Source organism: Streptomyces sp. NPDC001933 (assembly GCF_042890955.1).
In the GTDB taxonomy this organism is placed as follows: Bacteria; Actinomycetota; Actinomycetes; order Streptomycetales; family Streptomycetaceae; genus Streptomyces.
Genome location: NZ_JBIASS010000022.1, coordinates 1 through 56,680, shown reverse-complemented (window position 1 = coordinate 56,680; position 56,680 = coordinate 1). Strand labels below are relative to the sequence as shown.

Below are 56,680 nucleotides of genomic sequence, written 5' to 3'. Positions count from 1 at the left end.
TCCTCGACCTCGCGGAAGGAGAGCGGGAAGCGGTGGTACAGCCACACCGCGTGGGCGATGACCTCCGCCGGGAACGGGAACCCCTTGTACGGCACTGCCGCCCCGGCCCCCACGGCCAGCCCCTCCCCGGCGATCACCCCAGCTCCCAGGTTGCCAGCTCAAGTCGACAATGCCCGCGCAAGAAGATACTCGTCGGCGACGGCGTGGCCGGTTCGCTGTGCCGGCTCAGCCGGCCGGGGAGGCGGGATTGAACAGCCGCTGTTCGACATGGAGGAGGGCGGCGCGTACGGCGCCGAGGGCGACGGACTCCTCGCCGAGCGCCGAGGCTTCGACGCGGGGCGGGAACAGGCACAGGTCCGCCAGGTGGCGCCGCACGGGCTCGGTTATGGCCTTGCCGGCACGAGAGATACCGCCACCGACGACGACCAGGGCAGGGTCGATGGTCATGACCATGGCTGCCACGCCGGTCGCCAGGTCGAAGGCGAAGCGATCGACGAGTTCCGCTGCGGCCTGAATGCCGTTGTGGGCGTCGGTGAAGACGCGCATGGCGAAGTCGCCCGAGGTACTGGCGGGCGTGTAGCCCCCCAGGCGGCGGTACGAGTTCTCCCAGTCCAGGAGCTTGAGCGTGCCGATCTCGCCGGCGGCACCATGATGGCCCCGGTAAGGCTTGCCGTTGATGAGCACGCCGGCGCCGAGCCGGTGCCCGGCGTGAATGTAGACGACCGCCTCGACACCTTTGGCGACGCCCCGCCACTGCTCGGCGAGGGCAGCCATGCCCATGTCGTTCTCGGCGCGTACCGGGCCATCGGTCTTCACTCCGACGCCTTCCAGCACGCGGGCGAACTCGGCAGGCAGGTTGACGCCCGCCCAGTCGGGCATGGCGTTGCACAGCACGACCCTGCCCTCGGCGTCGATCACACCGGGAGAGCCCACCACGGCTGCGAACAGACCCAGTTCCCCGGGTGCCGAGTCAGCGGCCAGACACGCCTGGACTGCCTGACGGATGGCGGCCAGGCGATCCGTCAGGGCCAGATCGGGGTCGAGCTGAACGCGATGCTCTGCGGTGACATGTCCGGCCAGGTCCGCCGTGATCGCCAGGACCTTGTGGGCGCCGACGTCCACGCCCAGTACGCGGCCGGCGTCTGCGTTGAACGCGTAGCGTTTGGCAGGACGGCCGGGAGCGCGGTTGGCCGGGTCCGACGGCGGGGCTTCGGCGATCCGGCCCTGCGTCAGGAGTTCGCTGACGCCCTCCTCGCAGGTCGGCCGGGACAGTCCGGTGGTGGTGGCGATCTCGGTGACCGTCTGCGGGCCGCCCTCGTAGAGCGCCCGCAGCATCGCCGCCAGGTTGAGCCGTCGCAGCACGGACGGGTCGCCGCTCCGTATGCGCATCTTCACCCCTCTCCCGTTTCCACCGGAACGCTACCGTGCGGAACATCTTGACAATCCGTCGCGGGCCACTTTAAATCCCACCCCAGGATATTAAACAAGTCTTGCTATTTATTCGACACGCACAGAGAGAAGCGGTCAAGATGCGCAGATTAATGAGCCTCGCGGTCGCAGGTACCGCGGCGATGCTGACACTGAGCGGCTGTACCGCGGGCTCGAGCGGAGGATCGGCCAAGGGCTCCGGCGGGGATGCGACTCTGACGTTTCTGACGTTCGAGACGCCGAACCTGACCGCGAAGTACTGGGACGACGCGATCGCCCGCGCCTCGGCGAAGGTCCCGGGCGTCAAGATCAAGAAGCTGGTGGCTCCCAGCGTGGACCGAGCCGGCTACGCCAAGCAGCTCGCCGCGTCCGGCCAGCTGCCCGACATCATGATCGGTGTGTCACCCAACGGCTTTGCCCAGGCCGGGCAGTTGGCTCCGTGGACCGATCAGGAACTCTCCGACTTCGTCTCACCGCACTCGAACCCGATCAACGGCAAGATCTATCAGCTGCCGTACAACACGCAGCTCACGCCGTTCGTGTACTACAACAAGAAGGCCTTCGCCGACGCCGGGATCACCGCGCCGCCGAAGACCTACCGCGAACTGGTCGACGACAGCGCGAAGCTCAAGGCCAAACACATCAACCCGATGATCGTCGGCGGCGGTGGCCAGGACACCTGGGCGGACATGTACCCGCTGATCGCCACAGTCGGCACCGACGTCTACCGGCAGACGCCGGGCTGGCTCGCGCGGAAGTCGGCGGGCAAGGCCAAGTTCACCGATCCGGTGTTCGTCAACGCGGCACAGAAGGTGTCCCGGCTGGCGAAGGAAGGCTACATCGACTCCGCAGGGCTGTCCCGCTCCTACGCCGACAGCGAGCAGGCGTTCCGTGACGGCAAGGGCGCGATGTACCCGATGGGTTCGTGGTTCGCCGCCTCGGCGGACGCCAAGCCGCCGTCCTTTCCCGTCGGTGTGTTCCCCTGGCCCTCCGACGACGGGTCGCTGACGGTGCCGGCATACACCGGCGGTGGCATGAGCGTGTCCTCGGGTGCCGCAGACGTGGGGCGTGCCAAGAAGTGGGCGTTGGCCTTCATGCTGGACAAGAAGTCCCTCGACACCTCGGCCAGAACCGACGGCTCGATCATCGCGCTCAAGGACTACACCCCGCCTGCCGACATGGGCCCGGTCTACACGGCGACGGAGGAGCTGTACCGGGACGCGGTCAGGAAGAAGGCGATCGTCGACGCCTTCTCGATCGAGACCGGCGACGGCTCCATGCCGGCCGGACTGCCGAACAAGGCCGCTGCCGGCGTCGCCGATCTGATCAACGGCAAGAAGTCCGCCGCCGGGCTCGCCAAATTCCTCGACGAGCAGTGGGCCAAGGCTTCCCGATAGCTCCTGCCGTCCATGTCCCCGGCGCACATCCTCCATCGGCACGCGCATCAGAAGAGACAACACCATGACAACGACACTCGCACGCTCCCCGGCCCTCGGGGCCGCGGGCCAGGGAGCCCCACCGAGCCCCCGCCGCCACGCCTCCTGGCTGCCCAAGTCCCTTCACTTTCTGACGTTCGGGGCCCCGGGTCTGGCCGCCTACCTGGCCTTCGTACTGGTCCCCGTCGCGATGACGGTCGGAACCAGCCTGACCAACCGCAACCCGGCGAACCCGCCGACCAACTGGGTCGGACTGGAGAACTACCAGCAGCTGTTCAGCGACTCCGACTTCACCGGGGCGCTGCGGAACACCCTCGTCATCACCGCCCTCGTCACCCTGACCGCCAACGCTGCCGGACTGCTCATCGCCCTGCTCCTGGACAAGCGCGGCCGGCTCTACAACGCGCTGCGCTCGGTGTTCTTCACCCCGGTCGTCCTGTCCTCGGTGGTCGTGTCCGTCATCTGGCAGGCGATCCTCACCGATGACGGACTGCTGAACTCGATGCTGCGCTCCGCCGGTGTGGACCAGCCGCCGGGCTGGCTGTCGGATCCCGATATCGCCCTGTACTCCGTGGCGTCCATCATGACCTGGCAAATGCTCGGGTTCTGTGTGGTCGTCTATCTCGCCGGCCTCCAGGGTGTACCGGAGGAGTTGCACGAAGCCGCCGCCATCGACGGCGCCGGCCGCCTGGCGCGCTTCCGCAACGTCACCTGGCCGATGCTCGCCCCGGCACTGACGATCAACACCGTCATGCTGCTGATCACCGGCTTCAAGGCCTACGACCAGATCCAGGTGCTCACCAACGGCGGGCCCGGCAACGGCACCACGTCGACGGTCGCCTTCGAGGTGGTGCAGACCACGTTCACCGGGAACCACGTCGGCTACGGCGCCGCGATGGCCGCCCTGATGCTGCTCATCATCGCCGTGCTGTCCACCGTCGTGCTGCGCGTCCTGCAACGGCGGGAGATATCGCTGTGATCACCGAAAGGAACTCCGTACTCCGGCCGCTGGCCGCGCTGCTGGTCGCTGCCACCTTCGCCCTGCCGCTCTACCTGGTACTGACCAACGCCTTCAAACCCGGGGCCGACATCACCCCGCATCCGGCGAGCCCGCCGATGCCCCCGACCCTGGACTCCGTCCACCAAGTGGTCTCTCGCCCAGACCATCTGTTCTGGTACGGGCTGATCAACAGCGTGGAAGTCACCGCGATCTCCATCACCGTCCTCACCATCGTTTCGGCGATGCTCGGCCACTACCTGGCGCGCTCCGGCAGCCGCTGGGCCAAGGCCGCACTCACGGTTCTGCTGTGCGGGCTGATGATCCCGCCGGCGGTCATCCTGGAACCGGTCACCGAGGTACTGCGCGAACTCGGCCTGATGACCACCGTGCCGGGCCTGGTCCTGGTCAACGTCGGCTACTACGTGCCGTTCGGCGTATTCGTCTTCATGGGCTTCGTCAAGACCATCCCCCTGGAACTGGAGGAGGCCGCGGCCCTGGACGGCGCCGGACGCCTGCGAGTCTTCTGGCAGGTCGTCTTCCCGCTGCTGCGCCCCGCTTCGGCCTCTGTGCTGATCTTCCTGGGCGTATGGGTCTGGAACGACTTCCTCAGTCCGCTGATCATCCTGGGGCCGGCCAACGGCACAACGGTCACCGTCGGCATCTACCGGGCCATTGGCGAGCACCAGTCGGACTTCGGTGCCCTCTTCGCCCTGATGTTCCTGGCCAGCCTGCCCGTCCTGATCTTCTACCTGGCGTTCCAGCGCCACTTCGTCAAGGGCCTGACCGGTGGCTCCCTCAAGGGGTGAGCCCGATCGGCCCCGCCGCTCACCGTCCCTTCCACATCTGTGCCGCGGGGGCCGCTTCCGCTGTGCCCCGCCCCCGCCTTGGAGTGACCACCTGTGATCAAGTCCACCGACTTCACCGGCGGCGACCGAACCGCGCCACTCGACCGGCCGCTGACCATCGCCGTGCTCGGCGCCGGCGCACGGGGCGCCGCTTACGCCGAACTGGCCGCCAGGCGCCCGCGAGAAGCGAAGGTCGTCGCGGTCGCCGAGCCTCAGGAGCGGATCCGCACCGCCGTCGCCGCCCGGCACGGCATCGAGGCCGATCTCTGCTTCGACGACTGGCGCGCCCTGCTGCACCGGCCGCGCCTGGCCGATGCCGCGATCATCGCGCTCCAGGACGCGGAGCACATGGAGGCCGCCGTGGCGCTGGCGGACCTCGGTTACCACCTGCTGCTGGAAAAGCCCATGGCCACCTCCGAGGAGGACTGCGAACGGATCGCCGAGTCTGCACACCGCAACGGCACGGCGCTGTCCGTCACCCACGTCATGCGCTACACCCCCTACACCGTTGCCCTCAAGGATGTGCTCTCGGAGGGTGCGATCGGGGACATAGTCTCGATGGAGCATCTGGAGCCCATCGGCTACTACCACTTCGCGCACTCCTTCGTCCGCGGCAGCTGGCGGCGGGAGGACGCCTCCACGTTCCTGCTGATGTCCAAGTCCTGCCACGACCTCGACTGGATCTCCTACGTCGTCGGCCAACCCGTCAGCCGGGTCGCCTCCTTCGGCTCCCGGTCCCACTTCCGTCTCGAAGCGGCCCCTGAAGGCTCCACCGACCGTTGCGTCACCTGCCCCGTGGAATCCGAGTGCGCCTACTCGGCCAAGCGCGTGTACCTGAGCGGACTGCGCAACGGGGGAACCAAGCAGTACTTCACCAAGGTCATGAGCGGCGGGGAGCTGACCGAGGAGGCGGTGGCCACCGCGCTGGCAGAGGGTCCGTACGGACGCTGCGTGTACCGCAGCGACAACGACGTGGTCGACCACCAGGTGGTGTCCCTGGAGTTCGAAGGCGGCGCCACCGCCTCCTTCACCCTGGCCGCGTTCACGCCGCTGGAGAACCGCCACACCAAGATCTTCGGCACCCGCGGTCAACTGACCGGTGATGGCCGCTACATCCAGGTCTACGACTTCCTCACCGAACGCACCACCGTCATCGACACCTCCCGGGACGGTTCCTCAGCAGCGGAAGGCCACGCCGGCGGCGACGAAGCCCTGTTCCACGCCTTCATCGACGCCTTGCACGGCGGCCGGCCCGAACTCATCGCCTCCGGGATCGAAGCCAGCCTGGACAGCCACCGCATCGTCTTCGCCGCCGAACGCGCGCGGCGCACCGGGCAGGTTGTGCAGCTCGACCGCACCCCATTCGAGGCCAGGAGGAAACACATGACGATCCGACGGTCCACCACCCAGGGCAAGCCCTCGCCGTGAGCGCCACGACAACCACACGCGCCCGTGGCCCTCCCCCAGCCACCAGGTGACGAGGCGGCCACGGTGCCCCCGGCAGCGTCCACCGCCTCGGCCCTGCTCTCCATGCTGCGCCGCGCCATCGGCGAACTCGCGCCCCACGCAACCGAGTCCACGCAGGTTTTCCGCAGGCAAGAGACTTCCGCATCCCCAGTCCTCGGCGGACGAACGTCCCCGACAAGCACAGGCGAACAGAGACTCAGGAGCAGAACATGAGACACGCACAGACATGGAGCGCAGCCCTCGGGGCCGGCGCTCTGGCGCTGACCATCGGCATCGCGGCGACCGCGCCGGCGGACGCCGCGAACAGTGCCGAAAGGACGTCCCACGGGACGGCGGCCCGGGCCAGGGCCGCGATCAAGCTCTCGGCCGGGTACCTGGCCATCGGCCTGGACTCCACCGGCACCGTGATCAGCCTCAAGGACTCCCGGACCGGCACCGACTACCTGGCACCGGGGAAGTCCGTCTCGCTGGTCAGTCTTGTCATCGACGGCCAGCAGGTGCGCCCGACCAAGGTGACCCGTTGGGGCCGTGACCTGATCTTCACCAACGATGCCGGATTGAAGATCGTGGTGAGGGCGAAGAAGCAGGCCGGCTACACCACACTCGAGGCGGTGAAGGTCGAAGGGCCCGCCGGAGCGGATGTGCAGACGCTGCTGTGGGGCCCGCTGCCCACCTCCGTCAACCAGACCATCGGTCAGGCGGTGGGCGTGGTCCGCGACGACCAGTTCGCCATCGGGCTGAGGCCGCTGACCGACCGCACCGAAGGCGCCTGGCCGCAGGAGTACCAGGACTTCGGCTGGGAGAGCGAGGTCGAGGACAATCCCGATAAACTGCAGGTGGCCCTCCCTCACGCAATCGAGGAGTGGAGCGCCGCGGGCAAGACGTCGTGGGGATCGGTGCTGCGGGCCTTCACCTTCGACTACACGAAGGAACGTGTACGGAAGGACATCAACGGCTCCCGGCTCCCGGTCGGACCGCTGTCCGGCCAGGAAGGACAGATCGCCGGATCCAAGATCGCGCTGTTCGGCGCGTCCCCCGAGATGGCTCCGACCGTGCTGTCGAACATCGCGACCGGAGAGCACCTGCCGTACCCGACACAGAACGGGCAATGGCAGAAGACGGCCCAGGCCAGCTCGCAGTCCTTCCTCGTCCTCAGAGACATCAATACCGGCACCATCCCGGCGGCGGCCGGCTTCGCGAAGGCGGCAGGGATCGGCCACATCTACTCCCTGCCCAACTCGGTCGGGCCGTGGCAGTCGACAGGGCACTACCAGTTCAACTCCAGCCTGGGCGGCAGCGACGCCGGCGCCAAGGCAGCGGCCGACATCGCCAAGGCCAACGGCGTCCGGCTCGGCGTGCACACCATCTCGGACTTCATCAGCATCAACGACCCCTACATCAGGCCGAAGACCAGCCCGGACATCTCGGTCGGCCTGCGCGCGACGCTGACCCGGCCGGTGGGCGCGGATGACAAGACCCTCTATCTGTCCAGCTGCGCGCCGATGACCTCGGGGCCGCGTGGCAGATCCCTGGTGATCGACGGCGAGGTCGTGATCTACGCGGCGGCGAGCCAGGTCGGGAGCGAATGCCAGGTCACCGGCGTGGACCGGCACAGCTGGGGAACTGCCGCGGCCGCCCACGCGAGCGGCGGCACCGTCGCCCGCCTGCCGCAGAACGGGTACGGTGGTGCGCACGGCGGACTCGGCATCCTCAAGGACATGTCCACCCGCTTTTCCACCATCTGGAACACCACCGGGATCATGTCCATGTCCTACGACGGCCTGGAGAGCGCTTCGGAGTCCGGCTGGGGCCCGTACGGAATCGCCAAGCTGGTGAACGACACCTACAAGCAGACCGAGGCGAAGGACGGTTTCGTCACCGAGACCAGCCGGATGACCTCCAACACCTGGGACGCGCTCACCAGGTCGAGTTGGGGCGAAGTGGGCTCGACCAGCATGAACCAGGTGTTCACCAACAACGCCTTCTACCAGAAGAACTTCCTCCCGGGCATGCTGGGCTGGATCAGCCTGAAGGGCTCGGACAGCCAGCTGAGCGTCGAAAACAAGCTGGCACGGGGCGCGGGCCTGAACGCCGGCGCCGGGTTCCAGTCATCGGTGGCCAGCCTCACCAACGGTGGCGACCACGCCAAGATACTGCTGGACACCATCAAGCAGTGGGAGACGGCGCGCAACATCGGAGCTTTCACCGAAGCGCAGAAGGCACGCTTCCGTGACCAGTCCACCAGCTGGCACCTCACCGTCGTCAAGCCCGGCCAGGAGTGGTCGCTGCAGGAACTCGACGCCAGTGGGAACCCGGTCGGCGCGCCCGAGAAGGTCGTGGCACCGACGCCCCAGCTCACCACCACCACGCTGCCGACGGGAACCGCACACCGCCTCTACGAAGGAAAGGTGACCACCAACACCCCGGCCACCATCCGGTACGAGGTGACCGCCGGAGCCCTGCCCGACGGCCTCCGGCTGAACCCGGACACCGGAGGCATCGTCGGGACACCGGCTCACGCCGCGAAGTCCAACGTCACCATCACGGCCTACAGCACGGACGGCCTGCCCGCCGCCACGGCACGTTACAAGATCACCGTACGCTCCTGACGTCACGTCGCTCGTGGGCGACATTGCGAGGGTGTCCGTCCCGGCCCTCAGGACCGGGACGGACACCCCCTGTCGGACTTCGTGAGCTGGAACGCCCCCTACGGCTCGCCCTCGGTCTCCCCCGGCCTGGCATACGGCCAGAGCCCCACGCTCACCAACGCCTGGGAGGAGTTCAACCTCATCCACGACTGACGCGACACAACTGCGCCCAGGCCCTTCGGGGCGCAGTCGCCGAGTGCTGGTGCGAAAGCCTCCCGTCCATGGCCCGTCGGGGCCGAGCCCATGTCCACGCCGATCAACCCGACCTTGAACGCCCTGTACGACGCGCTCACCAAGTACGGCAAGCTCGAATGGGATCTGGCTGGACGGGACCAACTGTGGCCGGCGCTACCACTTCCGTGACGGATCACGGTGATCCGTACGCTGCAGCCGACCGCAGCCGTCAATCCGTAACGGCGGCCCCGACGTGCGAGGGCCGCTAACGAAAACAGGCTGACCACGCCCGTATCGGAGTGGGCCACGGTGCCCACTGCTGACGATCCCGCGACCGCGGCGGACTCAGTGCGGGAGGGGCCAGCACGTCGGGCATGGTGTGCCGGCAGCCGACCGAGTGCGGCGGCCGCGTCCAGGCTCCTTCCTGGTTCTGGAACCCGGAGCCAAGCCTATGTCGCTGGCCGCTCTGCAGAACGTACCTGAACTCGGTGGGCAAGAACTGCCAATGATCCCTGCCCGCTGATCCCACGCGGCCTCGAGCGGGCCGCGTGTCGTTCCACCCAGCACAGCCCACAGAAGGAGATTCGCATGTCAAACACATCTCTTCCCACCGGCAGAGCGGACGGGAACGAATCCACAGGGTTCAGCCGCCGCGGGCTGCTGGCGACCATGGCTGCCGTGCCTGTCGCCGTCGCGGCCGGCTCCCCGGCGTGGGCGCAGGCCGGCGCCCAGCACGCCGCGGCCGCTCACGTGGCCGACCTGGACCCGCAGCACGCCGGAAACGTCCTCGCTTCGCTGCGCTTCGGCATGTTCGTGCACTTCAACCCGTCATCCGTCGTCGGCCGGGAGATCGGCTGGGGGCGCAACGCCTACCGCAAGGGCGAGCCGGCGGGTAATCAGTACCCCAACCCGTCGGTGAAGTCCGACCCGGTCTACGACGCCGCTTACCGCGACTTCCTGCCCGAGCCGGACTGGGCGGCCGAGCTCGTGTCCGCGGCCAAGGCCGCCGGCATGACCTACCTCGTCTTCACGACCAAGCACCACGACGGATATCCGAACTTCCGCGCGAACAACGTCGGCAATTCCTTCTACGCAGACTTCCTCGAGACGCCTCTGGGGAGGTCCGGACGCGACCTGACGCGGGAGATCGCGAAGGCGACCCGGGCCGCCGGTCTCAAGCTGGGCTTCTACTACTCCGGGCGCGACTGGACTCAGCCCGACTACGTCAAGGGTGACTACGACGCCTACTACGAGTACATGATGGAACAGCTCCATCAGTTGCTCACGCAGTACGGGAAGGTCGACTTCCTCTGGTACGACCACATGCCCTACGTAGACATGGAAGTGTTCCGCCCGCCGCTTCTCAACACGATTCCGCGGGCGCTGCAGCCCGGCATCCTCGTCAACAACCGCGGTTACAACAACATGGGCTTCCAGCCGCTGCCGGCCACGTGGGCCGCGGACTACGACACGCCCGAGGGGGTTGTGGGCGCGTTCAACGCGACCCGCCCGTGGGAGTCATGCATCAGCATCACCCCAGGGAACTGGTCGTGGCATCCGAATCGCACGAAGTCCGACTACTCGACGGTGGTCAGGACCATCGCCCAGACCGCCGCTGGTGACGGCAACCTGCTGCTCAACGTCCCGCCGATGAAAACCGGCTATCTGGAGGACGACGTCACCGCGACTCTGAAGCAGGTCGGCCAGTGGATGGGCAAGTACCGGACCGCAATCGTCGGAGCGCGCGGCGGGCCGTACCGCCCGAGCAAGGTGGCTGGGGCGACGTACCGCAAAAAGAAGATCTACGTGCACGTCCTCGACGAGCCTTCGGGATTCAAGCTCCGGCTTCCCTGCCTCAATGCCAAGGTGAGCTCGGCGGTCACCCTCGAAGGACAGAACGTGCCGTTCACCGAGGATGCACGAGGCGACGTGCTGCTGAACCTCGACGGGATCACCGAGCCGGGCCCGGACCTCATCGTCAAGCTCACCGTCGACACGCCGATGACCTCCGAGTACGTGACCCGCCGAGCCATCTCGTGGGACATCGTGAAGCCCAACACTCCGAACCTCGCCAAGGGCAAGCCGGTCAAGCAGCACTCGACCGCGCACGGTGGTGTGCCCGAGCGCGCGGTAGACGGCAACACCAACGGTTCCTGGGAGGCAGGCAGCGTCACCCACACCGACGAGGCGTCGAACCAGGCATGGTGGCAGGTCGACCTCGGAGCATCGACCGACATCGGTCAGGTGTGGCTCTACAACCGCACCGGCGACCCGTCCGGCCTGCGGTTGAGTGACTTCTGGGTCATGACTTCCGACAGCGAGTTCGGCTCTGGGGACTTGACCGCGTCGCGCACTGCGCCCGGGGTGACGGCGGTACGCATCGGCGGGCCGGCCGGCGACCTGCGTACCGTGGACCTCAACGGCCGCGGCCGCTACGTGCGGGTCCAACTGGAGGCGGACAGCACGCCCCTGTCGCTGGCCGAAGTCGAGGTGTACGCCCGCTGACCCGACGCACCCAGGACCGCCGAGGCCGACCCAGAACGCTCCACCCGCGGGTGGTACAAGTACCGATCCCCGGCCCGGTGCGCCGGGGGTGCCGGTACGACGCGGGCGGAGTGCCCTGAACCGGTCTCGGCGGATCCGTCTTCGACGGGAGCGGGCGCCGACGACCCCGTCGCGCACAGTCAGACCATGCACCTCGTCGGCAGCGACTCCCTCGCAATCCTGGGCGGGCGCCGCCCGACAGTCGCTTCCACCGCTGGTGGGGCTGCACCGCGACGAGGGCGTCGACACGGGACTCCCGTCCCTGGGCGGTGATCACGGTGTCGTTGACCTCGGTGGCCAGGACGTAGGCGACGCCGCGTTCCTCCAGCCACAATCGTGTGTGCTTGACCTTCCCGTACGCCTCGTCCGCGATGACCCACGCGAACGGGATGCCTGCATCGATGGCACGCTGCAGCATCCAGCGGCCACACCGGCTTGCGCTGCGTCAAGGACGTGTGAGCGCATGGGCTGCCAGTACCGGCGATGGCCATGTCGAACGAGCGAGCCCACCGCTCATGCGCTGCTCAGGAGATCAACGGCCGGTGGCACGCAGCTGTGCGGCCCGGGGCGACCTCACGCATCGCGGGTGTCTCTGCTGAGCAGCGGGCGTCGGCGAGTGGGCAGCGGGTTCGGAAGCGGCAGCCGGAGGGCGGGGCCAGCGGGGACGGCGGGTCGGCGGGGAGCAGGCCGGTGTCGCCGAGGGGGCGGCCGGGTTCGGGAACGGCGGCGAGCAGGGCGGCGGTGTAGGGGTGGGCGGGGGCGGCGAGCACCTCCTCCGTTGGGCCCTGTTCACAGAGCCGGCCGAGCTGCAGCACGGCGACGTCGTCGCTGACCGCCCGTACCACGCCGAGGTCGTGCGAGATGAACAGGCTTGCCAGGCCGCGTTCCTCGGTGAGCCGTCGGAGCAGGTTGAGCACGGTGGCCTGGGCGGAGACGTCCAGTGCGGAGACCGCTTCGTCGGCGATCAGTACGCGGGGTTCGGCGGCGAGCGCCCGGGCGATGGCGACCCGCTGGGCCTGGCCGCCGGAGAGCTGGCCGGGGCGGCGGTCGCCGAACAGGTCGGACGGGAGGCCCACCGCATCCAGTTGTCGTGCGACGACGACCGCGCGGTCGCGCGCCGGATCCGGGTGGGCGTCAAGTGGTTCGGCAACCAGGTCGCTGACCCGGCGGCGTGGGTTGAGTGAGGAGAGCGGGTCCTGGAAGACCATCTGCATTCGGGGACGCAGCGCGCGCAGGGCGCGGGGCGTGAGGGTAGCGAGGTCGGTGCCGTCGAGGGTGACGGTGCCGGCGCTGGGCGGGGGCAGCCGCAGCAGGGCCTTGGCAATGCTGCTCTTGCCTGAGCCGGACTCACCGACCAGGGCGAGGGTGCGGCGCTCGTGCAGGGTCAGGTCGACCTCGCTGACGGCGTGCAGGGGCCCGGATCGGGTGCGGTGGACCACGGAGAGTCCGGTGGCGTGCAGGACGGCGGTCATGCGGCGTTCTCCGACATGGTCAGGGGGAAGTGGCAGCTGGCTGTGTGCCCGGGACCGGCCAGGTGGACGGCGGCCGGCGCCACGGTGCAGACGGCCTGGGCGCGCTCGCAGCGCGGCGCGAACGGACAGCCCGCGGCTGGCTGGGAGAGGTCCGGCGGCGAGCCGGGGATGGCCGGCAGAGTGCGCCTCAGTGGTCCGGTGACGCGCGGAACGGAGCGCAGCAGCGCGGCGGTGTACGGGTGGGCGGGGTGTTCGGTGACCACCTCGGTGGGGCCGGTCTCGACGATCCGGCCGCCGTACATGACCGCGATCCGCCGGGCCCGGCCGTAAAGCAGGCCGATGTCGTGGGTGATCAACAAGGTGGCCAGGCCGCGGGTCTCACGATGGCGGTCGAGCAGGTCGAGGACGGTGCGCTGGACGGTGACGTCGAGGGCGGTGGTGGGTTCGTCGGCGAGCAGCAGGGCGGGGGAACCGGCCAGGGCTGCGGCGATGCCGGCGCGCTGGCGCAGACCGCCGGAAAGCTCATGCGGGTAGGCGCGGGCCCGCCGGGCCGGGTCGGGGACGTCGACGGCTGCGAGGAGTTCGGTGGCTCTCTCGCGGCGGGCGCGGCGTGAGAGCCGGCGCCGGTTGGTGATCGACTCGGTGATCTGGTCGGCGATCCGGATGACGGGGTTGAGCGAGGTCATCGGGTCCTGGTGGACCATCGCGACGCCGGTGCCGAGGAGTTCGGCGCGTCGGTCTGGAGTGGCGGCGAGCAGATCCTCGCCCTGGAACAGAACCTGCCCGGTGGTGGCGACCCGGGTGGTGCGGGGGTGGACGCCGAGGACGGTGCGGGCGAGGACGGACTTGCCGGAGCCCGACTCGCCGACGACGCCGAGACATTCGCCGGCGTCGATGGTGAGGTTGATGCCGTGCAGGATGTGCAACGACCGGCCGTCGGGGGTGTCCAGGGTGGTGTCGAGCGAGCGGACGTCCAGCACCGGGGCGGTCATGTGCGTGCTCCCTTCGGTGCGGGCGAACGCAGTTGTTCGCCGAGGTAGTTGAGGGCGAGGACGGTCAGGCAGAGCACTGCGGCTGGGGCGAGTGAGGTCCAGGGCGCGCTGCCGAGGGTGGTACGTCCCTCGGCGATGACGCCGCCCCAGGACGGTTCCGGCGGGCGCAGTCCGAAGCCGAGGAAACTGAGCGATCCCTCGGCGACGATGGCGACCGTGGTTGCGGTGAAGGCGAAGGTGAGTGAGGCCGGTGCGACGTGCGGGACGATCTCGCGGCGCAGGATGCGCAGCGGGGCGGTGCCGATCATGCGGGCGGCCTGCACGAAGCCGCGCTCGCTGAGCGCGAGAACGACCGCCCGGACCACGCGGGTGAAGTGCGGAACGGTGAACAGGCCGATCAGGGCGCCGATCACAGGCAGGCTGGGGCCGCGCAGGGACACCACGATCATCACCAGGATCAGCGTGGGTACGGACATCAGCAGGTCGGTGGCGAAGCCGATGGCCTTGTCGACCGGGCCGCGGAACCAGCCGGCGGCGAGGCCGAGTGCGCCACCCCCGATGAGGCCGACGGCGATGGTCAGCGCGGCAACCGCGAAGGAGGCACGGGCGCCGGCGACGGTGCGCTGGAGGACGTCGCGGCCGGAGGCGTCGGTACCCAGCCAGTGGTCCGGGCCGGGCGGGGCGGAGGGGGCGGTGAAATCTCCATGCAACGGGTCGAATCCGGGCAACAGGGGCAGCAGCAGCGCGGCGAGTGCGACCACGCCGAGCCAGGCGCCTGCGGCAAGGACGCCCGCCGGGGGCCGCCGCCGGGCCGGACGGGCAGTGCTGGCGGGCTTCGCCAGGGTGGTGTCAGCGGTGGTCATGAGCGATCCTCGGGTCGAGCTTGCGGTACAGCAGGTCCACCGCGAGGGTGGCGGCGACGACGGCGGCGGCGCTGACCACCGTGACGGCCTGGATGACGGGGAAGTCGCGGGCGTTGATGGAGCCCGCGGCGAGACTTCCGACACCTGGCACCCCGAACAGCGTCTCCACCAGCACCGAGCCGCCGAGCGACGTCCCGATGCCGATCCCGATCAGGGTGACCAACGGCAGCGAGGACGGCCGAAGGGCGCGCCGCAGCAGCAGCCGTGCGGTGCCCATGCCGCGGCTGCGGGCGGCGGCTACGTACGTCTGGTCGAGGGTGTCGAGCAGTTGGCCGCGCAGGGTGCGGGTGAAGACGGCGGCCTCGGTGAGGCCGAGGGTGAGCGCGGGCAGCACCAGATGCCTCAGGTTTTCCGCCGGGTCCTCGGTGAACGGCGTCCAGCCGGTGGCGGGCAGGATCCGCAGCTGGACGGCGGCGATCCAGATCAGCAACAGGCCGAGTACGAAGCCGGGTACTGCGAGCCAGACGAACGCCCCCGCGGTGGCGATCCGGTCCACCGGACCGCCGGGCCGCCAGGCCGAGAGCAGGGCCACCGGCAGGGCCAGGCAGAGCGCCACCAGCTGGGCGGCGACGAAGAGTTCGAGCGTGACCGGGATCCGGTCGGCCAGCTCGGCGGTGACCGGGGCGCCGGTGCTCAGCGAGTGCCCCAGGTTGCCGTGCAGGGCGTCGCCGAGCCAGCGCCAGGTGGCGGCGAGGACGTTCTCGTCCAGCCCCAGCTTCGCCTCGTACGCGGTGATCTGCTCGGGGGTGGCGGTGGGCCCGAGCGCGGCGACCGCAGGGGATCCGGGCATCAGGTGCGGAAGGGTGAGCGCGGCGAGGGTGACCAGCAGCAGGACGGCGGCCGCGCGGCCGAGCCGCCCGGCGGCGCCGGGAATCCGGGACGTCACTTCTTCACCCACAGGCCGGCCGGGGAGACGTTGATGACGGTCCGCCTGGACAGGTCGGGCAGTCCGCCGACCTCGGCGGAGGCGAGGAAACCGGCCGGACTCTCGGTGAGGAAGAGCATCGGGGCATCCGCGACGATCGCCTTGGCAGCCTCGTTGTAGGCGGCGCCGCGCTTGGCGGCATCCAGCTCGGCGCGTCCGGCAGCGATCGCCTGCTCGGCCTCCGGCTTGCTGTAGCCGGTGAAGTTGTAGGGAGAGCGGGCGGTGTAGAGGCTGTTCAGCGCGGCGTCGGTGTCGCCGAACATGCTCGTGACGAAATCCATCACCTGGAACTTGCGCTGAAACATCGCGGTGCCCAGACTCGCAGCGTCCATTGGCTTGATGGTCATCTTCACCCCGGCCTCCGCGAACATCTGCTGGAGCACGGTGGCTCGTTGCTGGGCCTCGGGGCGGTTGTCGACCAGGTAGTCGAAGGAGAGGTCCGGGTGGCCGGCCTCTGCGAGCAGGGCGCGGGCCTTCGCCGGCTCGTGTGCCGGGTAGGTGTTCGCGGCGCGGTACGGGGAGCGGGAGCCGATCGGGCCGTCGGAGACCGTTCCCTGGCCGAGGAAGACAACCTTCTCCACGGCCTCGCGGTCGACGGCGTACTGGAGCGCCTGGCGCACACGGGGGTCGTCGAAGGGGGCAGCCTTGGTGTTGAACAGGACGGTGGAGGTGGAGCCGGGCCCGGTGGCGGTGCGCAGGCCGTCGCCGGCGGCCTGCTTGAACTGGGCGGGGGTCTCGGTCCAGATCAGGTCGGCGTCGCCGGAGCGCAGGGACTGGTAGCGGCTGTCGGAGTCCGGCAGCACCTGGTAGACGATCTTGTCGGCGTGGCCCTTGGCCCCCCAGTAGGCGGGGTTGCGCTCCACGGTGACCGAGACGCCCGGCTGGACGCTCTCCACGGTGTACGGGCCGGATCCGGCCGCCGCTCCCTCACCGTTGGGGGTCTCGGAGATGTAGCCGAGCGAGCGGGTGAAGAGGCCGGGGAAGGCGGCGTTGGGCGCCTTGAGGGTGAAGTCGACGGTGGTGGGACCGTTCGCCTTCAGCGCGCCGATGGTCGCCGCGTCGGCCGCGCAGGAGCACTTGCTCTCCGGCTTGGCAAGACGCTTCACGTGGTCGACGACCGCTTGGGCGTCCAGTGGCTTCCCGTCGCTGAACTCAACGCCCTCGCGCAGCTGAAGGGTCCAGCCGGTGGCGTCCGAGTTCGGGGTGAACGACTTGGCCAGGTAGGGCTGCACCACGCCGTTGTCGCCGTTGACCATCAGCGGGTCGTACAGAGCGTTGGCCAGGACCATCATCGGCATCGAGGTCAGCGTGCCGTCGGCCGGGTCGAGCTTGGTGAACGGCCGGTCCAGACCGACCTTGAGGGTTCCGCCGTCGACCGCCGGGCCGTCGGCCGCAGCGGCCTTGGCGGGGCCACCGCCGGACACCGCGTCGTCGGATGCCGTGCAGGCGCCGGCGGTCAGGGTCACGGCGAGCGCGCAGATCGTCGCTGCCAGAACGTGCTTGTGCCGCTTCATGGTTCCTCTGGTTCCTCGGATCACAGGGGGAGGACGGCAGGCAGGGCTGCCGACGCCCACACCATTTCGGAACTGGCAGTACTGCCAAATGGCAGTTATGCAAACTTCCAGTGACAGGCCGCCGAAGACTTGGCGCGCGCCTTGAGCGCGCCTTGCCGGGCATGGTTCGGTACTGCTCGTGGCGGCATACGACCCGTCGTCACGACAACCGCCCGGCGACGGGCACACGACGAGGAGCGCCAGACCGATGCAGGAGACGGACCCCGTGGCGGAGCCGGGAATGCGCGACCGCAAGAAGGCACGCACCCGCGAGACCATCCGCACGGCGGCGTTGGACCTCTTCGAGGAGCAGGGTTTCGAACGCACCACGGTCGACCAGATCTGCCGCGCGGCCGACGTCGCCCACCGCACCTTCTTCCGCTATTACGCCACCAAAGAGGCCCTGCTCTTCGGCTACGACTTCGGTCGGGCCATCCTCGGCGCCTTCGCCGAGGCACCCGCCGATCTGGGTCTTTGGGATGCGTTCGGCCATGCCGTGACCATCGCCGACGGCCGCCTGGAGGAGCCCGCCGATCACACCACCCGCCGCCGTCGGCTGCGTCGCCGCTTCCTGGAGATCCGCTCCGTCCGCGACTACGCCCTGATCCTGATCGACGACTTCGGACAGCAGGCTGCGGCCATCGCCGGCGAGCGACTCGGCGTCGGCCCGCACACGGACCTGCGCCCCCTGGCGCTCGGCGCGATGCTCACCGGAATGATCCGGCGCCACGTGATGACCGACTCCGAGACCGCACTGCCGGCCACCTGGAGCGAGGCGTACCAGGAAGTCCTGCGCTCCGGCAGCTGACCGGCCCGGGCCGCTGCCGGGAGCCTGCGTAACCGTTCACCTTCTCTCCCACCGCCCTCTCGCACTACCCCCTTCCCTCACACGTTCAGATTCTCCGGAAAGGCCCTTTATGTCCCTGATCAATTTCCGCGACCCCATCCTCGGCGCCGACCCCGAGGGCATGCGGATCCGTACGGGCCTGCTCTACCGTTCCGCCCAGCCCTTCCCCCACGCCGACCACGCCACGCTCACCCAGCTGGACGACCACGGCATCCGCACCGTCGTCGACCTGCGGGGCATCGCCGAGTGCGAGCCCGCCGACTGGGCCGCCGCCGAGGCTGCGGGGATCACAGTCATAGCCGCCCGGATGAATCCCACCACCGACACCATCGCGGCGGCCATGCGGACCATGACCACCGCCGCAGATCTCGGCGCCTTCTACCTGCTGCTGGCCGAACAGTCGCCCGCTGCCGTCACCGCCGCGGTCGAAGCCGCCGCACGCCCCGGCGGTGTCCTGCTGCACTGCGCCGCCGGCAAGGACCGCACCGGCCTGGTCACCGCACTGCTGCTCGACCTGCTCGGAGTGCCTGCCGAGGCGATCGTCGCCGACTACGCCCGCACCGGCGAGGCCTTGCCGCAGATCTCGGCCAACCTTGCCGAGCGCCACCCCGCCGCTCTCAACGACCCCGCCGCCCGTGACGCGATCCCCGCTCCGCTGCTGGCGGCTCCCGCCGAGGCGATGACCGCTTTCCTCGACCTCGTGCGTACCCGTCACGGCGGCGCCGCCGCCTTCCTCACCGCCTGCGGGACCACCGCAGACACCCTGACCGCCTTCCGCTCCAAGACCTCCAAGGAGACCATCGCATGCTGACACTGCGCCACCACGACGGCACACCGTTCCGCGACCTCAACCACAACGGCACCATGGAGCCCTACGAGGACCCCCGGCTGCCGGTCGAGGAACGTGTCGAGGACCTGGTGAGCCGGATGACGCTCGCCGAGAAGGCCGCCCTGATGTGCCACGGGCGGATGTTCGCCGGGAACAACCGTCCGGCCCTGCTCGGTGCCACGGTCCCGTCCGGCGCCGAACTGATCACCGAACGGGGCCTCACCGCCTTCGCCATGATGGCCGTCCCCGACGCCCGCACGATGGCCGAGTGGAACAACCATGTCCAGGATCTCGCCGCAGCCGAACGCCTCGGCATCCCTGTCACCCTCTCCTCCGACCCCCGGCACGGCTTCACCGCCAACCCCGCCACCGCACACATCGGCGGCGGCTTCAGCGCGGGCCCCGAGCCGATCGGCCTCGCCGCGACCGACGACCCCGCACTGGTCGAGGAGTACGCCGCCCTGATCGGCCGGGAACTGCGCGCCGTCGGGATCCGGGTCGCCCTCCACCCGATGGCCGACCTCGCCACCGAACCGCGATGGCCCCGTATCAGCGGCACCTTCGGTGAGGACGCCGATCGCGCGTGCCGGATGATCGCCGCCTACATCCGAGGGCTCCAGGGGGAGCGGATCGGGCCGGACAGCATCGCCTGCATGACCAAGCACTTCCCCGGCAACGGCCCCCAGGCACGTGGCGAAGACTCACACTTCGCCGCCGGCCGTCGACTCGTCTACCCCGGCGGCGCGTTCGAGCACCACCTGCGCCCCTTCGAGGCCGCCTTCGAGGCCGGCACGGCGCAGATCATGCCCGCGTACGCGATCCCCTCGGGGACGGGCCTGTCCGAGGTCGGCGCCAACTTCAACCGGGACGTCATCACCGGCCTGCTGCGCGGCCGGTACGGCTTCGACGGGGTCGTCTGCACCGACTTCAACGCCATCACCGGCAATGTCATCCCCGGCATCACCACCCTGCCGCCGCGCCACTGGGGCGTCGAGGAGCTGTCGGTGGCCGAGCAGGTCGTGCTGACCCTGGACGCAGGCGCCGACCAGCTCGGCGGCGAGACCGACCCCGCACTGATCCTGACCGCCGTCCGCTCCGGCGCGGTCAGCGAGGCACGTATCGACGAGTCGGCCCGCCGCATTCTGCGTGACAAGTTCCGCCTCGGCCTCTTCGACGACCCGTACGTCGACCCCGACGCTGCCACCGAACGAGTCGGCGCTCCGGCCGGCGTCGAACTCGGCCGCCGGGTCCAGCAGCAGTCACTGGTCCACCTCGCCGGGCAGCCGGTCGCCGGGCAGCGGCTGTACACAGAGGGGATCGATCCCGCCGTCGCCGCCCGCTACGGCACCGTCGTGGAGCGGGCCGAGGACGCGGACGCCGCAATTGTCCGGATCGCCGCACCGTACGAGAAGCGGGAGGGCTTCATGGAGCAGTTCTTCCACAACGGCTCGCTGGAATTCCCACAGGAGGAGTCGGAGCGTCTGCGCTCCCTCGCCGCCACTGTGCCCACCTGCTTCGCCGTCCACCTCGACCGCCCCGCCGTCCTTACCCCGCTCGCTGACCACGCGGCCCTCCTCATCGGCGAGTTCGGCGCCGACGACGACCTCGTACTCGACGCGGCCCTCGGGAAGGCGGCGATACCAGGATCCCTCCCGTTCGACCTCCCCTCCTCCATGGCCGCCGTCGAGGCCGCCCGCGAGGACGTGCCCTTCGACACCAAGGCCCCGCTGTTCCGCTGCGGCCACCCGGCAGCCCGGTGAGCCACGCCCCCGCTGCGGGTGGCCCCGCTTCGGTGCCACCCGCAGCGGGGCTGGCCCGCGGTCGGCCGCGAGGCCGACCGACCGCGCCATTCCGCCCTGCCAGAGACAGGTCTTGTTCAAGCCCTTGGAGCTCGCAGGTGTTGACGTCGGGCCAGCTCCTCGTCGTCGACCAGAGTGAGCATGGGCTGACCGGGCGCACACAACATGGTGACGAGGAATCGGCTCCAGGAGTCCGTCCGGTTGTTGCCGTCCTGGTAGTGGATGACATCGCCACCCGGCTCCCAGAACGTCTCTCCGGCCCTGATCACCCGCTCGGGCTCGCCTTCCAGCTCGAAGAGCATCTCCCCCTCCAGCATGTAACCGAAGGCGGGTCCCGAGTGCCGGTGGGGAGGGGTGCCAGGATCACCGGGAGGGAATTCGACGAGAACCGTCATCGCCTCTGCCCCCTCCGGAACGAACGGCGGTTTCGCCGACTGCAGCACGGTGAGCGCCGTCTTCCACGCTTCCGAGCGTGGCCGGCTCCCGGCGCCGCCCTCCGTCGGTTCATTGTTCGCCATGGGTGAGGTCTCCTCCGGTAGGCGGGCTGGGTCAGGAGAGCCAGTCCGTGTAGTGCGTGGGGGCGATACAGGCGTCGCCCTTGGTGGTGAGAACGTCGCCGCTGACAGCGGCGAACATGCCGGCGGTGACGACGCCGCGACCGTCGGGACGGGCGTCAAGGGTGATCCGTCCGAGGTCGTCGAGGGGGGAAGACGTCGGGCCCGCCGACGTTGAGATTGCCGTTCAGGGGGTACCCGCGGCGACTTCGGCGACGGCGTCGGAGACGTCCTGGGCGGCGATCGGCTGGATCGGGGTGGTGGGCAGACGGACGACATGACTCTCAGTGGTCCACGACAGGACCGCGGCGGCGTACTCCAGCGGCACGGCCTCGTTCCCTGCCGCGTTCAGCTTCTTCACGACCTGCGATCCGATCAGGTCCGTACCGCCGATCACTGCGAACTTCATCGGTCACCTTTCGTCGCGTACTGCTGGGTCATGCCCCCAGCCTGCGACGGCTTGGTGTGCGGCGCACGCGGGCCGTGCCCGGCAGTCCCCCCCGTGACGTACTCGTGCTGCTGAGCTCTGAGGCGGCACACCAGGTGGTGCTCTGGCTCGGCAGCGCTCTGCCACCATCAGGTCACCCAGGCCGCACGGGCCGTAGCAGCCGAAGCGGTCCGGCTCGATCGAACATACGATGGTCGGGAGCGTGCTCGGGCAGCTCGTCGTGCCGGCCGTCGGGAGCGCGCAGGGCGGAGGAGTATGGCACAGGCCACCGACGCAACGCGGACCGTCATCCTGACAGTGGACGACGACCCGGGAGTCTCCCACGCCATCGCCCGCGACCTGCAGCGCCGCTACGGCGGCGGCTACCGGATCGTACGCGCCGAGTCCGGCGAATCCGCGCTGGAGGCGCTGCGCGAGCTGAAGCTGCGCGGCGACCTGGTGGCCGTGATCCTCGCCGACTACCGGATGCCGCAGATGAACGGCATCGAGTTCCTCGAACAGGCCCTCGGCGTGTACCCGGGGGCGCGGCGCGTGCTGCTGACCGCCTACGCCGACACCGACGCTGCCATCGACGCGATCAACGTCGTCGACCTCGACCACTATCTCCTCAAGCCTTGGGACCCGCCCGAGGAGAAGCTCTACCCGGTCCTGGACGATCTCCTCACGGCCTGGCGGTCCAGCGACTACCGGCCGGTACCCGCCACCAAGGTGGTCGGGCACCGCTGGTCCGCCCCCTCCTCGCGGGCGCGCGAATTCCTCGCCCGCAACCAGGTGCCGTACCGCTGGTACTCCTCCGACGAACCGGAGGGACAGAGGCTTCTGGCGGCGGCCGGGGCCGACGGCCGACGGCTCCCCCTGGTGATCACGCCGGACGGTACCGCGCTGATCGAGCCGGAGTCGACCGAACTGGCCGCCCACGTGGGGCTCGCGACCACGCCGACCGCCGCGTTCTACGACCTCGTCATCATCGGCGGCGGCCCGGCCGGACTCGGCTCGGCGGTGTACGGGGCCTCCGAGGGGCTGCGGACCGTACTGGTCGAGCGGTCGGCGACCGGCGGACAGGCCGGCCAGAGTTCCCGCATCGAGAACTACCTCGGCTTCCCGGACGGCGTGTCCGGTGCGCAGCTGACCGATCGTGCCCGCCGCCAGGCGAGCCGCTTCGGTGCCGAGATCCTCACCGCTCGCGAGGTCACGGGGCTGGAGGTGAACGGTCCGGCGCGCGTCGTGCGCTTCTCCGACGGCTCAGCGGTCGCCGCGCACAGCGTCATCCTGGCGACCGGCGTGTCGTACCGGCAGCTGGAGGCGCCGGGATGCGACGAGCTGACCGGCTGCGGGGTGTACTACGGCTCGTCCCTCACCGAGGCGTCGTCCTGTGAGGGCCAGGACGTGTACGTCGTCGGCGGCGCGAATTCCGCCGGGCAGGCGGCGGTGTTCCTGGCTCGGGGCGCGAAGTCGGTGACCATGCTGGTGCGCGGGGAGTCCCTGACAGCGTCGATGTCGTACTACCTGATCCAGCAGATCGACGAGGCCCCGAACATCACCGTGCGGCCCCGGACCGTCGTCGAGGAGGCGCACGGCGAGGAGCACCTGGAACGGCTGATTCTGCGGGATACCGTGACCGGCGCCACCGAAGTCGTCGATGCCCAGTGGATGTTCGTCTTCATCGGTGCCGCCCCGCTGACCGACTGGCTCGGCGGGACTGTGCTGCGCGACGAGAACGGCTTCATCCTCGCCGGACCGGATTTGACGCCGGACGGGCGCCCCCCTGCCGAATGGGCACTGGACCGGCCGCCCTACTACCTGGAGACCAGCATCCCGGGTGTGTTCGTGGCGGGCGACGCGCGCGCCCGGTCCGCGAAGCGCGTCGCGTCCGCCGTAGGAGAGGGAGCCATGGCCGTGATACTCGTCCACCGCTTCCTGGAGCAGTCATGAGCGCACAGGTCATGGCCTGCGACCCGCACGAGATCGGCTCGCTGTTCCTCTTCGAGAAGCTCTCCCCGGAGCAGCTCGGACGGCTGTGCTCAGAGGGGCGGATGGAACGGTTCGAACCAGGCCCGGTCTACACCGAGGGCGACCCGGCGACCTGCTTCTACGTGATGGTCGAGGGAACCGTCGTACTGTCCCGCCGGGTCGGCGGCGACGATGTGGAGGTCAGTCGGACCTCGCAGCGCGGCGTGTACGCGGGGGCCATGCAGGCATATCTGGGCGACCAGGTCCCGCAGACGTACATCAACTCCATGCGGGTGACCGAACCCACCCGGTTCTTCGTACTGCCCGCACTGTCGTTCGCGGACATCATGCGGGAGTGGTTCCCGATGCCGACGCACCTGCTGGAGGGGCTCTTCTTCGGCTCCAAGAACACCCAGCGGGCCATTGGTCAGCGGGAACACCTGCTGGCGCTCGGATCGTTGTCCGCCGGACTCACCCACGAGCTCAACAATCCGGCCGCGGCCGCCGTCCGCGCCACCGCGGCGCTGCGTGAGCGGGTCGGCAGGATGCGGAACAAACTGGCGGTCATCGCCCAGGGCCGCTACTCCCGAGTGGCCCTCGCCGAGCTCATCGAGATCCAGGAACGCACCGCCGAACGCGTCGCCAAGGCACCGATGCTGACCCCTCTGGAGGCGTCCGACCGGGAGGACGAGCTCGCCGGCTGGCTGGAGGATCACGGCATCCCGGAGGGCTGGCGGATCGCGCCGGTCTTCGTCCAGGCCGGGCTGGACACTGACTGGCTGGACCAGGTCGCGGCGACCGTGGGCGAAGGCATCCTGCCGGGGGCGATCGGCTGGCTCAACTACACGGTCGAGACAGAGCTGCTGATGGACGAGATCGACGACTCAACCACCCGCATCTCCCGCCTGGTGGACGCGGCCAAGCAGTACGCGCAGCTCGACCGCGCCCCTCACCAGGACATCGACGTCCACGAACTCCTCGACAGCACGCTGCTGATGCTGTCCGGAAAGATCGGCCCTCGGGTGAGGGTGGTCAAGGACTACGACCGCTCCCTCCCCGAAATACCCGCCTACCCGGCGGAACTCAACCAAGTGTGGACCAACCTCATCGACAACGCGGTGGCCGCCATCGGCAGCACGGGCCACAACGGCACCCTGACGGTCCGCACGGCCAGGGAGGGTGACCGACTGCTCGTGGAGTTCCGCGACACCGGCCCCGGCGTCCCCGAGGACATCCGCAGCCGCATCTTCGACCCCTTCTTCACCACCAAGTCCGCCGGGGAGGGCACCGGCCTCGGCCTCGACATCTGCTGGCGGATCGTCGTCAACAAGCACCACGGCAGCCTCCAGGTCGAGTCCGTACCGGGCGACACGCGATTCCAGGTGCTGCTGCCGCTGACCGCCCCCGAGACCGAGGCCGAAACCACAACCACCGAGGAGTCCGTATGACCGACATCGACGGCATCGCGGCGAGCGTCTCGCCCAGCAGTACCGGCTGCGCGGACTGCGACGCAGTGGGGGGCTGGTGGTTCCACCTCCGGCGCTGCGCGCAGTGCGGCCACATCGGCTGCTGCGACTCGTCACCGGCCCAGCACGCCACCGCCCACTGGAAGTCCTCTGGACATCCCGTGGTACAGAGCTTCGAGCCGGGTGAGGAGTGGTACTGGAACTACGCCACCGACGTCCTGTACGAGTCCGGACCCGAACTGGCCCCGCCGACCAGCCACCCGGCCGCCCAGCCGACCCCGGGACCGGCCGACCGTGTCCCGCAGAACTGGCCGGACCTGCTCCATCCCTGAGAACCAGCGGCGGGATGAGCGAGATGGGCATATCGAGCTCACCAGGCCCGGCCGCTATCCGCTGATCGTGGTGGACGAGGTCGGCTACATCCCCTTCGGAGCGGAGGCCGCGAACCTGTGACGAGCCGAAGTCAGTATGCGCGAGCTTGGCCACCAGTTCCGCGAGTGCAAAGTACAGAGCGTGTTCCTCAGCCAGCGGGTCTCCTCTGCTCAGACTCCGTCGCCGGATTCGGTCGAAGACTTCGCGGACCCGCGGCCACCGGTCTTCACGTTCTGCCAGGATCAGGGCCTCGTCGATCTCTGGTGACCGCCTCCATCTTCCGGGCCGCGGCACCAAGAACGCTGTCTGCCCGAACAACGGGTTCTCGCTGTTGCTGGCACAAGTTCCGCCCCTGGATACAGAGACGCTCATTCGTCGGCAGGTCAGCCACGATCACTCCAATTCTCGTGGAGGAAGCGGCGGAGATCGGCGGCGAGGGCAGACATCTGCTCGCCGGCTTCCAGCCATGTGGTGACGGAACCCTCCCAGCCGCCGGCGGCAGCCGGCCAGGGCCGGAGGATCCAGGTCAACCCGACATGCCCGCCCGACCGGAAGACCGCTCTGAGGGTGAGGTCGTGATCGTTGTTCTGCCAGACGCGCTCTCCGTCCCACCCCCGAAAGTCCCGGGCCAGCTCCTCCAGAAAGGGCACCAGGTCCGCGTCCCAGATCCACGCGACTACTTCATCGACACGGGCATTCAGTCCGGGCGCGCATGCCTCAATGACGTAGTGCACGCAGTCTTCGTCCGGACGGAAACGGTCACAGAACCTCACCCTGACCGCCGGGTTGTCCTGGGAGCGGACGACCACCTCGGGCAATTCGTTGAGACCAATGTCGTGAGTGCTCATTCGCTGAACAGTAGGTCAGCTGGTCGCCCGCCCTCACCGTGATTCCGGGCCGGGCAGACGGCCGGGATCGACACCGGAGCCGTCACCCTTGACGGCAGCCGTTCGTGGCCGTGTCGTCGCTCGGAGGTGTCCACTCACTGGATGCGACGGACAGTCAGGTCCTCACCGTCGATGTCGGGGTGCGGGCCATGGCGGCGCCTACCGGGTCGGGGGCCAGATCAGCGGGATCACCGCAAGGGGCGGGCGGGAGGTCATCAGCGCAGGGTCGACTCCGTTGATCGTGGTGGGTACAAGTGGCGGCGGAGGCGAGCCAGGTCCTGGCGTCCTGGAGGGCATCGAACCAGCCGTCTTTGACACCGGGGATGCCCTTGACGCGATAGCGGGTGCACGCGTCACTCAGAGCCTCACTGGCCGACGAACCGGCACCGTTGTCACGGATTCAGTTATCCATCAGTGGTAGACCGGGCAGCACCTTCTCGATGGTGATGGGGAAGTCGCGCACGCGCACGCCGGTGGCGTTGAACACCGCGTTCGCGAGCGACGCACCGGCCCCGCAGATGCCCAGCTCGCCGACGCCCTTCGCGCCCAGGACGTTGGCCTTGTCGTCGTACCCGTCAAGGACGACCGCGTCGACGTCGGGGACATCGGCGTGGACCGGCACCAGGTATTGCGCGAAGTCCCGGTTGACGAAGGCGCCGGACCGCAGGTCGACCACGGCCTCTTCTTCGAGGGCCGCGCCGGCTCCCCAGATCATGCCGCCGATCAGCTGCGAGCGAGCCGTCTTCGCGTTGAGCACGCGGCCCACCGAGAACACGCCGAGCATCCGCCGCAGACGGATCTCGGCGGTGTCCGCGTCCACCCCCACTTCAGCAAAATGAGCCCCGTAGGTGTTGATCGAGTAGTCCGAGTAGTTCGGATCATCGCCCATGAAGCGAGTACCGCCCTCCGCCTCGAACCCTTCCGGATGGTTGCGTGCGACGATCTCGCTCAGCGCCTCGGACGCTCCGCCGACAACCACGTTGCCATCCGAGAACACGGCGTCTGCCGGGTCCAGGCCATGCAGCGGAGAGCGCGTGTCGCCGCGCGCCGCGGCCAGTAGCTGCTCGCGCAGGGCCATGCACGCACCATGCACCGCATTGCTCGAGCTGGCGGCGCCCCACGAGCCGCCGGACCCCCAGCTGGTGGGAAACTCGGAACGCCCGAGCTCGATCCGCACCCGATCGGTCGGCAGTCCGAGCCCGTCGGACGCGACCTGAGTCAGGACGGTGTACGTGCCCGTGCCGAGATCGGTCATGTCCGTCTGGACGACGGCGGTGCCGTCAGCCTCCAATCGCACCCGCACTGCTGCCGGCCCTTGGAAGTGCCCGCGGATGGCGGCCGACATGCCGTAGCCGACCAACCACCGCCCGTCGCGCACACTCGCCGGGGTGGCGGGGCGGTGTTCCCAGCCGAACCGGCGCGCGCCTTCGCGCAGGCACTCGACCAGGTGCCGGTCGCTGTAGGGCACGGCTCGCTCGGGATCGACGGTGGGCTCGTTGAGGATCCGCAGCTCGACCGGGTCCATTCCTAGCGCATGGGCCAGCTCGTCCATCGCCGACTCGACCGCCAGCATGCCCGGCGCTTCGCCCGGTGCACGTACGTCCGTCCCAGGCGGCAGATCGAGCGGCGCAAGCCGGTGGCTGGTCAACCGGTGAGGTGCGGCGTAGAGGCTGCGGGTCGTAGCGGCGGTCTGCTCGGCGTACTCCACGTCGGGGTTGGTGTGCATGGTGACGTCATGGGCGATCGCGGTCAGCTGTCCGTCCTGCTCCGCGCCCAGCCGGACCCGCTGTCTGGATGTGGGGCGGTTGCCGACGAGCTGGAAGATCTGCTGCCTGGTCATCGCGACCTTGACCGGTTGGCGCAACTCGCGAGCGGCGAGCGCCGCCAGGATCGTCTCGGAATGGACGCCCAGCTTGGAGCCGAATCCCCCGCCGACGAACGGGGTGACGATGTGGACCCGCTCCGGGTCGATCCGAAGCGTGGCGGCGACCGAGGCCCGCGCCGCGTCGACGATCTGGCAGCTGACGTAGACGGTCAGGTCCTCGTCGCGCGGTTCCACCAGACACGCGTGCGGTTCCATCGGCATCGAGAGCTCGTACGGCGTCGTGTACTGCTGGTCGACCCTCACCGCCGCGCTGTCGAACCCGGCATCGAAATCGCCGACCGCAGTGTCGGTGGGGAGACCGGCGTTGACCACTTTCGGGATGTACACCTCGTCTTCCTGCTCGGCGAAGTTGAAACGTCCGCGCCCGCCGGTGTATCTGACTTCGACCAGATCGGCCGCCGCTCGGGCCTGTTCGAGGGCCGTGGCGACGACGAGTGCCACCGGCTCGCCGTAATAGTGGATGTCGGGGCCGGTCAGCACCGGCTGGGCGCGCCAGTATTCGAACGGAACGGACTCATCACGGACACCCTGGGCGGGGGCATTGTGATAGGTCATCACCATCTTTACGCCAGGTGCGCGTTCGGCGCTCTCGGTGTCGATCCGGGTGATGCGGCCCTTGCCGATCGTCGCGCCGACGATGAACCCGTAGAGAGGTTGGCCGGCCCCCCACTGCTCGTAGGCGTATGTGGCCCGGCCGGAGACCTTCAACGGGCCGTCGACGCGGTTCAGTGCTTGCCCGATCATCTCGTCTCCTCAGCTTGCCTGAGCCGCTTGCGCCAGCGTCCGGCACAGCGTGCGTTTGGCCAGCTCGATCTTGAAGTCGTTGTGCCCCTGCCCCACGGCGTCGCGCATCGCGGCCTCGGCGGCGGCGCGATAGGTGACCATCGTGGCGGGCCGGCCGGTCAACGCGGCCTCCGCCTCGATGGACCGCCAGGGTTTGTGTGCCACACCGCCGAAAGCCACCCGCGCCTCACTGATCACTCCCTGATCGGTCGAGACGACAGCCGCCACGGAGACCAGCGCGAACTCGTACGACGCCCGGTCTCGCACCTTGCGGTAGGTCTGCCGGCCCGACAGGGGCGGGGGAAGGAGCACGCTCGTGATCATCTCGCGAGGACGCAGCACGGTCTCGATGTGCGGCGTATCGCCGGGCAGCCGGTAGAAGTCTGCGATGGCGACGCGGCGTACCGACCCGTCGGCGTCGAGCAGTTCGATCTCCGCCTCCAGCACGGTCATCGCGACGGCCATGTCCGAGGGGTGGGTGGCGATGCAGGAGTCGCTGACGCCGAGGAGGGCGTGAATCCTGTTGAACCCGCCGATCGCCGAGCATCCGGAACCGGGATCCCGTTTGTTGCAGCCCGCAGCGGTGTCGTAGAAGTAGGGGCAGCGAGTGCGCTGCAACAGATTTCCCCCGCTGGACGCCTTGTTGCGCAGTTGGCCCGAGGCTCCGGCCACCAGTGCCTCCGAAAGCACCGGGTAGCGGGTACGCACTCGGGCATCGGCGGCCACATCGGAATTCGCCGCCTGGGCCCCGATACGCAGTCCGCTGTCCGGGAGCTCCTCGATGTCCCGCAACGGAAGCCGACTGATGTCGACCAGATGGCTGGGCCTCTCGATGCCGAGCTTCATCAGGTCGAGCAGGTTGGTGCCGCCGCTGATGAACTTCGCGCCGGTTCTGGACACCGCAGCGACGGCGGCCTGCGCGTCGGTCGCTCGCTCGTACGTGAAGGATCTCATTCCGGGCCTCCCACCGCGATGCCGCGGATGGCCGCGACGATGTTCGGATAGGCGGCGCACCGACAGATGTTGCCGCTCATCCGCTCGCGGATCTCCTCATCGGTCAACGCGATCCGCGACGAGGTCACGTCAGCGGTGGCGTGGCTGGGCCAGCCTGCCTCCACCTCGGCGAGCATGCCGACAGCCGAACAGATCTGGCCGGGAGTGCAGTAGCCGCATTGGAAACCGTCACGCTCGACGAAGGCACGTTGCATGGGGTGCAGATCATCGGGATCGCCCAGGCCTTCGATCGTCACGATCTCGTCGTCCTCATGCATCACTGCGAGCGTCAAACAGGAGTTGACGCGTCGGCCGTTGATCAGCACTGTGCAGGCGCCGCACTGCCCGTGATCACACCCCTTCTTGGTCCCGCTCAGGCGCAGGTGTTCGCGCAGCGCGTCGAGCAGCGAGGTCCGTGGGTCCACCTCAAGAAGTCGCACCTGATCGTTGACGTTCAACTCGATCGCCGAGAGTTGGGCCATATCGCCCTGGCTCCGCCCCGCGGTGCCCGGATCCGAATCACTCATCACAGCCCGCCTTCCTCGCTGGGTGCGGGTGTCACCCTGGATGTGTCGCCACTGTGGGGCACGAAGCGTGGCCCGCCTGGGGCCACGCCCGCCCATCATCCAGCCGATGGGCGGGCCAGGACGGACGACACCTTCACGGGTTCACTCGGACGGTGCTGTACCTCAAGCCCGGAAGGGTTAGGTGAGCGGGAGGACGCATTGGGTCAGCTGCCCGGTGGGCGTTGACCCCGGATTCTGGACTCCGGAGAGGCTTGGATCTTGATGGTCCAGGAGCACGGAGTCCCTGTATCGAGATTCATGTCGATTCAAGCATGTGCGTGACAAGGCCGATGACCTTCGTACCGGATCACCCGCCCAGGCGGCACCAGGCCGCGCGTACGGAGGAGACAGCACGATGGATCTTGGGCTGGAGGGCCGCGTGGCCGTGGTCACTGGCGCTAGCCGGGGAATCGGGCTCGCGGTCGTGGAGGCCCTTGCCGCAGAGGGCGTGCAGGTGGTGGCCGGCGCGCGGCACTCCTCCGACGAGCTCGACGCGTTGGTCCACGGCGGGAACGTACGCCTGGTGCAGGTGGATCTCGCCGATGACGAGGGCGCCGGGCGGCTCGTCGCCGCGGCCGGGGACCGGATCGACGTACTCGTGAACAACGTGGGCTCGGCGTCGGCGCGGCCGGGCGGGTTCCTCGGCGTCACGGACGAGCAGTGGCGGGAGACGATGAACCTCAATCTTTTCACCGCGGTGCGTGCCACGCGGGAGGTTCTGCCGCTGATGCTGGCCAGGGGCAGCGGCTCGATCGTCAACATCTGCTCGGTCAACGCCGTTTACCCCGACCCGGGCGTGATCGACTACTGCGCTGCCAAGGCCGCCCTGGCGAACTTCTCCAAGGGCGTGTCCAAGGAGGTGGGCGGCCGCGGGATTCGTGTCAACACGGTCAGTCCCGGGCCCGTCGAGACCGATCTGTGGCTGGCCGGTGAGGGCATCGCAGCCGCCGTGTCGCAGGCGACAGGAATGGCGCCGGAGGAGGTGACCGCGCAGGCCGCGGGGATTGCGGTGACCGGCCGGTTCTCGAAGCCGGCCGAGGTTGCGGACGTGGTATTGGTGTTGGCGAGCGACCGGACAGGGAATGTCACCGGCTCCGACGTCACGATCGACGGCGGGTTCGTCACCACCTGGTAGTCGCACCGTGGCCATGCGGCAGAGCCGATGCGTTGTCTACCCGGCTTCCTCGCCCCGTGATCGACAAGCAGAACGGTCTTGCCACGCAGGTGCTCCGTCGCGAGCGCCTCGTAGGCCGCTCGCGTCTCGGTGACCGGTACGACTCGGGTCCACCACTGGCTTGAGTTTGCCGGTGTCGATCAGTTCGCTGATGGCAATGTGTCCGTGCCGGTCGGGTTCGACGATGAAGAACAGGCCCCGTGCTCCGCGGGCGGCGGCCTTTTCCTGGTCCGGCGGCTGCACGATGCTGACCACGATCCCGCTGGGTCGCACGGCCGCCCAGGAGCGGTGCAGCGTCTCGCCGCCGACCAAGTCGAGCACGGCGTCGGCATCGTGCACCAGGCCCTCGAAGCGTTCGTTCCGGTAGTCGATGACCTGCAAGGTGACGGCGACCTTGGACGCCTCGTAGGCGGAGGCGTATGGGAATCCGGCGTCTGCGCTGATGGAGCTGACGTTGGCGATGACGCCCGGGCGCTGCTTGCGGAAGATCGGGATGACCGTCTTGTTCAGCGCGATCAGCCCGAAGACGTTGGTGTGGAACTTGTGGTGGACCTGGTCCATCGTGGTGGCATCCAGAGGGCCGCCCTGACGGTAGCCGGCGTTGTTGATCAGTGCATCGAGACGGCCGAACTGGGACAGTGCCAGATCACCGAAGGCCAGGTCGGCATCTTCATGGTCGCCGTTCAGCAGGAGGGTCTTGACGCTGTCAAGGCCGGCGGGGACGTCCAGGTCCGCTCCCTTGCGAACCGTGGCGACGACGTTCCAGTCGGCTTCGGCAAAGCAGCGCACGCTCAGGTTGCCGAACCCGCTCGATGTGCCGGTCATGACGATGGTTCACTGCTGGCTGCCGCGCTCTTGGATGACGAATACGCCGCAAGTCGCTGGTCCCGTTGCCATGCCGGCCACGGAGGGAACGTTGGTGATCGAGCCGACACCCGCTGCGACTGGCACGGTGAGGTTCTCGCGGGTTCACGAGCCCGGTGCCGGTGACGTCGATCCGTATCATTTCGGCCCGCACCCCGGGATCCGTGGTGTCGACTCCCTGGTTCCTGGCCACGAGGTCCCGGCTGACGGTGACGGCTACGCGAGTCGGCGATGGTGACGGCGGTCGGTCGGCTTTCGTAGACATAGCAGCGACACTGCGGGCCGATGCCGGAAATCTGCGGCACTGCTACCGCTCCAGTCAGCCGGAACGCCCCGCGTGCCAGGGCCGTTTGAGTAGGCTTCACCCGTTCGAAGCGGCTCAGATCCTCATGTCATCGAGAGGGGGTGGCCTGATCGTCGACTGGCCGAACTTCGCGGAACGACTGCGCCATCATCGGCATGCGGCCCGGTTGACGTTGGAGGAGCTTGCCGAAGCCTCGGGGGTCAGCGTACGGACCTTGTCGGACCTGGAGCGCGGACGGAGCAAGGGGCCCCAGCCCCGGACCGTGAGCGCTGTGGTGAACGCGCTCGCGTTGGAGGAGTGCGCCCGCGAGCAGCTCGTCGAGCTGGCGCGGGACGGCCGCCTCCGGGATCACTGGACGCGTCCGACCGGTCTGTGCGAGCTGCCCAGGTCCGTGGACGACTTCACCGGACGCGCGGCGGAACTGGCCTGGATCGACGATCTTGTGCACGCTGAACCTGCTCCGGGCGCTCCTGTGGTGGGGCTCATCACCGGCTCAGCAGGATCGGGCAAGACGACCTTCGCCGTCCGCTCGGCCCATGCCTTACGGCCGGAATATCCCGACGGAGTGTTCTTCCTCGATCTCTTCGGTATGTCCCAGCGGCCGGTCGCCGTCTTCGACGCCTTGGGGCAGGTAATGGGTGCGCTGGGTATCGCGGATCAGCAGATGCCGGCCGACACCCCGGGGCGTAGCTCCTTGTACCGTTCAGTGCTGCGGGACCGGCGTGTGCTGGTCGTGCTCGACAACGCCGCGTCCGAGGAGCAGGTCCGTCCGTTGTTACCCGGAGCCGGTGCCGGCAGGGTTCTGGTCACCAGCCGGCGTCTGCTGGCCGGGCTGGAGGGCGTGCGGCGGCTCGTCCTGGGGCCGCTGCAGCTGTCGGAGGCCACGGAACTGCTGACCGGGATTGTCGGGGAGCGTTCCGCTGCGGATGGGCAGTCGGCGCTCGCCCGACTGGCCCAGTTGTGCGGAGGGCTGCCGCTGGCGCTTCGGATCATCGGGAACCGGCTGGCCAGCCGGCCCGGCTGGAGCGCTGTCGAACTCGCCGCCCGATTGTCGGACGAGGAACGCCGTCTCGATCACTTCAAGGCCGGCGACCTCAAGATCGCCAATGCTTTCCGGATGTCCTACGAACAGCTGGCGCCTCCCGCCCGGCAGGTCTTCCGCCGACTGGCCGTGGTGCCGGGCCGGGATTTCGGCGCCGCCCTCGCGGCAGTCGTCGGCGAGACCCCGATCGAGGACGCCTGGGACGCATTGGACGAACTCGTCGACCTCGGCCTGCTGCAGGACAGCACGCAGGACCGCTACCGCTTCCACGACCTGGTGCGGCTCTTCGCCCGCGAACGGCTGCACGAGGAGGAAAGCCCGGCTGACCGCGATGCGCTCACCGAAAGGGTCACGTCGTGGCTGCTGAGGACGGCAACAACGGCCGGGCGGTGGTTCGAGCCGGCGTACGGCCGTCCCGAGCGGCCTGACGCCGGCCTTGCCGCCCTGCCCTCGGCGGAGCAAGCCGAACGCTGGCTGCGCGTGAACGTGGCCAACTGGCTGGGCGCGATGCGGTTCGCGGCGAGCATCGGACAGCACACCGCAGTCCTCGACTGCGCCGAGTCGATGCACTGGTTCTCCGACCGGTGGGTCCATGCCCCTCACTGGCACGAAGTCTTCACCCTCGGTGCGCAGGCCGCCGCCGCTCTCGGTGATCTCGCCCAGCACGCGACACAGTTGAACTACCTGGCCTGGGTGCAGGGGATTCCGCTGAACAGCCCGGAAACCATGCTGCGCACCGCGGCTGAGGCGTTGGACCTCGCCACGCGCAGCAGCAGCACGGTGCAGATCGCCTGGTCGTACAACTACACCGCCGTCGCACTCCGCAAGCTCGGCAGGAGCAAGGATGCCGTGAAGTCGGCGTCGCAGGCGACGGGGATTTTCGACTTCCTCGGTGACATCGACGCGTACTTCGCCGCCCTCAGCAACCTAGGCCATTGCCTGCGTGACGCAGGACGCCACGACGAGGCGCTGGAGCGATTCCGCGAGGCATTGACCCTCGTGAGCGACGACGAGTCCGGGATGACGCCGAGCATCGCGGCGCACCTCCGGCCGTACACGTTGGCTGATCTCGGCCGCTGTCTGGGGCTCCTCGGGCATCGCGGCGAAGCCATCGCCACGCTCACCGAGGCGGTTGCGGTGATGGAGTCGTTCGATTCCAACATCATGCAGGCTCTCGCACTGGAGACGCTCGCAGCACTGCTGGCCGAAGAAGGCCAGGCCGGCTTGAGCCGGCGAGCCTATGCACGTGCGGCGCAGGTCTTCGAGGCGATCGGCGACGCCGAGGCGCACACCCGCTGCCACGGCCTGGCGACCCCCGCGCCCTGAGGGCACACGCCGATGTGCGCAGGGAGTTCTGCGTGCTGTTCTGCATGGCGGGGTCACCGCCGCACGACTTGAATCGGCTCCACCGGGCAGGCGCGTGCCCTGTCCCACCACGTCAGGAGTGACCATGACGGCAATCAGGAACATCGTGCTCGTGCACGGCGGCTTCGTGGACGGATCGGGCTGGCAGGGCGTCTACCAGCAACTGACGGACAACGGGTACCGGGTGGCCGTCGTACAGAACCCGACCCTGTCGCTGGCCGGTGACGTCACTGCCACCCACCAAGTCCTCGACGGGCTCGACGGACCGGCCATCCTGGTCGGCCATTCCTACGGCGGCGTCGTCATCACGGAAGCCGGCAAGCACCCGAACGTTGCCGCGCTCGCCTACATCGCCGCGTTCGCCCCCGACAAGGGTGAGTCGGTCAGCTCCCTGATCGCCGACCCGCCGCCCGGTGCGCCGGTTCCGCCGATCCTGCCGCCCCAGGACGGGTTCCTGTTCCTGGACCGGGACAAGTTCGCGGCGTCGTTCGCAGCCGACGTGCCCGAAGCGCAGGCGGCGTTCATGGCCGACTCCCAGGTCCCGTGGGGCGTCGACGCGCTCGGTGGAGCGGTGTCCGAACCGGCCTGGCGGACCAAGCCGTCCTGGTACCTGGTTGCCACCGAAGACCGGATGATCCCGCCGCCCGCCCAGCGGGCCATGTCCGAGCGGGCCGGCGCGACCGTCATCGAGACCCCGGGAAGCCACGCCGTCTACGTCTCCCGCCCGGCCACGGTGGCCGCCGTCATCGCCCAGGCCGCCGAGGGCCTCAACGGCCAGTCCTAGCGGCCGATGACGCCACCACCCCCGTACCGCCGTTCTGTCCGGGCGGCACCCCCGCCCGGACAGGACACCTCCATCCCTGTCCACCACCCCGGGGTGCCCGTATGCCCGTCCGCCCCACGACGCAGAATGATCACCGCTGGAGCGGCCACCGCCGCGGCGGCCGCTTCCTTCACTCCGGCCAGTTCCACCGCCGTCGGCACCGCCAGGCCACACCACCTCACCGCCGCCGAGCTCAAGCTCAGCGCCGCGGAGACGACCCGGCTGGAGGAGCACTGCACCACGCGCCCCGCCTCCGGCTTCTGACCCGCGCCCGCTCGGAACAGGACGGTCACCCGGCCACGGTTTCGAGCGGGTCCGCCTCGCCGCGTACCGATACCGGTACGTACCCCGAAGTGGAGCCGCGATGCGCGGCGACCTTCGAGGCGACGCCCCCGCCCGGCCAGGGACCAGGCAAGCCGGGGTCGGTTGTGGCCCGCACCATGGAAACGGTCGGGGTGACGCGGCGTGCAGGCGCCCCTCGGCCTTCCCACGCTCGGTCAGGGCCGTTTGGGACGCCCCTCCTGGCGTGCTCCTGACGCGGGAATCCAGCTGGCGGCAAGCGGAGTGGCCTGCTTCACAATTGATGGAGTGAAATTTGATCTGTCCCGTGTCTCTGGTTGCCGTCAGGTCCTCCGGCATGGCCCGTGGCCAACGGGGGTGCTGTCCGATGGGTGTGGCCCGCGCACGGCAAAATGGTCGGTCGGCTGGGACACCCTGACCTCCCTGTCCATCTCGTCCCGGTCATGCGCCGCTTCCTGGAGAGGTGCACCAGCACCTGTACAGCGTGGTCGCCGTACGGGACATCGACATGCGGGAGATGAACGTCGTCTAGGAACCGGGCAGTTCGCACCAGTGCCCGCCGACCCTGACCTGGCTCATGTCCCGCCAGGACGGACGGGTCAGGCAATTGCGCGTCATCTACCAGAGGGCGCGGATCCACGCGGAGTACGTCACCTCGAGACCATCGCGCCGGAACAGGCGCGTGACCTCCGGACAACGCTGTGCGGCTACGACCGCCATGAAGCCGGACTGGCGCTCCTCGCGACGGTCGAGCTGTACCGCCGCTGGAGCGACGCAGCGCCCCTCCAGCGGCGCCACCACGCCGAGAAGCTCGCCGTGCAATACCTCCACGAAGTCGTAGAACAGGGACGCTGACCGAAGCGGCCGGCCCGCCCGGGACGCAAATGCGGTCTCACGGGGAGGCCGATCGGAAGGGGTGTCCCGGCATGGCCTGCGGGCCGGTGCGATCAGTGCACGGACCAGCGCGTGCAGGCCAGGGACCTGGGCTTCTCACGGCTCCAGGAGCGCTCCGAAGAACTCGGCCAGCCTGTCGACAGCGGGTGTGACGCAGGCGTCCTTGTCGTAGAGGTCGTTGTGTACGGCGCCTTCGATCCAGTGCAGTTCCTTCGGGGCGCCCGCCTTCTGGAATGCTTCCACGCTCATCCACGATGTCACCGCTTCGCGTCCGGTGATCATCAGCAGGGGACGTGGCGCGATGAGTCCGACAGCGTGGAAGGCGTCGAAGGAGGCGATGCGGTCGACGCTGCTCCAGGTGAACGTCTTGGCGGATCGGGGATGCTCGGCGCGTGGCGTGCAGTAGTACTCCCAGCCCTCATGGACGTGCGGGCCGGCGCGGCGCGCCTCGGCCTCGGTCGCGGGGAAGAGCGGGAAGCGCCGGATGCCCTCCCCGCGGGCCTCGGTGGTGCGGGCCGCTGCGGCTGCGGCGAGCATGTTCTGCAGCGCGTCGGGGTCCTGGGTGCCGTCCGCGCCGAGGCGGAACTGCCGGGAGATGTCGACCGCGCTCACCGTGCTGACGGCCCGGATGCGGTGGTCCGTGGCCGTGGCGGCCAGGGCGTAGCCGCCGGAGGCGCAGATCCCGAGTGCCCCGATCCGGCCGGCGTCGACCTCGTCGTGGGTGGAGAGGAAGGACACGGCGGCCTTGAGGTCCTCCACTCTCTGGCCCGGGTCCTCCAGACCGCGCGGTTCTCCCTCGCTGGCGCCCTGATACGCGGCGTCGAAAGCGAGCGTGACGAATCCGCGCTCGGCCAGGCGCCGGGCGTAGAGCCCTGCGGCCTGTTCCTTGACCCCGCTGCCGGGGTGGCCGACGACGATCGCCGGGCGGAAGCCGGAGGCGGGGGCGTCGGGCGTGTAGAGATGGCCGACCAGTTTGAGCCCGTTGCTGGGGAATATGACGTCTCTGTGCATGGTGATGCACTCCCGTCGAAAACGTAGGGATATGTGCCCGAGCCGGGCATCCGGTCCCCGGATCTATCTCTTCACTCTGGCCGACGTCGCACCCGCCCCTTCGCCGAGTTCACCCGAGCGACATCAAGTCGCGCCTCGCCTGGAGCAGTTGCTCCACACCATGCACGACGTACCCGCCCTGGTGCTGCGTCGCGGCATGGACGTCCTCGCGTGGAACCGGGGAGCGGCGGCCCTCCTGACCGACTTCGCCGTGCTGCCTGCGGCGCAGCGGAACATGATCCGGCTCACTTTCCTCGACAACGCCTTCCGCTCCCTGTACGCGGACTGGCCCCTGGTCGCCCGCGAGTGTGTCGCCGTGCTGCGGATGGAAGCCGGCCGCGCGCCTCATGACGCGGCCCTGGCGGAGCTGGTCGGGGAACTCACTGCACGGGACCCGGACTTCCGTATCTGGTGGGCGGGTCACCGGGTACGAGGACCGCGGCAGCTCACGAAGACATACATTCACCCGGTCGTCGGCCGACTCACATTGGACGTCCAGCAGTTCACCGTCGACACCCACCCCGACCAGCTGCTCGTGGCATACACAGCCCCGCCCCGTTCGCCGTCGCACGAGGCGTTCAAACGCCTGCTTCAGAGGTCTCGCGATCGCACCGCGGTCACCGGCGGCGCATCGTCGCGTGATGCAGGAACTGCCCGGCGGGCTCGCTGACAGCGCCGCACGGAGCGCGGCCCGGCCCGATGGTGCCGGAGCACCCCCGGAACGGCGCCACCAAGCCGATCAGCTCACCGTGGAGCACCTCCACTGATGGGGCTCTTTGAGAGTCCCCACCACCCCCTCGGAATGACCCCGGACCTGCTCGACGGATCTCCTCGCCCACGATGGCGAGGGCGGCGGCGTCCGTGCCGGCCAGATTGACAGGAGACGCGAGTTCAGAGGGCGAGCAGCGGACCGAACGTCTCCCGTGCGATGTCCTCGGCCTGTACTTGGGTGACCACACGACCGGGAATGCCCGGATGGTCGGTGACCCAGGTCTGGGCGGAGACAGTGGAGGTGAAGAAGTTCAGCGCGTCGCAGCACGCCGTGGCCGCGGGGCCACCGCCGGGTCGCTGCCCAACGAATACCACCGCGTTCTTCGGCTCCCAGGTGGCCGCCCCGCTGCGGGTGGTGACGGTGACCGGCTCGCCGTTCACCGGGTCCGTGGAGGAGATCACCACATCCGCTTCCAGCATCGGGGGAATGCCGAGTGCGTCGATCGCGCACATCGACCACACCTCTACGCCGCCGTCGATCCGGACCCGGTGGCGTGTCGGCACGGCGGAGAAGGGGTACGCCGCGCGGATCTGCCCGGCTTCGTCCAAGGTCAGGAAGTCCTCGGCGGCCAGTTCGCCCAGCACCGCGCTGGCCGTCCGGCCCGCCTGAGCGGCTACCGGCTCCAGTACGTCGGGCCCGGGGGCCGTTCCGGTGTCGGCGAAGTGCCGCAGCACTGCCTGGTGTACCGCCCGCAGGCCCCGCCCGGCGGGCGCGCGGCGCCCTCGCCCGGCCCGGCCGACCACATCGAGAGCGTCCGTCGCACAGCAGTCCCCCGTTGAGGCAGCCGCCACCTGGCCTGCACCGGTGAATGCCTCGCGCAGCGCGGTCACGCCAGGGGCACCGGCAACCGTGCCGTCGGCGTCCCGGTACAGGCGGCACGACATACTCGGCACCGCCCCGGCCGGCGCGAAGGGATCGACGCCGTCCAACAGGATCGTTGGTGACCCGTTCATCCCGCGAGTGACGGCCTCCCCCTGGTCCTGGACCTCGACCAGCTCCACCTCCGCTGCCCGGCCTGCCAGCGCGGCAGTGACCCGTTCCACGGCCAGCGGGGCGTTCGGGCACTGTGGAACCGTCAGCACCGTGATCCGCATCCTGCTCATCCTCCAAGCTCAGCGTCCTGCCCCGACCCTAGACCTTCCAGCGCACTGGAAGGTCAAGTCGTAACCTGGAGGCATGCGCATCGGAGACCTGGCGGCGGCCAGCGGGCTGACCACCAAGACCATCCGCTTCTACGAGCAGGCCGGCCTGCTGCCCGCCCCGCCCCGCACCCCGGGCGGCTACCGCGACTACCCCGAGCAGGCTGTGGCCCGGCTCGGCTTCATCCGCGACGCTCAGGGCGCCGGCCTGAGTCTCGCGGAGATCCGTTCCGTCCTCGCCCTGCGCGACGGCGGCCAGGCCCCCTGCGCACATGTCACCGTGCTCATCGACGAGCACCTTGCCGACATCGAACGCCGCCTGGCCGAACTGACCGCCACCCGCGAGGCACTGGTCGGCCTCGCCCGACGCGCCGCCGCCACCGACCCGGCCGCCTGCACCGAGGACGACATCTGCACCATCCTGACCCTGCCAGACGCCCGACCCCGGCCGACGCTCGCTGACGCTCCCCCATTCGTTGACCATCGGAGCGGGTGAGGCGAGAAGCATCCCTGGCCGTTTTCGAATGCTCCCATCAGTTGATGACGCTTCCTGAAATTGGCCACCTGGTGCTTTTGGGCTGGCCAGACTTGCTCTGCTGATGTCCCCACCCATTGATCTTGGTCGGCGTGTCGTGGTGGGTAGTGTCTGATCGGCACCGCTGGGGAATCACGACCGCAACCCGGCACACCGCGGCAATACTTCAGCCGTTCGCCATCTCACCGCCCGCTGTCCGCCATCCAGGCAGCGGACCGAGTTCGTACCCTTCCCGCGATTCGAATCGATCAACATCCCGGAGGGGATATGCGAGACCGCGTACGGGTCGCCTGCCGCGCGGCGGCGGTGGCCATAGCGCTGGCGGCAGCGGGGGGAGCGACCACAATCCCGGCGGTGGCAGCGCCGACAGGTATCACCCAAACCGCGCCGGCACCGGCGCCGACCGGCCTGACGTACAGCCTTGACGCGGCCACCGAGCAGGTGACAGTCAGCTGGGACCCAAAGGACCCGGCTGACACAGTGACAACTGGCTATCGCGAGGGGTCCTGCAGCGGTCCCTCGACCGCCGACGGGCCGTGCTTCGCCCGGGTGTCGGGGCCGCTGCTGACCGGCGGCTCGTTCACGTTCCACCAGGCTGCTGGCCGGACGAGGTACTTCCGGCTGTACGCCGAGAACGCGGCGCACCAGCTCACCGGCTCGGCGATCCTCACCATCACCACCTGAGACAGCCCGGCATACGACCGGCCCCGAAGTCGACCCGTGACGATGTGGTAGACGCGCTGCACTGGCCAGATTCGGGGCCCTGTCGCCGCTATCCCCGACCAGCTGTACGGTGGCGACAGTCACCAGTGTCGCGTGCAAGCTCATGCGCAGGTTGAGTACGAGCTCACCTGCAGGGGCAGGGCGCCAGGCGCCGTACAGGGTGAAGAGTCAGTGCCCTGAGCCGGGACACGCACAGCATCGCCCCGCTCTCCTTCCGCGGCGCCACCTCCTCGGGGGTCTCCACCCTGCTGCCCACGCTCACCGGCCGTGGCCACGAGCACCACGGTGAAATCCTGCGGGAAGTCGCTGCCCTCGCTGATAGCGGGTCGCTCAAGCCCGTCCTTGATCCCCGCCATTTCACGCTGGAGACCGTCATCGACGCTCACACCGCAGTGGAGACAGGCACGACCAGCGGCAGAGTGGTCGTCGACATCGAGGCGTGTTTCCCGAGGCCGTGCAGAACGGGTTGTATCGGCCGGCCCTGCTGATCGGGGGCCAGGGCCACAGGGGCCGAGTGGCTCACACCCGGGGCGGGCCCCACGCGCAATGGGCCGCCGTTGGCCCGTCGGTCAACTGCGAAGGAAAGCCAGCAGGTCGGCGTCGAACGTGTCCTTGAAGGGGGCTACCATCGACAGTCCGTGCGGGGCCCCTTCGTACACCGTGAACTTCGCGCCCTTGACGATCTTCGACGACTTCTCGCCGGCGGCCACGATCGGGACGATCTGGTCATCGCTGCCGTGCACGATCCAGGTCGGAATGTCGAAACGCTTCAGATCCTCCGTAAGGTCGGTCTCGGAGAACGCTTTGACGCAGTCGTAGGCGCCCTTGATGCCTGCCTGCATCGACCAGAGCCAGAACGCGTCGCGGGTGCCCTGCGACACCTGGGAACCGGGACGGTTGGCGCCGTAGAAGGGCGCGCTGAGGTCTTCGTAGTACTGCGAGCGGTCGGTGGCGACGCCTTGGCGGATCTCGTCGAACACCTCGAGGGGCAGGCCCTCGGGATTGGCGTCGGTCTTCAGCATCAGCGGAGGGATCGCGCCGAGCAGGACGGCCTTGGCAACCCGGCCGGTGCCGTACTTGCCGATGTAGCGGGTCACCTCGCCGCCGCCGGTGGAGTGACCGACGAGGATGATATCGCGCAGGTCGAGCTTCTCGATCACTTCGGCCAGGTCGTCTGCGTAGGTGTCGAGGTCGTTGCCGTTCCACGTCTGTGAAGAGCGGCCGTGCCCGCGCCGGTCGTGCACGACGGCCCGGAAGCCGTTGTCGGCCACCAGCTTGGCCTGCGGATCCCATGCGTCGCCGTTCAACGGCCAGCCGTGGCTGAACACGACCGGCTGGCCGCTGCCCCAATCCTTGTAGAAGATCGAAGTGCCGTCCTTTGTCGTCACGGAAGACATGCGCACAGGATCCTTTCGCTGGGTGAGGGCCGGACACGGCGACCGCGGGAATCCCGGCACCGCTGACCACTGTGGAGCCGGTGTTCGCTGAGCCCGCGCCTCGGTCTCGTCCGGCTGCGGAGCCATGTGGCGGGGAGCAGGTCGGCTGCGGGCGCGGTCACACAGGGATGCGAACACTGACCGCCGCCATCACGCTAGCCGAACGAGTTGATGCAGGCACTTTGTGGTGAGTACCAGACAGTCAAGGGCGACCGGCCTCGTGCGTAGCAGCGTGTCCAGGCCGCGCTGGACGCCTGGCGGCCGGGAGGAAGGGCGGGCCCGCCTACGGCCCTGCACCTCTGACAACGAGCGAACCACCACCCTGAAAACCTCCTCCAGACCTGCACACGCCACCACCGCCAGACCGCACTCGACGGAAGTCCGCCCATCAGCCGCATCAACAGCCCTGCGGGTCATTACGGCTGTCCGCTCGACGCGGCCACCACAGCATCACCTGGTCGGCGACCGTGCGCAGTTCCTCGCGCGACGCACCCGAAGCGGCCTGGATGGCGAGTCCTTGGACGACGGTGACCAGGAGCCGCGCGAGGGCCGAGGGGTCGGAGCCGGGAGGCAGGCCGTCGGCGTTGGAGAAGGACTGGAGCCGGTCGGCCAGGGACTTCACTCCGTTCTCCCGGAGCCCGGTGAGGTATTTCTGCACGGTGGCCGAGCGAGGGTTCACGGCAAGCGCGCTCTGTGTGACCAGGCAGCCGTGCGGGGTGTGGTCGCCGACGACCGCCTCCACGGCGGAATGCAGGAACGTGTGCGCCAGCGCCTCGGCCGTCCGCTGATCGAGGGCGGCCCGCATGTAGGCCCCGGGACCGGCCATATAGCGTTCGACGACCTTCTGGAAGAGGGTCTCCTTGTCTCCGAACGCCGCGTAGACGCTGGGGGCGCTCATCCCCATGGCCGTCGTGAGGTCGGACATCGCGGTGCCCTCGTAGCCCTGGGTCCAAAAGGTCAGCATCGCGGCGTTCAACGCCACCTCGGGATCGTAGCTACGAGGCCGACCACCCGGCATGACCTTCCCTGCCCTTCCTCGCCCACGGGCGAATCGGCCACCTGCCGAAACGCGCATCTCCCGCAGCCTACTGCCGTATTGACACGTCGGTAGGGGCGCGGAATAGTTTATTAACGATCGCTAGGATACTGCTGCTCGGCAACGAGGAGAACCATGAGCCTGATCGATCCCTATTCGACAGACCCCCAGTACACCAAGCGAAGCGCGCTCTACGTGCCGTCCGGAAAAGGGGAAACCTCCTGGGTGTTCGCCGACACCTACACCCTCAAGGCCGGCGCACGGGAGACCAACGGGACGCTGACCTTCCTGGAAGCAACGGTGCCGCCCGAAGGGGGACCTGAACCGCACATCCACAACGATCACGACGAGGCGTTCTACGTGATCTCCGGGGAGTTGGAGTTCCTCAACGGCGACGAGACCGTGACCGCCGGCGCCGGCGGTTTCTTCTTCGTCCCGCGAGGCACTCGGCACCGCTTCCGCAACCGTGGCTACCACGCGGCCAAAATGATCTTCTTCTTCACCCCGGGTGGCATCGAGGAACTCCTCCTGGCCGGTGCCACGCCCGCCGAGCCCGGGGTGGCACCGCCGATCCGAGAGCTCAGCATCGGGGAGCCACCGACGGAACTGATGGACCGCTATGCCACGGAGGTCCTCCCCGACCCCAGCTAGGGCCTCTCGAATGGATCATGCCGGGCTCGCGGGGTCGGCCTGATCCAAACGGAAGACCCTAGACCTCCGTGAGGCACCCGGGCCGCCTGCACGACGCGGTCCCGTACGGCCCGGGCGGACACGCCTCCTTCGCTCATCGACGGCCCAGCACCCGCAGGAGAACCCGCATGCCCACCGCTCCCGCACCATCCGAATCCTTCGACCATGACTTCGCCCATGTCAACGGAGTCCGTCTGCACTGCGTGAGCAGCGGTTCGGGCGAACCGCTCGTGCTGCTCCCGGGCTGGCCCCGCACCTGGTGGCAGTACCACACGATGATCCCGCTGCTCGCACGGCACTTTCGGGTGATCGTCTGCGAATACCGGGGAATGGGCGAGTCCCAGAAGCCCGCGCGGGGGTACGACAAAGCCACCATGGCGCGCGATGTCCACGAACTCGTCCGGCACCTGGGCTACGAGCAGGTCAACATCGCGGGCGAGGACGTCGGGTCCTGGATCGCATACTTCTTCGCCGCCCAGTACCCCCAGAGCACCACCCGATTGGCCATGTGGGAGCCGGGAGCACCCACGAGCAAACTGGCGGACCTTCCCGCTCTGCCCACGCAGGACGGGCTGAATCCGTGGCACCTGGGCTTCAACCAGCTCGACGGTCTTCCCGAGCGACTGCTCGCAGGCCGCTACCGGACCGTCATCGACTGGTCCGCCGATCAGCTCACCGTCGCCCCCGAGACGATCGACGAGCAGAGCCGGGAGATCTACGCCCGCGCCTACGACTCCGCCGAAGCGATCCGCGCGGTGGCCGGCTGGTACCGGACATTGCACGAGGACCTGCGCGTCGCGGCCGAATTCCCCAAGCTGACCATGCCGGTCCTCGTGCCCGGCGGACGCTACCTCGCACTCTCCCGTGCCTCGAACGAACACCTGGCGACCGACATCCGGTTCGTCGAGATCCCCGACGCCGGCCACTTCCTCTCGGAGGAGCAGCCGCAGCTGCTGAGCCGCGAACTGATCAACTTCTTCAAAGACCGGACAGGCGCGCCGCTCAGCAGTCACGCCTGATGATCTTGTTCCCTTCGACCGTTCGCAGCCTCTCTGCGGACAGGCGGACGAAGCTGCACAGGGATCCAGCACAACGAGGACCAGCCGTTGTGACCTCGTCGGCAGAAACTCCCGCCCTCTTGCGAAAGGGCGTCGGCCGCTCGGTCGGGGCGATACTGGTCGTGACCGTCGCCCCGGCGCCGGAACGGTCTCGGACGCGGGCCCGGCCTGTGGGGCGTACCTGTGTCGATGTCTCCGAGAGGAGCTGTTCATGACCACGGCGAAAGACCTGTTCATCATCGCCATGGACCGGAAGCATCCCGTGGGACAGGGCGACCTGTCCCTCGCACTCGCGGGAGCCGAGCTGATCGATCTCATCGGTGCGGGGGTGGTCGCCGTGGACGGAGACCGCATCGTGCCGGGCGGACCGCCGAAGCCGGACGATCGGTTCATGGGCGAGGCCGCGGCAGGGCTCACTCGACAGGCACCCTACGAGCGGATCGAAGACTGGCTGTGGCGCCGGGGCCGAGACCTCTCGGCCGCGTACCAGGCCGCCTTGGAGAAGAACGGTGAACTGAAGCCGCAGCGAAGCGGCCGGCTGTCCTTCGGCTCGGAACACGTGGAACCGGTCGATACGCCCGCGCGCCGCCGTGCAGCCGACCGCTGGAAAGAGCAGGAACCCGTTCTGGCCGCCCTCGCCTCGGCCGTGGGCATCGACGACGAACGATCCGACGATGAGATTGGCCTCGACGACGAGGCGGTGACGACCGTGGTGGCTGCCGTCCACGACGCGGTGATAGAGCTGGAGACCGTACGCCAGAGACGGACCATCGAGAATGCCGCCTTCGCCAACCTCTGGCGCGGACCATGAGCCGAACCCACCCTCGGGAGCGCGGTCGAGTCCGGCGGCAACGGTGAGCGGTCACACGACAGTCGGACAGCCCGTTCCGCGAAGTCACGCTGGACGCCAGTGCAGTGACCGCAGTCAGCACCTCCGGCCGGATCCGGACCTTCCCTCGGAACGCGCTCCAGCAAGTAAGGATCACCGACGGCCCGACCTGCCCGGGCCGTCGCCGCTGAGCACACCGCCTCCCCCACGATGACCGTCCTCGTGACGTATCGATGCGCCCTCAGGCGGCCTCGCCCCAGCCTCGTACCAGTCCGTAACACCAACAGCACCAACGCCTCCACGACCGGGTTGGCACAGTGCATTCAGACAGTGTCATTCCCGGCCGGTGCGGCACGCGGTTGCACGGCAGCGCGCCCTGCCGCGGATTTGGCAACGGAGCGCGGCGCGGACGCGCCATGACGGAAGCACACATACCCGCCGAATATGATGCAGCTCACTCTGCCTGTCCGTCACTGTTCACCGGGCGGTCCGGTCAACCAGGGGGAATCCGCACTACAGCGAGGAGAGCACATCATGGATGCGCGTCTCAACTATTTCGGCAGTGCCCTTGGGGCCAAGCTCATGAAGCACATCACTTCGGCCAACAAGGTGGTCGTCGACTCGACGCTGCCGCACGCGCCACAGGAACTGGTAAAGATCCGCGCAAGCCAGATCAACGGCTGCGGCTTCTGCACCGACATGCACACCAAGGACGCCACCCACGCGGGCGAGACCGCTCAGCGCCTCAACCTGGTGGCGGCCTGGCGGGAGGCCACGGTCTTCACCGACGCCGAACGGGCCGCGCTGGAACTGGCGGAACAGGGCAGCCGGATCGCCGACGCCGCCGGCGGGGTCACCGACGACGCCTGGGCGAACGCCGCCAAGCACTTCGACGAGGACCAACTGGCCGCGCTGGTCGGCCTCATCTCTGTCATCAACGCCTACAACCGCATCAACGTCATCACTCAGCAGCCCGCCGGGAATTACCGGCCCGGCCAGTTCGGCTGAGTCCACCGGGCACGTCGGCGGACATCCTTCGACATTCCGGCTCGGGAAACCCGGGCCGTGAGAACGGCGGCTGGTTCGGCGGGGCATTGCGGAATAACCGCGGAAAGGAGCGCAGCGGCTGGGCAACGCGGGAGCCCGGCGCCGGGAGAGGAACCGAACCGCAAGCGCACGGCACGGGTGGCCTGCGCCTTCGACATCACCTCCGCCCTGCGCCGACCCCACGACATACGGGTCCGCTTCCGCAGCATGCATCGCCGTGACTTTCAGGGCATGCCGGCCACTGATCGTGAGCTCAGCTGCCGGAGCATCGAGACCGGCGTCGATTCCTATCAGGATCGCCAGCACCCGGGCCCGCCGACCAAGAGCGGGTGATACACCTACGGGCCGCGAGGCGCCACTGGGATGCCGGGGATCCCGTCACCGTCCCGGCAGCCGCGTCGTGACTTCCTGCAACGCCCAGCCGTTACCGTCCGGGGCACTGAACGAAGCGAACGAGTCGTAGCTGGCTCACTCCGCATCCGGCCCAGGCAGGCGTCCCTGGGTCCCGGCGCGATGGAACACCCCGTCCGCGTCGTGGAACACCTCGCTGACCTCCACGCCGCGATCGGCGCCCTCGGCCCGGGCCACCTCGATGCCGGAGACGATGAGGTGCAGGCCCTCCGCATCACAAGAAGTGACCGGACTCGCTACTCGCGCACAGAGCCACTGCCCCTCGAACTTCTCGGGCCGGTCAAGGAGGTGGGGCCTTCCACAGTCGTACGGCACCGTCGAAGGTGGCGGTTGCGACGAGTCGGCCGTCGGGGCTGAATTCCAAGTCCGATACATTCGATGTGTTTCCGACCAGCTGGGCCTGCAGGTCATGCTCGGTCGCGTCCCACAGTTGCACCACCTCGCCGCCGAAAACAGCGAGTGTCGCACCCCGGGGGCTGTAGGTGACTCCGACCTTCCCGGTCGTCGTCTCGCCGAGGGAGGTTTCGGAGCGGCCGCTGGGTGCTTGCCAGAGTTGTACTGGCGCGATGTCGTCGTCGCATGAGGTGGCGAGGCTCTTGCCGGACGGGCTGAACGCCACGGCCAGACCGTCCTCGCAAAGGTCGAAGCGCTCGCGTGCCGTGCGCTTGGCCACATTCCACAGTTGCGCCTCCTCTCCGTCGGTGTGGCCGTACTTGTCGTTGCGGTGGCCCGCAGTGGCCAGCGTCTTGCCGTAAGGGCTGAACGCCACCTGTCGGGCATTCAATTCGTCGTCGAGAACGGCGAATTGTCTGCCGTGGTTCTTGCCGCTGTCCGCGTTCCACAGCCGTACGCCATTGAGTCCCCCGGTGGCGAGGAGGCGGCTGTCGGGACTGAACGCCACGCTGTCGAATGTTCCGTAGAAAGGGGCGCTGGTGATGGTGACGACCAGCCGGTGCTTGGCAACGTCCCACAGCCCGATACCGTCATAGCGGGTGCTGGCGGCCAGCAGCTTCCCGTTGGGGCTGAACTCGACGGCGGTGATCTGGGGCCCGCTGGTGCTGGACTTGGAGCGCTGGGTGAGGAAGGTACGGGTCCGGCGGCCGTCCACATCCCACAGCCGCACCTTGCCGTCGTCGCCGGCCATGGCGAGGGTCTTGCCGTCAGGGCTGAACGCCACGCTCGCGGGCTTCTCGGGAAAAGCAGTGAGCGTGGCCGTCGACTCGATCGTGGATGGCGTGGCGCGGTCCGCCGCCTGGCCGGGAAGCAGGACGGCGATGAGCACTGCGACCAGGACGAGTACCCCGATTCCGCTCAGCGCTAGAGCAGCGGGCAGGTGTGGCGTGACGGTGGCAGCAGGGAGCGGGCTGCCGGGCTCGGGCTCGGGCCGCCTGTCTGCAGCCGGTGGACGCACCGAGGCGCCAGGTCCGGCAGGTCGCGCGGTGGCGGCGAACGCGGCGATGGCCCCGAGGGCAAAGACGTCGCCGGCTTCGGTGACGGTCTGTCCCCTGATGTATTCGGGTTCCATGTATCCGGGCATCCCCGGCGAGCATTCCGGTACTGGTCACGGACGTGACATCCGCAGCTCGCGCTATGCCGAAGTCGATGACCTTGGGGCCGTCGGGTGTAAGGAGGTTGTTGGAGGGCTTCAGGTCACGGTGGATCACTCCGGCGGCGTGGATGGACTGCAGGGCCTCGGCCACCCGAGCCGTCAGTGGGCGACCGCCCTGCCCCCGATTTCGCCGCAGGACCGGACGGCCCCTTGCGGAGCGGTGGGCAGCATGTCTGAGACGACTGCGGCGAACAGTCCTGTAGCTGCGTCCGTGAAGACCCAGGTCTACGAGGCGACGCCACTGACGTCGGTGCTCGATCGACACGTACAGGGATCGTCGCCCTACAACCACCGGGCGTACGCCCCATCAGGCCTTCTCTCGCTCACCGCGGAAGACACGGTCACCGACGTCATGACACCGCCGGTGACTTGGCGCGGTGGGTGGCGCTCCGTCACCACGGGATGTGCAATAGATCCTGAATCCTGATATGCCCTCCGCTCATGGGTCCCCTGCTGATGGCCCATCCTGCAGCGCTGAGCAGACGTGACGTAGAACCGCTGACCACGACAAGTGGCCGGGATCAGCCGATCCAGGCCGGCGCCAGGGCATCGTGCGCCAGAACCCGAGCAGTACCCGAGCCATCGGCCGGGACGGTGTAGAGATCGGCGCCGTAGTCGGGGAGTGAGTAGGCCAGGTTGTTGTCGTCCGACCAGACCGCCTGGTCGTCGACGCTGCGGGTTTCCGCGACCGGGTGCTCTTGCATCGTTTCGAGGTCCAGGACGTACAGCCGCCAGGGGAGGTTCTTGGGCAGGCCTGGGACGCGCTTCTTGAAGGCGATCTTCGTTCCGTCGGGGGACAGTGAGGGACACTCGACGTTGGTGCGGACCGTGGTGGCCGTCTTGGTCGTGACGTCGCCGTGGATCAGATACGTCTGGCCGCCGGTGCCGAGCGTGGCGTAGAAGTGCTTGTCGTCGATGAACGTAACGCCCCAGAAGTTGGCGTCGACGGGGTGCAAAGGCTTCCCGTCCTTGGTGACGGCGTATTCCTCCAGGCTGGGCTGGAGGGCGCCCGTGCGAGTGTCGAGGATCGACGTGCGGGTGGAGAAGGTCTTTTGTGCGTAACCGTCACCCCCGACGAAGACCGTCCAGGCGGCCATGTGCCCGCTGGGCGAAACCCGGGACCGGTTGGGAATTCCGGCCAGAGGTATCCGCCGGGTCACGTGCAGGCTCGAGTCCAGGACGAGCGCAGTGTAGGTTTCCTGCATCGCTCCCATCTTGGACTGCAGGCAGATCCCGGTACCAGCAGCCGCGTAGAAGCGCATGCACTTCACTCCGGAGTAGGTGCGCGGTCCGACGGGCACGCCCGCCGGGACGCTGCTCAACTCGTCGCGGTGCGGCCCATACTCCAGCGAGCGGAAGACGATCCGAGGGGGGCCGCCGGGCGCGAGCGACACCGTGCCCGCGCCGGCCGCGGGCCCGCCCGCCTGGACGTGGTTCTTGCGGTCCGCCTGGTATGACCACCCGACCACCCCGGCCACGCTCGCGAGGACCAGGACGCTGGCGAGGAGCACCAGCAGTTTGTTGCGGTTGGTCATCACGTCGGCCACCGGGGCCGTTCGGGGCGCCTTGGTCATCCGGTGCCTCGTCTCCTGGTCAGTCACTGCCCGTCACTCCCTGTTCCTCTGCCGAACCTTTGGCCGCTGAATGCTCGGCCTCCGGGCGCAGCCGTATCGACAACACGAGGCTCAGCGCCAGCGCGAGCGCCGCACCGCTGAGCGCGGAACGGTCGCCCAACGCTGTCCAGGCCGCGCCGAAGGCGATCGAGCCGACGAAGCGTGCCGCGGCCTGGCCGGTCTGCACCAGGGCGAGGCCGCTGGACCGCAGGCCGGCCGGTACGCAACCGGCCGCGGCGGCCATGAGCACACCGTCAGTGGCGGCGTAGAAGGCGCCGTGCAACGCGAGGACCGCGTACGGCAGCCACCCGGACTGCACGTGTGTGAGCAGCAGCCCGTACGCCGCGAGCAGCGCGAGGTGGCCGCCGATGAATACCCGCCAGCGGCCTACCCGGTCCGCCCACCGGCCCAGCGGCATCGCCAGCAGCAGGAACGCCACGGCCGTGCCCAGCGGCAGCAGCGCGATCCAGCGGTCGGACACCCCGAGCTGTCGCTGCAGCAACAGGTAGACGAACGAGTCGCTGACCGTGGCCAGGCTCAGCACCATCGCGCACAGCACCAGGCGGCGCAGCTCTCGGCGGCCGAGCAGGGCGACGGCGGCGCGCAGTGACGGGCGTTCCGCGGCCGACGCCGGCGTGGCGCCCAGCTCCGGGGCGCGCGAGGGCACGAACAGCAGCAGCACGATCACGCCCAGGGCCGCCACGCAGAAGCTGACCGTGAACACCACGTTGTAGCCATCGGGCGCCTGACGCAGAATCAGGAACGCGACCAGCGGCCCGAGCAGGGCACCGGTGGTGTCCATCGCCCGGTGCACGCCGAACGCCCGGCCGCGGGTCTCCGGCGGTGAGGACAGTGAGATCAGCGCGTCGCGGGGCGCGGTGCGCAGACCCTTGCCGGTGCGGTCCATCGCCAGCACCGCGCCGATCAGCGGCAGCGTGTGCACGGCCAGCAGCAGCGGCTTGGAGATCGCGGACAGGCCGTACCCGAGGGCGGCGACCGTTTTGTGGCGGCCGCCGCGGTCGGCAAGGTGCCCGCCGACCAGCCGGACGAGCGCGCTGAATCCGTTGTAGACCCCGTCGAGCAGCCCGAAACCGAGCGGGGACAGACCCAGTCCGGTGACCAGGTACAGCGGCAGGACGGCGGTGACCATCTCCGACGAGATATCGGTGACGAGACTGACCGTACCGAGCACGAGCACGGTCGTCGTCACAGCAGACCGCCCGGGGAAAAGACCCCGGGCGGTCGGCGCGGTCCCTGCGGGAGTGCTGCCGCGGCTCTCACTGACGTACATGGTCACCCGGCCCAGATGGCGGGTATGCCGGACGCGGGCGCGGCCTGGACGGCAAGCGTCGACGTTCCCACCAGCACCGTGCCGACCGCCTGGTCGGGGCCCCCGAGTCCGGCCCACAGGTCGGCGGAAATGGTGGCCCGGTCGACGGCGGTCAACGAGGCATTGAAGCCGCGCCAGGGCGGACTCCAACTGGGCATGGATTACCTCCGGCAATCTCCTGATGTGCGGTTTGTGGCAGTGGCTCGCCAAATTTATAGGCGCATATGCCCTGGCCAAGAAGACGTAGGGTGAACTGAATCGGAATGCTTTGGTCCGGTTGGCGTCCCTGAGGTTGCGCGCCCAGTTACCTTTTCCGTGGCCCTGAAACGAGGGTCTGGCCTCCAGGCCCGGCACGACTGTTGCCCCTGTCGAACCATGAAGGCATGACCTGGGGGGCACCGTGGCCCGGAGCACCACCTGACCGCCGATGAGATGCCTGACCGTCACCCGACCCGGCGCAACGCTGGGCTGATCCCGGGTGGCAGGCGGGACCGAGGACCGCCAGGGTCTACCAGCATCGGGTGCCGTTGCAGGCGGATGGAGTCGAGCAGTGGACGGGAAGGCCAGGGATTTCCTGCCCGTAGCCGACTCCAGACCTTGAGTCCGTTACGCAGCATTCGGAGCGGTATCGGTGACCCATACCCGTCCCGCTGTATTTGAGAAGTTCATCTTTGGTTTGAAACGGCGGGAGTAGACGTTCCTACGCTGCTGGCTGCCATGAATGGCTGCGGCAGCACAACGGAAACATCACCGTTTACCTTTGCGGTGGTCTTCGCCGCGATGCCGGCTCGTTTGCTGTCGCCCTAACAAGGAAGAACCAGCATGCGCATAGCGCGCCCAAGCATCCGAGGCATGATGGCCTCGGCCCTGCTGGCATGTATTGCCCTTCCGGGAGCCGTTTCCGCGGCTGCGGAGACTTCGGACGCCGCTCCTTCGGCCGCCCCGCGTTCGGTGGTCGTGGCTCCGCCCGGGGTCCCCAAGCCCGACCACGTCGTCATGGTGATGATGGAGAACAAGGGCTACGACGACATCCTCAACAACCCGTCCACCAAACCCCAGGACCATGTGCCGTACATCAAGTCCCTGGAAGCCCAGGGTGCGTCGTTCACCGACTCGTACGGTCTCACGCACCCGAGCCTGCCCAACTACTACTCTCTGCTGTCCGCCTCGGACATCGTGAAGTCCAGCGAGTGGCCGGCCCCGCAGTCTGTCGACACCGACAACCTGCCCAACCAGCTGGTGACCCACGGATACACCTTCGCGGACTACGCCAACCAGGGCAAGCCCACGCAGTGGCTCCGCTACAAGAACACTCCGGGCACTGCGGGGAACCTGAACCCGATGGACAAGCGGCAGGAGGAGTTCCCGACCACGCCGGAGGGGTTCGAGAACCTGCCCACCGTCTCCTTCTACGTGGGCAACGGCCAGCAGAGCATGCATGACGGATCCCTCGCGCAGGGCGACGCCTTCCTCAAGAAGACCTTCGACTCGTACATCCAGTGGGCCAGGACACACAACAGCCTGTTCGTGCTGACCTGGGACGAGGACAACTTCACCCCGGTCAACCAGATCCCGACCATCATGGTCGGGCCGATGGCCAAGGCCGGCGAGTACAGCGAGCGCATCAACCACTACAACGTGCTCAAGACGCTGCTGGACATGTACGGCCTGGACCACATCAACCACACGGCCGACCCGGACGTCGCGACGATCACTGACGCGTTCGATCTGTCGCAGACCGACCGCCTGGAGGGCATGGCCGGGCTATGCCTGGAGAACCACCAGACCAAGCCGACGAAGCCGGGCCAGCTCGGCCTGCGGCACTGCGCATCCGCTGACGGCCAGCAGTGGGTCAGGCACGGGGACGGCACGCTCCGCAACGCCCACAAGTGCCTGACCGCCACCACGGACGGGAAGACCGGACTCGCCGACTGTGACGGCACCCCCGCGCAGACCTGGCAGCCCGGGACCGACGGTTCCCTGCTCAACCCGGCATCCGGCCGTTGCCTGACCGTCCCCGGCTCGCACATCCACAACGGAACCCCGGCGGAACTGCGGGACTGCGACGGCACGACCAGCCAGAAGTGGGTGGTGCCCGGCTACGACGCGGAGCACTCGCTCACAGTCGACAGGCCTTCATTCGTCAAGCCCGGCGACACCGCCACAGTGACGACCACGTACACCAACGACGTCAGCCCCATGGCGCTGCCGAAGGCCTCCGTCAAACTCACCGTGCCCAGCGGCTGGACGGCTGAAGCCACCTCGCCCGCCAAGGTCACCAAGCTCAAGCCCGGCCAGTCGGTCAAGACCACCTGGGCGGTCACCGCGCCCGCGGACGCAACCCCCGGTGACCAAGCACTGTCCGCGCAGGCCACCTACAAGAACGCGAAGAACAGCGACGAGGGCACCAGCACGATCCGCGTCGGGTACAACCCGGTCGATGTCACCGCATCGGGCCTGGACGGTCTGGTCTCCGGGCACTCCACATCTGTCCCGGTGAAGGTCACCAACAATACGGCCGGCAACACGGACGCTACGGTGCAGGTGGACGTGCCGTCCGGGTGGACGGTGAGCCAGTCTCAGCCTGTCACCCTGAATGCGTGGGAGTCCAAGACCGTCACGTTCTCCCTCACCCCGGCCCAGGACGCGTTCGGCCACGCGACGGTCACGCTGTCCGCCAACGGGGAGTTCCCCACGAGCAGTACGGTGCCGGCGACCGTCGGCAAGGCGATCACGATGACCGGGGAGACCGATGCCAGCAGCCATGAGTTCGCACTGGCCCCGAATCGATACAGTTCCTATCCGTCGACGTTCCCCAATGACGTCACCTTCACTGCGGGTGTGAGTAACCCGGCCACCGCTTGGAGTTACATCCAGCCTGGACCTCGCGACTCCTGGGCCGGGAGCAAGTCGCACACGTTCACGCTCAACTTCAACCTCGCCACTGCGCCGAGCAACGATCTGGCTTTCACCGCCTGGCTGCAGGACACCAACCCCACTGCCCCGCCCGCGCTCACGATCGGACTCAATGGCGCCGAACTGAGCAACGTCCAGACCCCTGCCGGCGGCGGCGGTGGCGCCACATCGGCCAATAACACCAAGCCGTCCACGCTGAACGTGACCCTGCCCGCCGCCAACCTCAAGGCCGGCGACAACACCATCACCGTCACAACAACCGGCGGATCATGGCTGGTCTACGACGCCTTCGGCATCCGACAGCTCCCATGACCCGAACCAGTTGACAACTCACCAAGTCTGCTGCACGCGGCTGCTGACCAACGTCGGCAGTCACGTGCGGCCGGCCCGCTCCACCAGCCGCTTCACCATCACCCGGACACAGATCTTGCCCCAAGGCCGGGTAGTTAGCGTTTTCGCTGGTCACGCAAGGGGAGTTGGGGTCCATGCTGTGGCGGTGTACAGGCCTGGGCCGAGTTTGTGGATGAGGCCGGTCTCGGCCCATCTGGAGAGCTGTCGATACATGGTCTCCATGGTGATGTCGCCGAAATGGGAGGCGATGTCACGGGGACGCCAGAGGCAGTCGGGGTCCTTCTCGAGCAGGGCCAGGATTCGGTGACGGCGTCGCTCGGCGAGGGCGGTGTGCCGGTCGTCGCGGGAGACGGCGGGGAGCTGAGGGCGGGATTCCGGAGGCTCGAGGACGTTGATTTCGAGACCGGTGATAGTGCGGGTGTTGTCGGGCCTGCCGTCCTCGTGGCGGGTGCTGTAGCGGGACATCGGTGACTTGACCTTGCGGGTGCTGACCCGCTGGCGTCGTGGCGGGAGGAGGCGGGTCAGAATCCGGTGGCCGATCAGCCCGAGGCGACCGGCGTCGGCGGGGTCGGTCATGACGGCG

The 56,680-nt window shown here is 68.6% G+C and carries 49 protein-coding genes and 3 pseudogenes (1 of these 52 cut by a window edge); 26 read left to right on the top strand and 26 right to left on the bottom strand.

Annotation, left to right across the window (positions count from 1 at the left end; genetic code table 11):
- Together ACFYY7_RS36925 and ACFYY7_RS36920 are read right to left on the bottom strand one after the other, a co-directional pair.
- A protein-coding gene (locus ACFYY7_RS36925) for a hypothetical protein (protein WP_388668126.1) crosses the window boundary here: on the bottom strand, positions 1 to 137 show its 5' portion. It extends 133 nt beyond the left edge of the window; only the first 137 of its 270 coding nucleotides appear in the window; it begins with the start codon at positions 135 to 137; its stop codon lies off the left edge, out of view.
- A gap of 88 nt (positions 138 to 225) precedes the next feature.
- Positions 226 to 1,389, bottom strand: a complete 1,164-nt coding sequence (locus tag ACFYY7_RS36920) for an ROK family transcriptional regulator (protein ID WP_388668123.1) — start codon at positions 1,387 to 1,389, stop codon at positions 226 to 228.
- Positions 1,390 to 1,571: 182 nt separating this feature from the next.
- On the opposite strand from ACFYY7_RS36920, the gene ACFYY7_RS36915 reads away from it, so the two are divergent.
- The 6 genes from ACFYY7_RS36915 to ACFYY7_RS36890 all read left to right on the top strand — a co-directional run bounded on the left by ACFYY7_RS36915 (position 1,572) and on the right by ACFYY7_RS36890 (position 11,503).
- Positions 1,572 to 2,825 (top strand): ABC transporter substrate-binding protein, encoded by a 1,254-nt coding sequence (locus tag ACFYY7_RS36915; protein ID WP_388668121.1) that lies wholly within the window; start codon positions 1,572 to 1,574, stop codon positions 2,823 to 2,825.
- 64 nt (positions 2,826 to 2,889) lie between these two features.
- Positions 2,890 to 3,843, top strand: a complete 954-nt coding sequence (locus ACFYY7_RS36910) for a carbohydrate ABC transporter permease (RefSeq protein ID WP_388668119.1) — start codon at positions 2,890 to 2,892, stop codon at positions 3,841 to 3,843.
- Positions 3,843 to 4,670, top strand: coding sequence for a carbohydrate ABC transporter permease (locus ACFYY7_RS36905; protein WP_388668194.1), 828 nt, complete (start codon positions 3,843 to 3,845; stop codon positions 4,668 to 4,670). Before ACFYY7_RS36910 ends, ACFYY7_RS36905 begins: the two co-directional genes overlap by 1 nt.
- Before the next feature lie 93 nt (positions 4,671 to 4,763).
- Positions 4,764 to 6,137 carry a Gfo/Idh/MocA family protein gene (locus ACFYY7_RS36900; protein WP_388668117.1) on the top strand — a complete coding sequence of 458 codons (1,374 nt, stop codon included), beginning with the start codon at positions 4,764 to 4,766 and terminating at the stop codon, positions 6,135 to 6,137.
- A gap of 248 nt (positions 6,138 to 6,385) precedes the next feature.
- Complete coding sequence (locus tag ACFYY7_RS36895; protein ID WP_388668115.1) at positions 6,386 to 8,785, top strand: Ig domain-containing protein; 2,400 nt, start codon at positions 6,386 to 6,388, stop codon at positions 8,783 to 8,785.
- 801 nt (positions 8,786 to 9,586) lie between these two features.
- Positions 9,587 to 11,503 carry an alpha-L-fucosidase gene (locus ACFYY7_RS36890; protein WP_388668113.1) on the top strand — a complete coding sequence of 639 codons (1,917 nt, stop codon included), beginning with the start codon at positions 9,587 to 9,589 and terminating at the stop codon, positions 11,501 to 11,503.
- On the opposite strand, the gene ACFYY7_RS36885 is transcribed toward ACFYY7_RS36890, so the two are convergent.
- From ACFYY7_RS36885 to ACFYY7_RS36860, 6 genes are all read right to left on the bottom strand, one after another.
- Positions 11,415 to 11,960, bottom strand: a complete 546-nt coding sequence (locus ACFYY7_RS36885) for a hypothetical protein (protein ID WP_388668111.1) — start codon at positions 11,958 to 11,960, stop codon at positions 11,415 to 11,417. The two genes, ACFYY7_RS36890 and ACFYY7_RS36885, sit on opposite strands and share 89 nt — an antisense overlap.
- A gap of 106 nt (positions 11,961 to 12,066) precedes the next feature.
- Positions 12,067 to 13,014 (bottom strand): ABC transporter ATP-binding protein, encoded by a 948-nt coding sequence (locus ACFYY7_RS36880; protein WP_388668109.1) that lies wholly within the window; start codon positions 13,012 to 13,014, stop codon positions 12,067 to 12,069.
- Positions 13,011 to 14,006, bottom strand: coding sequence for an ABC transporter ATP-binding protein (locus tag ACFYY7_RS36875; protein ID WP_388668107.1), 996 nt, complete (start codon positions 14,004 to 14,006; stop codon positions 13,011 to 13,013). Before ACFYY7_RS36875 ends, ACFYY7_RS36880 begins: the two co-directional genes overlap by 4 nt.
- Positions 14,003 to 14,869 (bottom strand): ABC transporter permease, encoded by an 867-nt coding sequence (locus ACFYY7_RS36870; RefSeq protein ID WP_388668106.1) that lies wholly within the window; start codon positions 14,867 to 14,869, stop codon positions 14,003 to 14,005. The genes ACFYY7_RS36875 and ACFYY7_RS36870 overlap by 4 nt, the downstream gene beginning before the upstream one ends.
- On the bottom strand, positions 14,856 to 15,815 hold the full coding sequence (locus tag ACFYY7_RS36865) for an ABC transporter permease (protein ID WP_388668104.1): 960 nt from the start codon (positions 15,813 to 15,815) through the stop codon (positions 14,856 to 14,858). The genes ACFYY7_RS36870 and ACFYY7_RS36865 overlap by 14 nt, the downstream gene beginning before the upstream one ends.
- Positions 15,812 to 17,368, bottom strand: coding sequence for an ABC transporter substrate-binding protein (locus ACFYY7_RS36860; RefSeq protein WP_388668102.1), 1,557 nt, complete (start codon positions 17,366 to 17,368; stop codon positions 15,812 to 15,814). Before ACFYY7_RS36860 ends, ACFYY7_RS36865 begins: the two co-directional genes overlap by 4 nt.
- A 247-nt stretch (positions 17,369 to 17,615) precedes the next feature.
- Between ACFYY7_RS36860 and ACFYY7_RS36855 the strand changes: the two genes are divergently transcribed.
- The 3 genes from ACFYY7_RS36855 (at position 17,616) to ACFYY7_RS36845 (ending at position 20,843) form a co-directional block, all read left to right on the top strand.
- The gene (locus tag ACFYY7_RS36855) at positions 17,616 to 18,215 is read left to right on the top strand and encodes a TetR family transcriptional regulator (RefSeq protein WP_388668100.1); all 600 of its coding nucleotides are present in this window, start codon (positions 17,616 to 17,618) and stop codon (positions 18,213 to 18,215) included.
- A gap of 109 nt (positions 18,216 to 18,324) precedes the next feature.
- Positions 18,325 to 19,065 carry a tyrosine-protein phosphatase gene (locus tag ACFYY7_RS36850; RefSeq protein WP_388668098.1) on the top strand — a complete coding sequence of 247 codons (741 nt, stop codon included), beginning with the start codon at positions 18,325 to 18,327 and terminating at the stop codon, positions 19,063 to 19,065.
- A complete protein-coding gene (locus ACFYY7_RS36845) occupies positions 19,059 to 20,843 on the top strand; it encodes a glycoside hydrolase family 3 protein (protein ID WP_388668096.1) in 1,785 nt (594 codons plus the stop codon). Before ACFYY7_RS36850 ends, ACFYY7_RS36845 begins: the two co-directional genes overlap by 7 nt.
- A gap of 116 nt (positions 20,844 to 20,959) precedes the next feature.
- On the opposite strand, the gene ACFYY7_RS36840 is transcribed toward ACFYY7_RS36845, so the two are convergent.
- Positions 20,960 to 21,400 carry a cupin domain-containing protein gene (locus ACFYY7_RS36840; RefSeq protein WP_388668094.1) on the bottom strand — a complete coding sequence of 147 codons (441 nt, stop codon included), beginning with the start codon at positions 21,398 to 21,400 and terminating at the stop codon, positions 20,960 to 20,962.
- A gap of 223 nt (positions 21,401 to 21,623) precedes the next feature.
- Positions 21,624 to 21,845: a hypothetical protein gene (locus ACFYY7_RS36835; protein ID WP_388668092.1), complete on the bottom strand. Its 222-nt coding sequence runs from the start codon at positions 21,843 to 21,845 to the stop codon at positions 21,624 to 21,626.
- A gap of 294 nt (positions 21,846 to 22,139) precedes the next feature.
- Between ACFYY7_RS36835 and ACFYY7_RS36830 the strand changes: the two genes are divergently transcribed.
- The 3 genes from ACFYY7_RS36830 to ACFYY7_RS36820 are packed head-to-tail and all read left to right on the top strand — an operon-like array spanning position 22,140 to position 25,632.
- Positions 22,140 to 23,816 (top strand): FAD-dependent oxidoreductase, encoded by a 1,677-nt coding sequence (locus tag ACFYY7_RS36830; protein WP_388668090.1) that lies wholly within the window; start codon positions 22,140 to 22,142, stop codon positions 23,814 to 23,816.
- Complete coding sequence (locus ACFYY7_RS36825) at positions 23,813 to 25,282, top strand: ATP-binding protein (protein ID WP_388668088.1); 1,470 nt, start codon at positions 23,813 to 23,815, stop codon at positions 25,280 to 25,282. The genes ACFYY7_RS36830 and ACFYY7_RS36825 overlap by 4 nt, the downstream gene beginning before the upstream one ends.
- Positions 25,279 to 25,632 (top strand): UBP-type zinc finger domain-containing protein, encoded by a 354-nt coding sequence (locus ACFYY7_RS36820; protein WP_388668086.1) that lies wholly within the window; start codon positions 25,279 to 25,281, stop codon positions 25,630 to 25,632. Before ACFYY7_RS36825 ends, ACFYY7_RS36820 begins: the two co-directional genes overlap by 4 nt.
- Before the next feature lie 423 nt (positions 25,633 to 26,055).
- Here the strand turns inward: ACFYY7_RS36820 and ACFYY7_RS36815 are convergent, their stop codons facing one another.
- From ACFYY7_RS36815 to ACFYY7_RS36800, 4 genes are all read right to left on the bottom strand, one after another.
- On the bottom strand, positions 26,056 to 26,520 hold the full coding sequence (locus tag ACFYY7_RS36815) for a DUF6228 family protein (protein WP_388668084.1): 465 nt from the start codon (positions 26,518 to 26,520) through the stop codon (positions 26,056 to 26,058).
- 439 nt (positions 26,521 to 26,959) lie between these two features.
- Complete coding sequence (locus tag ACFYY7_RS36810; RefSeq protein ID WP_388668082.1) at positions 26,960 to 29,188, bottom strand: molybdopterin cofactor-binding domain-containing protein; 2,229 nt, start codon at positions 29,186 to 29,188, stop codon at positions 26,960 to 26,962.
- A 9-nt stretch (positions 29,189 to 29,197) separates the two neighbouring features.
- Positions 29,198 to 30,181 (bottom strand): FAD binding domain-containing protein, encoded by a 984-nt coding sequence (locus ACFYY7_RS36805; RefSeq protein ID WP_388668080.1) that lies wholly within the window; start codon positions 30,179 to 30,181, stop codon positions 29,198 to 29,200.
- The gene (locus ACFYY7_RS36800) at positions 30,178 to 30,747 is read right to left on the bottom strand and encodes a 2Fe-2S iron-sulfur cluster-binding protein (protein WP_388668078.1); all 570 of its coding nucleotides are present in this window, start codon (positions 30,745 to 30,747) and stop codon (positions 30,178 to 30,180) included. Before ACFYY7_RS36800 ends, ACFYY7_RS36805 begins: the two co-directional genes overlap by 4 nt.
- Before the next feature lie 394 nt (positions 30,748 to 31,141).
- On the opposite strand from ACFYY7_RS36800, the gene ACFYY7_RS36795 reads away from it, so the two are divergent.
- The gene (locus ACFYY7_RS36795; protein ID WP_388668076.1) at positions 31,142 to 31,921 is read left to right on the top strand and encodes an SDR family NAD(P)-dependent oxidoreductase; all 780 of its coding nucleotides are present in this window, start codon (positions 31,142 to 31,144) and stop codon (positions 31,919 to 31,921) included.
- A 36-nt stretch (positions 31,922 to 31,957) separates the two neighbouring features.
- Here the strand turns inward: ACFYY7_RS36795 and ACFYY7_RS36790 are convergent, their stop codons facing one another.
- The gene (locus ACFYY7_RS36790; RefSeq protein ID WP_388668075.1) at positions 31,958 to 32,785 is read right to left on the bottom strand and encodes an SDR family NAD(P)-dependent oxidoreductase; all 828 of its coding nucleotides are present in this window, start codon (positions 32,783 to 32,785) and stop codon (positions 31,958 to 31,960) included.
- A gap of 428 nt (positions 32,786 to 33,213) precedes the next feature.
- Here ACFYY7_RS36790 and ACFYY7_RS36785 point away from each other — a divergent pair.
- The 4 genes and pseudogenes from ACFYY7_RS36785 to ACFYY7_RS36770 form a co-directional block, all read left to right on the top strand.
- Positions 33,214 to 33,432, top strand: a pseudogene (locus tag ACFYY7_RS36785) (helix-turn-helix domain-containing protein); the annotation flags it as partial.
- An 87-nt stretch (positions 33,433 to 33,519) separates the two neighbouring features.
- Positions 33,520 to 35,496 (top strand): ATP-binding protein, encoded by a 1,977-nt coding sequence (locus ACFYY7_RS36780; RefSeq protein ID WP_388668192.1) that lies wholly within the window; start codon positions 33,520 to 33,522, stop codon positions 35,494 to 35,496.
- Between the two features lie 124 nt (positions 35,497 to 35,620).
- Entirely contained in the window at positions 35,621 to 36,319 is a 699-nt protein-coding gene (locus ACFYY7_RS36775; RefSeq protein WP_388668074.1) for an alpha/beta fold hydrolase, read from the top strand.
- Between the two features lie 126 nt (positions 36,320 to 36,445).
- A complete protein-coding gene (locus ACFYY7_RS36770) occupies positions 36,446 to 36,622 on the top strand; it encodes a hypothetical protein (protein ID WP_388668073.1) in 177 nt (58 codons plus the stop codon).
- Positions 36,623 to 37,276: 654 nt separating this feature from the next.
- On the opposite strand, the gene ACFYY7_RS36765 is transcribed toward ACFYY7_RS36770, so the two are convergent.
- Positions 37,277 to 37,489: a hypothetical protein gene (locus ACFYY7_RS36765; RefSeq protein ID WP_388668072.1), complete on the bottom strand. Its 213-nt coding sequence runs from the start codon at positions 37,487 to 37,489 to the stop codon at positions 37,277 to 37,279.
- 159 nt (positions 37,490 to 37,648) lie between these two features.
- The gene (locus ACFYY7_RS36760; RefSeq protein ID WP_388668071.1) at positions 37,649 to 38,563 is read right to left on the bottom strand and encodes an alpha/beta hydrolase; all 915 of its coding nucleotides are present in this window, start codon (positions 38,561 to 38,563) and stop codon (positions 37,649 to 37,651) included.
- On the opposite strand from ACFYY7_RS36760, the gene ACFYY7_RS36755 reads away from it, so the two are divergent.
- Positions 38,547 to 39,272 (top strand): transcriptional regulator, encoded by a 726-nt coding sequence (locus ACFYY7_RS36755; protein ID WP_388668070.1) that lies wholly within the window; start codon positions 38,547 to 38,549, stop codon positions 39,270 to 39,272. The genes ACFYY7_RS36760 and ACFYY7_RS36755 overlap by 17 nt on opposite strands.
- Positions 39,273 to 39,493: 221 nt before the next feature.
- Here the strand turns inward: ACFYY7_RS36755 and merB are convergent, their stop codons facing one another.
- A complete protein-coding gene (gene merB, locus ACFYY7_RS36750) occupies positions 39,494 to 40,468 on the bottom strand; it encodes an organomercurial lyase (protein WP_388668069.1) in 975 nt (324 codons plus the stop codon).
- 82 nt (positions 40,469 to 40,550) lie between these two features.
- Between merB and ACFYY7_RS36745 the strand changes: the two genes are divergently transcribed.
- The 3 genes from ACFYY7_RS36745 to ACFYY7_RS36735 all read left to right on the top strand — a co-directional run bounded on the left by ACFYY7_RS36745 (position 40,551) and on the right by ACFYY7_RS36735 (position 42,259).
- Positions 40,551 to 41,009: a heavy metal-responsive transcriptional regulator gene (locus tag ACFYY7_RS36745; RefSeq protein ID WP_388668068.1), complete on the top strand. Its 459-nt coding sequence runs from the start codon at positions 40,551 to 40,553 to the stop codon at positions 41,007 to 41,009.
- A 519-nt stretch (positions 41,010 to 41,528) separates the two neighbouring features.
- The gene (locus ACFYY7_RS36740; RefSeq protein WP_388668067.1) at positions 41,529 to 41,732 is read left to right on the top strand and encodes a hypothetical protein; all 204 of its coding nucleotides are present in this window, start codon (positions 41,529 to 41,531) and stop codon (positions 41,730 to 41,732) included.
- A 215-nt stretch (positions 41,733 to 41,947) separates the two neighbouring features.
- Complete coding sequence (locus tag ACFYY7_RS36735; protein ID WP_388668189.1) at positions 41,948 to 42,259, top strand: zinc-binding dehydrogenase; 312 nt, start codon at positions 41,948 to 41,950, stop codon at positions 42,257 to 42,259.
- Positions 42,260 to 42,340: 81 nt separating this feature from the next.
- Here the strand turns inward: ACFYY7_RS36735 and ACFYY7_RS36730 are convergent, their stop codons facing one another.
- Both ACFYY7_RS36730 and ACFYY7_RS36725 read right to left on the bottom strand, forming a co-directional pair.
- Complete coding sequence (locus tag ACFYY7_RS36730) at positions 42,341 to 43,168, bottom strand: alpha/beta fold hydrolase (RefSeq protein ID WP_388668066.1); 828 nt, start codon at positions 43,166 to 43,168, stop codon at positions 42,341 to 42,343.
- A gap of 436 nt (positions 43,169 to 43,604) precedes the next feature.
- Complete coding sequence (locus ACFYY7_RS36725) at positions 43,605 to 44,189, bottom strand: TetR/AcrR family transcriptional regulator (RefSeq protein ID WP_388668065.1); 585 nt, start codon at positions 44,187 to 44,189, stop codon at positions 43,605 to 43,607.
- 189 nt (positions 44,190 to 44,378) lie between these two features.
- Here ACFYY7_RS36725 and ACFYY7_RS36720 point away from each other — a divergent pair, with 189 nt between their 5' ends.
- From ACFYY7_RS36720 to ACFYY7_RS36705, 4 genes are all read left to right on the top strand, one after another.
- Complete coding sequence (locus ACFYY7_RS36720) at positions 44,379 to 44,894, top strand: cupin domain-containing protein (RefSeq protein ID WP_388668064.1); 516 nt, start codon at positions 44,379 to 44,381, stop codon at positions 44,892 to 44,894.
- Positions 44,895 to 45,061: 167 nt separating this feature from the next.
- The gene (locus tag ACFYY7_RS36715; protein WP_388668063.1) at positions 45,062 to 45,952 is read left to right on the top strand and encodes an alpha/beta fold hydrolase; all 891 of its coding nucleotides are present in this window, start codon (positions 45,062 to 45,064) and stop codon (positions 45,950 to 45,952) included.
- A gap of 250 nt (positions 45,953 to 46,202) precedes the next feature.
- Positions 46,203 to 46,802, top strand: a complete 600-nt coding sequence (locus tag ACFYY7_RS36710) for a GPP34 family phosphoprotein (protein WP_388668062.1) — start codon at positions 46,203 to 46,205, stop codon at positions 46,800 to 46,802.
- 552 nt (positions 46,803 to 47,354) lie between these two features.
- Entirely contained in the window at positions 47,355 to 47,828 is a 474-nt protein-coding gene (locus ACFYY7_RS36705) for a carboxymuconolactone decarboxylase family protein (protein WP_388668061.1), read from the top strand.
- 730 nt (positions 47,829 to 48,558) lie between these two features.
- On the opposite strand, the gene ACFYY7_RS36700 is transcribed toward ACFYY7_RS36705, so the two are convergent.
- From ACFYY7_RS36700 to ACFYY7_RS36680, 5 genes and pseudogenes are all read right to left on the bottom strand, one after another.
- Entirely contained in the window at positions 48,559 to 49,803 is a 1,245-nt protein-coding gene (locus tag ACFYY7_RS36700) for a WD40 repeat domain-containing protein (protein WP_388668060.1), read from the bottom strand.
- A gap of 100 nt (positions 49,804 to 49,903) precedes the next feature.
- Positions 49,904 to 50,152, bottom strand: a pseudogene (locus ACFYY7_RS36695) (hypothetical protein); the annotation flags it as partial.
- A 256-nt stretch (positions 50,153 to 50,408) separates the two neighbouring features.
- Entirely contained in the window at positions 50,409 to 51,422 is a 1,014-nt protein-coding gene (locus ACFYY7_RS36690) for a TolB family protein (RefSeq protein ID WP_388668186.1), read from the bottom strand.
- Positions 51,423 to 51,480: 58 nt separating this feature from the next.
- Positions 51,481 to 52,791, bottom strand: coding sequence for an MFS transporter (locus tag ACFYY7_RS36685; protein ID WP_388668059.1), 1,311 nt, complete (start codon positions 52,789 to 52,791; stop codon positions 51,481 to 51,483).
- Between the two features lie 2 nt (positions 52,792 to 52,793).
- Positions 52,794 to 52,988: a hypothetical protein gene (locus ACFYY7_RS36680; RefSeq protein ID WP_388668058.1), complete on the bottom strand. Its 195-nt coding sequence runs from the start codon at positions 52,986 to 52,988 to the stop codon at positions 52,794 to 52,796.
- Between the two features lie 664 nt (positions 52,989 to 53,652).
- Between ACFYY7_RS36680 and ACFYY7_RS36675 the strand changes: the two genes are divergently transcribed.
- Positions 53,653 to 56,058 (top strand): alkaline phosphatase family protein, encoded by a 2,406-nt coding sequence (locus ACFYY7_RS36675; RefSeq protein WP_388668057.1) that lies wholly within the window; start codon positions 53,653 to 53,655, stop codon positions 56,056 to 56,058.
- 150 nt (positions 56,059 to 56,208) lie between these two features.
- On the opposite strand, the pseudogene ACFYY7_RS36670 reads toward ACFYY7_RS36675, so the two are convergent.
- Positions 56,209 to 56,680: pseudogene (locus tag ACFYY7_RS36670) on the bottom strand (hypothetical protein); the annotation flags it as partial.

Coding starts and splice junctions, on each gene's coding strand:
- ACFYY7_RS36920 (WP_388668123.1), bottom strand. CDS start 1,389: ATGCGCATACGGAGCGGCGACCCGTCCGTGCTGCGACGGCTCAACCTG.
- ACFYY7_RS36915 (WP_388668121.1), top strand. CDS start 1,572: ATGCTGACACTGAGCGGCTGTACCGCGGGCTCGAGCGGAGGATCGGCC.
- ACFYY7_RS36910 (WP_388668119.1), top strand. CDS start 2,890: ATGACAACGACACTCGCACGCTCCCCGGCCCTCGGGGCCGCGGGCCAG.
- ACFYY7_RS36895 (WP_388668115.1), top strand. CDS start 6,386: ATGAGACACGCACAGACATGGAGCGCAGCCCTCGGGGCCGGCGCTCTG.
- ACFYY7_RS36890 (WP_388668113.1), top strand. CDS start 9,587: ATGTCAAACACATCTCTTCCCACCGGCAGAGCGGACGGGAACGAATCC.
- ACFYY7_RS36885 (WP_388668111.1), bottom strand. CDS start 11,960: ATGCTGCAGCGTGCCATCGATGCAGGCATCCCGTTCGCGTGGGTCATC.
- ACFYY7_RS36880 (WP_388668109.1), bottom strand. CDS start 13,014: ATGACCGCCGTCCTGCACGCCACCGGACTCTCCGTGGTCCACCGCACC.
- ACFYY7_RS36875 (WP_388668107.1), bottom strand. CDS start 14,006: ATGACCGCCCCGGTGCTGGACGTCCGCTCGCTCGACACCACCCTGGAC.
- ACFYY7_RS36870 (WP_388668106.1), bottom strand. CDS start 14,869: ATGACCACCGCTGACACCACCCTGGCGAAGCCCGCCAGCACTGCCCGT.
- ACFYY7_RS36860 (WP_388668102.1), bottom strand. CDS start 17,368: ATGAAGCGGCACAAGCACGTTCTGGCAGCGACGATCTGCGCGCTCGCC.
- ACFYY7_RS36855 (WP_388668100.1), top strand. CDS start 17,616: ATGCAGGAGACGGACCCCGTGGCGGAGCCGGGAATGCGCGACCGCAAG.
- ACFYY7_RS36850 (WP_388668098.1), top strand. CDS start 18,325: ATGTCCCTGATCAATTTCCGCGACCCCATCCTCGGCGCCGACCCCGAG.
- ACFYY7_RS36845 (WP_388668096.1), top strand. CDS start 19,059: ATGCTGACACTGCGCCACCACGACGGCACACCGTTCCGCGACCTCAAC.
- ACFYY7_RS36840 (WP_388668094.1), bottom strand. CDS start 21,400: ATGGCGAACAATGAACCGACGGAGGGCGGCGCCGGGAGCCGGCCACGC.
- ACFYY7_RS36835 (WP_388668092.1), bottom strand. CDS start 21,845: ATGAAGTTCGCAGTGATCGGCGGTACGGACCTGATCGGATCGCAGGTC.
- ACFYY7_RS36830 (WP_388668090.1), top strand. CDS start 22,140: ATGGCACAGGCCACCGACGCAACGCGGACCGTCATCCTGACAGTGGAC.
- ACFYY7_RS36825 (WP_388668088.1), top strand. CDS start 23,813: ATGAGCGCACAGGTCATGGCCTGCGACCCGCACGAGATCGGCTCGCTG.
- ACFYY7_RS36820 (WP_388668086.1), top strand. CDS start 25,279: ATGACCGACATCGACGGCATCGCGGCGAGCGTCTCGCCCAGCAGTACC.
- ACFYY7_RS36815 (WP_388668084.1), bottom strand. CDS start 26,520: ATGAGCACTCACGACATTGGTCTCAACGAATTGCCCGAGGTGGTCGTC.
- ACFYY7_RS36810 (WP_388668082.1), bottom strand. CDS start 29,188: ATGATCGGGCAAGCACTGAACCGCGTCGACGGCCCGTTGAAGGTCTCC.
- ACFYY7_RS36805 (WP_388668080.1), bottom strand. CDS start 30,181: ATGAGATCCTTCACGTACGAGCGAGCGACCGACGCGCAGGCCGCCGTC.
- ACFYY7_RS36800 (WP_388668078.1), bottom strand. CDS start 30,747: ATGAGTGATTCGGATCCGGGCACCGCGGGGCGGAGCCAGGGCGATATG.
- ACFYY7_RS36795 (WP_388668076.1), top strand. CDS start 31,142: ATGGATCTTGGGCTGGAGGGCCGCGTGGCCGTGGTCACTGGCGCTAGC.
- ACFYY7_RS36790 (WP_388668075.1), bottom strand. CDS start 32,785: ATGACCGGCACATCGAGCGGGTTCGGCAACCTGAGCGTGCGCTGCTTT.
- ACFYY7_RS36775 (WP_388668074.1), top strand. CDS start 35,621: ATGACGGCAATCAGGAACATCGTGCTCGTGCACGGCGGCTTCGTGGAC.
- ACFYY7_RS36770 (WP_388668073.1), top strand. CDS start 36,446: ATGATCACCGCTGGAGCGGCCACCGCCGCGGCGGCCGCTTCCTTCACT.
- ACFYY7_RS36755 (WP_388668070.1), top strand. CDS start 38,547: ATGACGTCTCTGTGCATGGTGATGCACTCCCGTCGAAAACGTAGGGAT.
- ACFYY7_RS36760 (WP_388668071.1), bottom strand. CDS start 38,563: ATGCACAGAGACGTCATATTCCCCAGCAACGGGCTCAAACTGGTCGGC.
- merB (WP_388668069.1), bottom strand. CDS start 40,468: ATGCGGATCACGGTGCTGACGGTTCCACAGTGCCCGAACGCCCCGCTG.
- ACFYY7_RS36745 (WP_388668068.1), top strand. CDS start 40,551: ATGCGCATCGGAGACCTGGCGGCGGCCAGCGGGCTGACCACCAAGACC.
- ACFYY7_RS36730 (WP_388668066.1), bottom strand. CDS start 43,168: ATGTCTTCCGTGACGACAAAGGACGGCACTTCGATCTTCTACAAGGAT.
- ACFYY7_RS36720 (WP_388668064.1), top strand. CDS start 44,379: ATGAGCCTGATCGATCCCTATTCGACAGACCCCCAGTACACCAAGCGA.
- ACFYY7_RS36715 (WP_388668063.1), top strand. CDS start 45,062: ATGCCCACCGCTCCCGCACCATCCGAATCCTTCGACCATGACTTCGCC.
- ACFYY7_RS36710 (WP_388668062.1), top strand. CDS start 46,203: ATGACCACGGCGAAAGACCTGTTCATCATCGCCATGGACCGGAAGCAT.
- ACFYY7_RS36705 (WP_388668061.1), top strand. CDS start 47,355: ATGGATGCGCGTCTCAACTATTTCGGCAGTGCCCTTGGGGCCAAGCTC.
- ACFYY7_RS36700 (WP_388668060.1), bottom strand. CDS start 49,803: ATGGAACCCGAATACATCAGGGGACAGACCGTCACCGAAGCCGGCGAC.
- ACFYY7_RS36690 (WP_388668186.1), bottom strand. CDS start 51,422: ATGACCAACCGCAACAAACTGCTGGTGCTCCTCGCCAGCGTCCTGGTC.
- ACFYY7_RS36685 (WP_388668059.1), bottom strand. CDS start 52,791: ATGTACGTCAGTGAGAGCCGCGGCAGCACTCCCGCAGGGACCGCGCCG.
- ACFYY7_RS36680 (WP_388668058.1), bottom strand. CDS start 52,988: ATGCCCAGTTGGAGTCCGCCCTGGCGCGGCTTCAATGCCTCGTTGACC.
- ACFYY7_RS36675 (WP_388668057.1), top strand. CDS start 53,653: ATGCGCATAGCGCGCCCAAGCATCCGAGGCATGATGGCCTCGGCCCTG.